Raw genomic sequence first — 56,765 nt, 5'->3', positions numbered from 1 at the left:
GCGGCGCGGGTCGCCGGGGTCGGGGCGTACGCTGACCCGCCCCCGGCTGACGTAGGCGTAGAGGGTCTGGGGGCGCACGTTCAGGCGGGCCTGGGCCTCTTCGGCGGGGATCCAGTCGGGGGACGGCATATATTGATCATATTGATCAATCTTGATCTTTCAACCGCGGAGGCATTTCTAAGGGCCGGAACGCGAATTGGAGACCTGAGATGTCCGATGGATTGGAAGGCGTCGTCGCCGCCGAAACGGTGCTGAGCGAGGTGGACGGCGCCAACGGGCGGCTGATCATCCGGGGCCGATCGCTGGACGAGCTGGCCGGGCAAACGACCTTCGAGGACGCGGTGGGCCTGCTGTTCGGCGGCTTCTACCGTGACCTGCCGGCCGACGTCTGGGCGGCGCTGGGCCGGGCGCGAGCCGAGGTGTTCGCCGAGGTCTCGGCGCTGGACACCGGATTGCTGGACCGGACACCCATAGAGGCCATGCGCGCCCTGACCGCCCGGCTGGCCGACGGCGACGATGTGCGCACGGCCTTCCGCCTCCTGGCGGCGCCGGCGGTGTTCACGGCCGCCGTGGTCCGCGCCCAGGCGGGCGAGGCGCCGGTGGAGCCGGACCCATCCCTTCGCCACAGCGTCGACATCCTGCGCATGCTGCGGGGCGCACACCCCTCCAAGGCCGAGGCCGACGCGCTGGACACCTACCTCGTCACAGTCAGCGACCATGGGCTGAACGCCTCGACCTTCGCCGCGCGGGTCGTCGCCTCCACGCGGGCGGGCCTCACCTCGGCGGTGCTCGCGGGGGTCAGTGCGCTGAAGGGGCCGCTGCACGGCGGCGCGCCGGGGCCGGTGATCGAGATGCTGGACGAGATCGGCGAGCCCGCGAACGCCCGGGCCTGGATTGAGGCGGCCCTGGCCCGGGGGGACCGGCTGATGGGCTTCGGCCACCGGATCTACAAGGTGCGCGACCCCCGCGCCGACGCGCTGAAGACCGCGGTCCGGTGGCTGGACGCGCGGCAGGGCCGGCTGGAGTTCGCCGAGGCGGTGGAGGCCGCGGCCCTGGCGATCCTGCGCGAGCACAAGCCGGACCGGTCGCTGGAGACCAACGTCGAATTCTATACGGCGCTGCTGCTGGAGGCGCTCGACTTCCCGCCCAGCGCCTTCACCTGCGTCTTCGCCATGGGTCGGGTGGCCGGCTGGCTGGCCCACGCACGCGAACAGCTCGCCGGGGGACGGCTGATCCGGCCGGCCAGCGTCTATGTGGGGCCAATGCCCCGCAAGGCGGCCTGAGCCCTGCGAGTCGTTAGCGCTGGCGGCGCGCATCGCCGGCGCTAACTAGGGGGCCATGGCCGCGCCTGCCCGCCTCACCCCCGCCGAGACCGCCGTCCTGACCCGGCGGGTGACAATGCTGTCGGTGGCGACGGCGGCGGTGCTCGTGGTGATCAAGCTGGCGGCCTGGATCGCCTCGGACTCTACGGCGATGCTGGCGTCCATGGCCGACTCCGGGCTGGACCTGGTGGCCTCGCTGGCGACCGCCTTCGCGGTCCGCTACGCCGTGGCGCCGCCGGACGCCGAGCACCGGTTCGGGCACGGCAAGGCCGAGGCCTTCGCCAGTCTGCTGCAGGCCGGGCTGGTGTTCGCCTCCGCCGCCCTGATCGCGCGCGAGGCGGTAGGCGATTTCATGGAACCACACCCGCTGCGGCAAGAGGGCTGGGCGGTGGCGGTGATGGCGGTCTCGACCTTGCTGACGGGCGTGCTGATCACGGCCCAGACCCGCGTGCTGCGCAAGACCGCGTCGGTCGCCGTCTCCGGGGATCGCGCCCACTATGCGACGGACCTGGCGTCCAACCTGATCGCCCTGGCGGGGATCGCCGCCTCGGCCTGGCTGGGCATCAACGGGCTGGACGCGGCGGCGGCGCTGGTGATCGCCGCCCTGCTGCTGTGGGGCGCAGTCGGGGTGTTCCGCGAGGCGGCAGGCCAGCTGATGGACCGCGAGCTGCCGGATGCGGAGCGGGCCCAGATCGTGGCCCTAGCGACGGAGGACCCGCGGCTTACCGACGTGCACCAGCTGCGGACACGCGCCTCCGGTCCCTACGTCCACATCCAGATGCATGCCGACCTCGACCCGCAACTGACCCTCGAGGCGGCGCATGCGGTGATCGTGGCTGCGGAGAAGCGGATCCTCGCCGCCTTTCCGGCCGCGGACATCATCATCCACGCCGATCCGCGCGGCCGGGCGGAACCGCATGGCGGCGCATTCGCTGAAACCCCAGGCCCTTCAACGCAGTAAACGCGCCCTTAAGATCGAGGTCGTCTGTTGGCCTCCTACCGATTCGCGTATGAGGCGCGGCCCTTTCCGTACATACTGACATGACCGTCGAACGCACCCTCCACCACTTCCCGCTCGACCCGGCCTCGCGCCAGGTGCGCCTGGCGCTGGGCGAGAAGCGGCTGCCGTTCGCGGACGTGCAGGTGCGCTACTGGGAGCGGCCGCGCGAGCTGACCAAGATGAACCCGTCGGGCATGGTGCCGGTGCTGGTGGAGGCCGAAGCCGGACGCGCGCCGCTGGTGCTGTGCGAGCCGCTGGCCATCGTGGGCCACCTGGAGGACGCCTATCCCGACCCGCCGCTGCTGGCGCCGGACCCCGCCGAGCGGGCCGAGGCGCGGCGGCTGGTCACCTGGTTCGAGCGCAAGTTCGAGTTCGAGGCCTCGGGCTACATCCTGCACGAGAAGATCGAGAAGCGGCTCCTGGGCCTGGGGGCGCCGGAGCTGGCGAACCTGCGCCAGGGCAAGGAGGCGCTGAAGAACCACCTCTTCATGCTGGACGATCTCCTGCAGGCGCGGGAGTGGCTGGCGGGCAAGCGGCTGTCGCTGGCCGACTTCGCGGCGGCGGCGCATTTCTCGGTGATCGACTATTTCGGCGACATGCCGTGGCGCGAGTTCCCGGCCGTGAAGACGTGGTACATGAAGCTGAAGTCCCGGCCGGCGTTCCGGCCGCTGCTCAACGACCGCTGGCCGGGCCTGCACCCGGCCGGGCACTATGACGACCTCGACTTCTGACGCGCCCGAAGACCTGATCCGCGCCGAGGCGGCGGCGCTCGGCTTCGACCTCTGCCGCTTCACCGACATCGACGAGGCCTGGCCGGCGGCGGAGCGGCTGGAGGCGTTCGTGGGCGCGGGCCGGCACGGCGAGATGGCCTGGATGGCCGAGACGCTGGAGCGGCGCCGGCATCCGCGGGCCATGTGGGACGGCGCCCGCTCGGCCGTCGTGCTGGGCGTGAATTACGGCCCGGGCCACGATCCCCTGGCGGTGCTGGCCCAGCCGGACCGCGGCGCGATCAGCGTCTACGCCCAGGGCGACGACTACCACGAGGTGATCAAGGCGCGGCTGAAGGCGCTGGCGCGCTGGATGGTGGCCCGGGTCGGCGGCGAGCTGAAGGTGTTCGTCGACACCGCGCCTCTGCTGGAGAAACCGCTGGCGGCGCGGGCGGGCCTGGGCTGGCAGGGCAAGCACACCAACCTGGTCAGCCGCGAGTATGGCTCCTGGCTGTTCCTGGGCTCGATCCTGACGACGCTGGAGCTCGCGCCCGACCCGTTGGAGACGGCCGGCTGCGGGACCTGCCAGGCCTGCCTCGATGTCTGCCCGACGAACGCCTTCCCGGCGCCCTACCAGCTGGATGCCCGGCGCTGCATCTCGTATCTGACCATCGAGCTGAAGGGGCCGATCCCGCGCGAATTCCGGCCCGCGCTCGGCAACCGGATCTACGGCTGCGACGACTGCCTGGCGGTCTGCCCGTGGAACAAGTTCGCGCAAGCTGGACGCGAACAGAAACTGGCGGCGCGGGAGGCCCTGACGGCGCCCTCGCTGGCCGAGCTGGCCCGGTTGGACGATGCGGCGTTCCGGGCGCTGTTCTCCAAGAACCCGGTGAAGCGGATTGGCCGCGATCGCTTCGTCCGCAACGTGCTGTACGCCATCGGGAACAGCGGCGATCCGGCGCTCGCCGCGGAGGCCACGCGCCTGTTGGACGATCCCTCGCCGCTGGTGCGCGGGGCCGCCGTCTGGGCGCTGTGCCGGCTGGTGGACCCGGCGAGCTTTGCAGCGCTGCGGGCGGGCCGGGCCGGCGCGGAGGCCGATCCCGACGTCGCCCAAGAGTGGGCCGCCTAGAAGGCGACGGGGCCGAGGTCCTTCAGGCGCGGCAGCTTGGTGTCCTTGTCGGAAAGGAGCGGCTCGCCGTCCAGGGGCCAGGGGATGCCCAGGTCCGGGTCGTTCCAGATGACACCGCCCTCGTCGCCCGGCGAATAGGGCGCGTCGACCTTGTAGAAGATCTCGCACTCGGCGGTCAGGGTGCAGTAGCCGTGGGCGAACCCGCGCGGCACCCAGAGCTGCTCGCCGCCCTCGGCCGTCAGCTCGGCGCTGACCCACCGGCCGTAGGTGGCCGAGCCCGGCCGCACGTCCACCGCCACGTCGAAGATCGCGCCCCGCAGCGCCCGGATCAGCTTGCCCTGGGCGTTCGGCGATTTCTGGAAGTGCAGGCCGCGGATGATGCCCTTGGTCGAGCTGAAGGCCTGGTTGTCCTGCACGAACGTCGTGTCGGCCACGGTGCCGGCCAGGGCCTTCTGGCTCCACGTCTCGGAGAACCAGCCCCGCGCATCGCCATGGCGCTTCGGCGTGATAAGCAGGACGTCGGGGATGGCGAGCGGCGTGATCGTCATGGGCTTCCGGATCGTGTGGGATGTAGCTGTCGCATGGCGCAGCAGGACGACGAAGACAAGGCCGAACACCCGCCGCAGGTGACCGTCTGCGTGATCGCCTACAACTCGGGGCCGACCCTGCGCACCTGCCTGCAGCGGCTGGGCGCCCAGACGTTCCGCGATTTCGAAGCCCTGGTGATCGACAACGATTCGCCCGATCCGGGCGACGCGGCGATCGCGGCCGAGTTCCCGTGGGTGCGGCTGATCCGCAATACGGAGAACCTGGGCTTCACCGGCGCCGGCAACCAGGGCGCCCGGGAGGGGCGCGGCCGCTGGTACGTGCTGCTCAACCCGGACGCCTACGCGGAGCCCGACTGGCTGGCGAAGCTGGTCGAGGCGGCCGGGCGGCATCCGCAGGTCGCCTCCTTCACCTCGCGCCAGATGGTGGAGGGCGAGCCCGGGCTGCTGGACGGGCTGGGCGATGTGATGAGCATCACCGGCATCCCCTATCGCGGCGGCTATCTCAATCCCGACCAGGGCCAGGCGCGGGAGGGCGAGGTGTTCAGCCCGTGCGGCGCGGCGATGATGATCGACCGCCAGCTGTTCCTGGAGCTGGGCGGGTTCGACGAGGACTTCTTCTGCTACGGCGAGGACGTGGACCTGGGCTATCGCCTGCAGCTTGCCGGTGAGCCGACCCTGCTGGTCCCGGACGCCACCATCCACCACGTGGGCTCGGCCTCGTCGGGCGGGCGCAAGTCGGAGTTCGCGGTGTTCCACGGCACGCGCAACCGCTTCTGGGTGCTGTTCAAGAACACGCCGGCCTTGCTGCTGCCGCTGGTGGTCCCGCTGCACCTGGCGTCGCTGGTGCTGATCTACCTGAAGAAGGACAACCGCCCCCACATCCGGCTGATCCTGCGCGCGGTGGCGGCGGCGTTCGCGGGGGCGCCGAAGATGTTCCGCAGCCGCGCCGCGGTTCAGCGCCGGCGCAAGGCGGGCCTGGGCGAAATCTCCCGCGCCATGACCTGGAACCCCCGGGACCTCTCGGGCCGCCGCCCGGTAATCCGGCCGCTCAGGGCGCTTCGCTAGCCCATTCGATCAGTCGCCGCATGAAGAGGGCGCCGCGCTGCATCTGGGCGATCTCGACGAACTCGTCGGGCTGGTGGGCCTGATCGATGGAGCCCGGGCCGCAGATCACGGTCGAGAACCCGGCCTGCTGGAACTGGCCGGCCTCGGCGGCGAAGGCGACCACGCGGGGCGGCCCGTTGTCGCCAGCCATGCGGCGAGCGAAGGCCTCGGCGGCGCCGTCCGGTTCGGGTTGGAATGGCGGCACATTGGTGCGCAGCTCGACCACAACGCCGGCCTCGGGCGCGCGGGCCTTCAGGGCGCGGTCCAGCTCGGCGGCCTCGGCCAGGAACGGCGCCACGATCTCTTCCGGCGTGCGCGGGCCGGGCGAGCGGACGTCGAACACGAAGGTGCATTCGCGGGCGATGATGTTGTGCGCCGTGCCCCCGCTGACCATGCCGATGGTCAAGGTGGGTCCCTTGGGTGTGAAGGGCGAGGCGGGGTCGGCCTCGTCCCACAGGCGCGCCGAGAGCTGGTTCAGCGAGCTCATCAGCTTGACCGCCTCCATCACCGCCGACACGCCCAGGTGCGGCTGGCTGGAGTGGCACTCGCGGCCGGCGACGGTGACGTGGAAGGTGGCGATGCCCTTGTGGCCATTCACCGCCTCCATGTTGGTGGGCTCGCCGACCACCACCACCGCCGGCGGCGGCAGTTCGCGCCGGATGACCGCGATCATGCTAGGCGCGCCAAGACAGCCGATCTCCTCGTCGTAGGAGAAGGCCAGATGGACGGGCTTCTTCGCCGTCTTGGCGAGCTCCGGCGCGGCGGCGAGGGCGAGGGCCAGGAAGCCCTTCATGTCGCAGGTTCCGCGGCCGTAGAGGCGCTCGCCCTTCTCCGTCAGCTCGAACGGGTTGCTGGTCCAGGGCTGGCCGTCGACCGGCACCACGTCGGTGTGGCCGGACAGCACGACGCCACCGGCGATGACCGGGCCGATGGTGGCCATCAGGTTCGACTTGGAGCCGTCCGCGTTCGGTACTCGTCGGTGCGGGACGCCGAGGCCGCCCAAATAGCCCTCGACCCATTCGACCAGTTCGAGGTTCGAGCCGCGGGAAGTGGTGTCGAAGGCGACGAGTCGGGCCAGCAGGTCCCGGGCGGCGGGGTAGAGATCAGCGCTCATCGCCTAGGCATAGACCGGCAATCTCCGGCCTCACACCCCCGGCGCGCGGAAAGGACTCAGCCCTGCTGGATTCGCCCCGGGCCGGGCAGGACGTCGATCAGCTCGATCTTGAAGATCAGCGGCGAGCCGGGCGGGATCTGGCCGGCCGCGTCATTGCCGTAGCCCAGGTTCGAGGGAACGTAGAGGATCCACTCGTCGCCCGGGCGCATGAGCTGGAGGGCCTCCTGCCAGCCGGGGATCAGGCCCCGCAGCGGCATGGCGGCGGGCTGGCCGCGCTCGTACGAGCTGTCGAAGACCGAGCCGTCCTCCAGCTTGCCCTCGTAGTGGACCTTCACCTCGTCGGAGAGCTGGGGCTTCAGGCCCGTCTCGGGGCCCGAGCGCACCACCTTGTAGGCGAGGCCGGACGGCAGGACCTTCACGCCGGCTTCCTTGGCGGTCTTGTCCATGAACGCCTTGCTGGCGGCGGATTGTTCGGTCGGCGGCGCGGCGGCCGCGTCCTTGCCGGCCTTGGGCTGGCAAGCGGTAAGGGCCAGGGCGGCGGCCAGGAGGATCAGGGTGCGCTTCATCAGATCAGGTCCTCAGACGACGCGCGGCGGGTAGCCGCGTTCCCGCAGGGCGTCCATCACCTCCTGGGTGTGCTGGGCGTCGCGGGTCTCGATCATCACGTCGAACTCGGCGCCCTTGGCCGGCACGTCCAGCGCCAGGCGGTTGTGCGCCACCTCGATGATGTTGGCGCCCATCTGGCCGATGATCGCCGAAACGTTGGCCAGCAGGCCGGGGCGATCGTCGCCGATTATGCGCAGGCTGACGATGCGGCTCTCGCGCACCAGCTCGCGCGTCAGCACCGACGCCAGCAGGCGGGTGTCGATGTTGCCGCCGGTGATCACCAGGCCGCACTTCTTGCCGCGGAACCGCTCCGGATAGGCCAGCAGCGCCGCCAGCGAGGCCGCGCCGGCGCCCTCCACCACGGTCTTTTCGACATTGCAGTAGAGCGCGATGCCCCGCTCGAAGAACGGCTCCTCGATCAGCAGCACGTCGTCCAGCAACGGCCGGGCCACGGCATAGCTGAGGTCCCCCACGGCCTTGACGGCGATGCCCTCGGCGATGGTGGCGCCGCCGCCGCTCTGGGCCATCTGGACGCCGCGCATCTTGGCGGTGAACGAGGGGAACATGGCCGGCTCCAGGCCAATCACCTGGATGTCCTGCTTCAGGTGCTTGGCGGCCGTGGCCATGCCCGCGATGAGGCCGCCGCCGCCGATGGGGACCGGCAGGATCTCCAGGTCCGGCACGTCCTCCAGCATCTCCAGGGCCACGGTGCCCTGCCCGGCCATGACGTCCTCGTCGTTGAACGGGTGGACGAAGGTGAGTTCGCGCTCGTCGCAGAGCTTGCGGGCGGTGGCCGAGGCCTCATCGTAGCCGTCGCCGTCGATCACCACCTCGGCACCGTGGGCGCGGGTCTGCTGGACCTTCACGAAGGGCGTGCCCTTGGGCATGACGATGGTCACGGGGATGCCCAGCCGGGCGGCGTGATAGGCCAGCCCCTGGCTGTGGTTGCCGGCCGAGGCGGCGATCACGCCCCGCGAGCGCACGTTCTCGCCCAGCTGCAGCAGCTTGTTGAGCGCGCCGCGCTCCTTGTAGGCCGCCGTGAACTGGAGGTTCTCGAACTTCACCCAGACCTGGGCGCCGGTGATTTCGGACAGGGTCTTGGAGAAGCGGCACGGCGTGCGCTCGATATGACCCTTGAGCCGCGCTTGTGCGGCAAGGATGTCGTCGAAGGCGAGGGTCATGGGCGCGGCCGGCTGTTCGGAAAGGCGCGCAACCTAACGACGGCGAGGCTCTGCCGCAATGCAGCGGAGCCGGATGGCCTTGCCCCGCGACCATAGGCCCGGAATCAGGCTTTCTGGAAACCCGCCCTGCCCGCCAGCCGGTATGATCGCCCCCGTGCCCGATCCCCTCGCCCGACCCGCCCTGTTCCTCGACCGCGACGGCGTGCTCAACGAGGACCGCGGGTACGTCTATCGCTGGGAGGATTTCCGCTGGATCCCCGGCGCCCGCGAGACGGTGGCGACGTTCAACCGGGCCGGCTGGCTGGTGATCGTGGTGACCAACCAGTCCGGGGTCGGCCGCGGCTACTATTCCGAGGACGACATGCACGCCCTGCACGCGCGGATGCAGGCCGACCTGGCCGAGGTCGGCGGGCGCATCGACGCCTTCTATCACGCGCCCCAGCACCCCGAGGCGCCGGTGGAGGCCTATCGCCACCCCGACCCGCCGCTGCGCAAGCCGAACCCGGGAATGATCCTGCAGGCGCTGCAGGACTGGCCGATCGATGCGGAGGCCTCGCTGCTGGTCGGCGACAAGCCCTCCGACTTGGAGGCGGCCTTGCGGGCCGGCGTGCGGGCGGTGTTGTTCGAGGGCGGGGACCTCAAGGCCTTCCTGGCGAAGGAAGACCTGCTGCCCTGAGGGCCGTCGGTCAGCGGCCCTCCATCTGGACCAGCAGCCGTTCCAGGGCGTCCAGCTCGTCGGCCTCGCCCGGCGGCTTGTCCCAGCGGATGCGGCTGATGCGGGGAAAGCGCATGGCGACGCCCGACTTGTGCCGGGTCGAGCGCTGCAGGCCCTCGAAGGCGACCTCGAACACCAGGCCCTTGTGGGGCTCGGCGCGCACCGAGCGCACCGGGCCGAACCGCTCGACGGTGTTGTCGCGAACGAACTTGTCGATCTGCCGCAGCTCCTCGTCGGTAAAGCCGAAATAGGCCTTGCCCACGGGCGTCAGCGCCCGCTGGCCGAGCTCGTCCGCGTTCCAGACGCCGAAGGTGTAGTCCGAGTAGTAGCTGGACCGCTTTCCGTGGCCGCGCTGGGCGTACATCAGGACCGCGTCGATCAGGAACGGGTCGCGCTTCCACTTGAACCACGGCCCCTTGGGCCGGCCGGCGACGTAGGGCGCGTCCCACCGTTTCAGCATCAGGCCTTCGGCGACCTGGGGATCGCCCTCCGGCGGGGCGGCGCGCAGGTCGGCGACCTCGGCCCAGGTCTGGAACGGCTGCATGGGCGACAGGTCGATGCGCGGGCTGGCCTGGCGCGCCACGAAGGCCTCGAGCCGCCGGCGCCGTTCGGTGAGCGGCAGGCCGCGGGTGTCATCGGGGCCGTCCTGCAGCAGGTCGTAGGCGCGGATCGCGGCCGGATAGGCGGCCATCAGCTTGGCATCCACCGTCTTGCGGTTCAGCCGCTGCTGCAGGTCGGCGAAGGGCGCGACCCGGCCGTCGCGGATCACCAGCAGCTCCCCGTCGATCACCCCCTCGTCGTCGAGGGCGTCCAGGACGTCGGGAAAGGTGCGGGAGATGTCGTCCCCGGTGCGGGTGTAGAGTCGGCGCAGGCCGCCCTCGTGCGCCGCCTGCACCCGGATGCCGTCCCACTTCCACTCGGCAGCGTAGTCGACCGGGTCCAGCTTGGCGAAGTCCACCGCCTCGTCGATGGCCTGGGCCAGCATCACGGGCCGGAAGCGCGCCGGATTCTCCGCGGACGGCTTGTCCGAGCGGCCTTCCAGCCAGGCGAACAGGTCCTCGTACGGAGGATGCAGGGCGTGCCACAGCTCCTCGATCTCGGCCGGATCGACGCCGCCCATCTCCGCGGCCGCGCGCTTGGCGAGGCGGGCGGTCAGGCCCACGCGCAGGGCCCCCGTCATCAGCTTCAGCAGGGCCCAGCGCTCGCGCGGTTCGCGCATGGCGTCCAGCCAACCCTCGATCAGCCGCTGTACCTCCGGCCGGGTGGCGGTGCGCAGGGCCTCGATCACCTCGCTGAGCTCCGGCTCGCGGTTCGCGCCGGGCCGCGCGGGCCAGACCAGCGAGACGGCCTCGGCCAGGTCGCCCACGTAATCGTAGCTCCAGCGGAAGAGCTGCGGATCCATCCGCTCTTCCACCGCCTTGCGGATGAAGGCGGGCTTGGCGGCGTCGAAGCTGAGTTCGCCGGTCAGGGCCGCCAGAGCCCAGCCGCGGTCCGGGTCGGGCGTGTCGCGCAGGTAGTCGCGCACCATCGTCAACTTGGCGTTCCGCGAGGACGTCAGCGACAGGCGGTCGAGCAGTTCGGCGAAGGCGCGCACCGGCCCTACTCCTCCTCGTCTTCGTAGCCCACGAGGGCTAGGGCGCGGGCCGGGATGTCGTGCAGGCTGGCCCAGCGGGCCAGGGCCTCCTCGCGGCCGTGGGTGATCCAGAGCTCTCCCGGGCGCAGTTCATCGATCGTGGCGGTCAGCTCGTCCCAGTCGGCGTGGTCGGAGATCACCAGAGGGAGCTCCACGCCCTTCTGGCGGGCGCGGGCGCGGATCTGCATCCAGCCGGAGGCGAAGGCGGCGACGGGCTCGGGGAACCGGCGGCTCCAGCGGTCCTGCATGGCCGAGGGTGGGGCGACGATGATCTGGCCGGCGAACTCGGCCTTCTTGGCCGTGGTGGCCGGGGCCAGCGGGCCCAGGTCGATGCCGTGGCGCTCATAGAGGGCGTTCAGCCGCTCCAGCGCGCCGTGGACGTAGATTGTCCGGTCCCAGCCGGCCTCGCGCAGCAGGCGGATGATCCGCTGGGCCTTGCCCAGGGCATAGGCGCCGACGATGTGGCTGCGCTCCGGGAACTGGGCGACCGAGCGCAGCAGGCGGGCGACCTCCTCGCGGTCGTCGGGGTGGCGGAACACCGGCAGGCCGAACGTCGCCTCCGAGATGAAGACGTCGCAGGGGACGGGCTCGAACGGCGGGCATGTCGGGTCCCGGCGACGCTTGTAGTCCCCGCTGACGACCATGGTCAGGCCCTTCCATCGCACCACCGCCTGGGCGGATCCCAGAACGTGGCCGGCGGGGACCAGCGTCACCTCCACCTCGTCGCGGGCGATAGCCTCGCCGTAGGCGGCCGGCTGTCTGGCCTGAGCGAAGTCCGCCCCGTAGCGCTCACCCATGATGTCCAGGGTCTGCGGCGTCGCCAGTACGGCCCCATGGCCGGCGCGGGCGTGGTCGGCGTGGCCGTGGGTGATCACCGCCCGGTCCACCGGGCGCACGGGGTCGATGTAGAAGTCGCCGGGCGCGCAGTAGAGGCCCTCGGGCTTGGGGCAGAGAAGGTCCTGGGGCCGGATCATCGCTGTTCAATGTAGGGGCGCGGCGAAGGCTCCGCCCAGACCCTGGATCATTGACTTCCCCGCCCGTCAGTCCCTAGGCCGGTGGGCATGTCCGACTTCAACACTGCCCCGCTGCCCGAGCGGATGCTGATGGCGCCCCACGCCGACGCGCTGGGGCTCTCGCTGGTCTCCGTCGAGAAGGGTCGCGGCGTGATGTCCGCCCCGTGGCGCGAGGAGTTGGTGGGCGACCCTGAGACCGGGGTGATCGCCTCGGGCGTGGTCACGGCGCTGATCGACCACACCTGCGGCCTGGCGATCAATTCGGCCATGGGCGAGCTCACGCCCATCGCCACACTGGACCTGCGGATCGACTACCTGCGGCCCGCCGCGCCGCGGACGGGCGTCACCGCCGAGGCGCACGCCTACCGCCTGACCCGCACGGTCGGCTTCGTGCGCGCCGAGGCCTGGGATGTGGAGCGCGGCGACCTGGTGGCGACGGCCCAGGCGGCGTTCATGCTCAACACCCGCGCCCAGCCGCTGAAGGGCTGAGCCGATGGAGGACACCGCGATCCAGAGCCTCGACGCCTTCCTGCAGAAGGTGCCCTACGTCCGCTTCCTCGGCATGCGGGTGGAGCTGGCGGGCGACGAGATGACCGCCGTGCTGCCGTTCCAGCGGACGCTGATCGGCAACCCGATCCTGCCGGCCCTGCACGGCGGGGCGCTGGGGGCCTTCATGGAGCTGACCGCCCTGGCGCAGCTGTCGCTCGCCCAGCCCGGCCAGCGGGTGCCCAAGACCATCGACATCACCATCGAGTACCTGCGCTCGGGGCGGGCCCAGGACACCTACGCCCGGGCCATCCTGCGCAAGGTCGGCCGCCGGGTGGCCAATGTGCAGGTCGAGGCCTGGCAGGACAGCCGGGCCCAGCCGATCGCCGGGCTGACGGGGCACTTCCTGATGCGGAACGAAGAGCCCTAAGGCGCCGCCGCCCGCTCCTTGGCGATCTGGGCCAGGGCGGCCTGGGCCTTGGCCTCGGCGGCGGCGTCCTTGCGGTTGCGGGCCTCGATGAGCTGGCCGGTGGCCTCCATCTCGCGCACCGGGATCAGGTGGCTGTCGTCGGCGACGACGAAGGGCTTGGTCTGGATCTTTTCCAGGATCGCGCGCTGGCGGGCGGCCTCGGGCGTGTCGCCGACGCCATAGCTGAAGATGAAGTCGCCGAGCTTCTTGCGCAGCGCCGGGTCCAGGTCCTTCCGCCAGACCAGCGGATCCTCCGGAATGCGCGGCGAGCGCCAGACGATCTCGACGTTCTTCAGCGTGTTGCGCGCCACGTCGGTGTCCAACAGTTTCAGCCGGTCCATGGAGGCGGTGTTGTTGGTGGCCGCGTCCAGCAGGCCGCCCGAGACCGAGAACAGATTGGTCTCGTGGTTGGCCGAACGGACGGTCTTGAAGCAGTTGGACGGGTCGAGGTTGCGCGGCGCGAACAGGTAGGTCATCGGCGCCAGGGTGCCTGAGGTGGACTTGGGGTCGCCCATGCCGAAGTTGAGCGTCCGGTCGCACTTCAGGATGCGGTCGAGGGTGAGACCCGAGCCGGCCTTGATGATGATCACCGCCTCGTAGCCGTCGATGCCGCTGGGGTTCACCGAGCGGGCGAAGACCTCGCCATTGGCGCGGCGCACGGCCTCCAAGCCCGACTGGTTGGTGAACCAGCCGAGGTCGGTCTGCCTGAACCGCATGGCCTCGATCAGGGCCGTGTAGTTCGAGCCGTAGAACGCCTTCACGGGCCGCCCCACCGCCTTGGACATGTCGGCGAGGAAGGGCGCCCAATCGGCCTCGGCGCTGGTCTGGCTCTCGGCCGACAGGATCGAGAAGACGATCTCCTTGCGCTCGGCCGCGGGCTGGGACTGGCCGCAGCCAGCCAGGACGGCGGCACCAGCGAGGGCGAGGATCAGTCTGCGGTTCATTTCGCCTCCACCGGCGGCAGCTTCATCGCCACCACCTCGCGTTTCGCGCGGCTGATCCCGAAGAGCACCCGGTCCGCGCTGCGGTCGAAGGCGATGGCCTGGCCCTCGACCGCAACCGGGATGGTGGCCACGTGCTTCAGCACCGAGCCGATCCGCGGCAGCTCCAGGACATAGACCTCCGGCAGGTCGTGGCCGGTGACGTACAGGCGGCCGTCCGCGCCCCAGGCCCCGCCGGAGGCGCTCTTCGGCTTGAACCGGGCCAGGACGCTGTCGGGGAAGGTCCAGACACCGGTCACCTTCCACTTGTCGTCATAGCGCAAGAGGGTGGTGAAGCGGTGGTCGCGGCCGGCCTGGCCGCCGCGGCCGTCGTAGTTGGCGAAACAGGCCCACCACCCGTCGGCCCGCCGGTCGACCCAGGTCAGGGAGCCCGGCTGCGGCGCGATGGCGATGGATCGCAGGTGGGTCATGGCCGCCGGGTCGAACACCTCCACCGAGCCCTGCATCGGCAGGCTGGGATAGTTCGAGCTGGCGCAGACCAGCTCCGGACCCATGACGGCGCAGGAGTTCAGGTGGGGGAAGGTCGCCGGATCGCCCGCCCAGGCGGCCACCTTCTGGCCGGTGGCGCGGTCGTACTTCGCGATGGTGGAGTTATCGACGGCGTAGATGAAGGCTGGGTCCACCGCCACGCCCTGGTTCGCCTCGGGCGCGGGCAGGCGCGATAGCGTCTCGGCCGGGCTGAGCGCCAGGACGGCGGCGGCCAGGAACTCAAGCATTGTTCAACCCCGCCCTGCCGTCCTCGACCACGAATTTCGCCAGGTCGCGGACGGGCGATTTGGGCGCCAGCGCATTCTCAACGCCGCGGAAGGTGACCGCGCATTCTCGGGCGGTGATGTCCACCAGGCCGTAGCCGCGGGTGTCTCCGTCGCCGAACCTGATCTGGGGGTTGATGGTCATCATGCCCTGGACGATCTCGCGTGAGCGGCCGAGCGAGCTAATCGAGCCGCCGACGAACTCGCTGGCGATCGGCTTGCCGCCCGGCTCCAGCGACAGGTCGGCGGCGAAGAACGTGTGGACGTCGCCGCCCAACACGACCGGGTTCGACACCTTGTGGTCCCGCCAGCCTTCCAGGATGCGGCGGCGGGTCTGGGCGTAGCCGTCCCAGCCATCGTTGCTGACCCGACCGTCAGGTGTGATCACCTCGTTCATCAGGGTCTGCTGCCCTAGCAGGTTCCAGAGGGCGGGCGTGTCGCGCAGCTGGCCGGACAGCCAGGCCTCCTGCCGCTCGCCCAGCAGCGACCGCTTCGGATCGCTGCGCTCGGGGCATGCGGCGGGGATCAGCTTGCCATTCGACTGGCCGTCGCAGCTACGGGGCGCCCGGAACTGGCGGTCGTCGAGGATCGCGAGCCGCGCCAGCCGCCCCCAGTCCACCGCCCGATAGAGACGCATGTCCGGGCCCACCGGCTTAACAGCCCGGCGCAGCGGCATGTTCTCGTAGTAGGCCTGGTAGGCGGCGGCCCGCCGCTGCAGGAACAGGGCGGCCGGCGGATTGGTGCGGTCCTGGTCGCCGCCGTAGTCGTTGGCGACCTCGTGGTCGTCCCACATGACTACCCAGGGCGCGGCCGCGTGGGCCGCCTGCAGGTCGGCGTCGGCCTTGTACCAGGCGTAGCGCTGGCGGTAGCTGGCGAGGTCGCGGGCCTCCACGGGCGGATGGTACCTCACGGCCTCCTTGGCCGCCGCCTTCTCGTAGATGTAGTCGCCCAGGAAGAGCACCAGATCCGGGTCTTCGTCGGCCAGATGCGCGTGCGCGGCGTAGAAGCCGGACTCGTATTTCTGGCAGGAGCCGTAGGCGATCCGCAGCCTGTCGACCCGGGCGTCGCGCTCAGGCGCCGTGCGGGTGCGGCCCACCGGGCTGGCGTGGCCGCCCGCGGTGAAGCGGTAGAAGTAGCGGCGGTCGGGCCTGAGGCCCGCGACCTCGACGTGGACCGAATGGCCGGCCTCGGCCACGGCCAGGGCCCGGCCGCGCCGCACCACCTTGCGCAGGCCCTCGTCCTCGGCGATCTCCCAGTCCACGCGGACCGGCGCGGCCCCCATTCCGCCGTCCATCGCCTGGGGATCGACGACCAGGCGCGTCCAGAGCACGACCCCGTCCGGCTCGGGCTCCCCCGAGGCGATCCCGACGCGGAACGGATAGTCGGCCAGCCGGGTCTGCGCGACGGCAGGTGTCCACGCCGCCGGCGACAGCGCCGCGCCGGCCAGGGCGGCGGCCTGGACGAGCAGGCGGCGACGGGTCGAGCCGTCTACCACCGCGCAGAGAGCCCCACGTAGTACGTGCGCTTGTAGCGCTCGTAGTTGGTGAGCCAGTCCTCGCGGCCCGCCTGGTACTCGCGCAGTTTCTCGTCGGTCAGGTTCTGCAGGTCCACGAACACCTCGATACGGTCGGTCACCGCATAGCTTACCTTGGCGTTCAGTCGGCGGTAGTCGTCATCGAAGGTGTCGGCGTCGGTGTTGCTGCCGATGGACTGCGGGGCCTTGCCCGTGTGGTGGTACGACAGCGCCGCCTCGATCCGACCCTTCTGGTAGAAGAGCTGGGCGCCCCAGAGCAGGTCGGACTGGCCGAGGAACGGCAGCTCGCCCCGGCCCGGAACGGTCAGTTCGGAGTCGGTGAAGGTGACGTTGCCCGACACCCCGAAGCCGCTCCAGAGCCCCGGCAGGAAGGTGAACTGCTGCTGGTACTGCAGCTCCACCCCACGGATCTCACCGTCCTCGGCGTTGCGCGGCTGGGTGTAGGCCAAACGGGTGAAGGTGCGGCCATCCAGCGTCACGCCGGTCTGGGTTTCGCGGAAGCTGAAGATCGGGTCCTCGATCCGTTTCAGGAACGCGCCCGCCGAGACGAGGCCGCCCGGGGCGAAGTACCATTCCACCGACAGGTCGAAGTTCTCGGACCGGAACGGCTTCAGGTCCACGTTGCCTTCGGAAAGATCGCCGTCCAGCGTGCCGTCCGGATTGGTCACGACGGTCAGCAGGCCGCCCGGACGCAGCTGCGGATACTGGGGCCGGCCGATGGTGTGGGTGTAGGCGGCGCGGGCCACCACGTCCTCGCGCGGCTCCCAGCGCAGGTGCAGGTTCGGCAGGAAGTCGCTGTACTCGCCCGACCGGGTCACCGGCTTGACCACACCGCCCGTGAGCAGGAACCCGCGGACGTCCGTCTCGGTCCGCTCCACACGCCAGCCGGCGAGGAGGCTCACCGCGCCGAAGTCGATATTGGCCATGGCGTAGCCAGCCAGCACGCGTTCGGTCAGGCTGTAGTCGCTCAGCGTGTCGTTGGAGAGGCTGGTCGAATTGTTCCGCACCATCCGGGGCCCGCCGAGGTTCGCCGCCGTGAAAGCCTTGATGGCCTCCTCGTCGATGACGAACTGGCTGACATAGGTCGCCTCGCCCAGGGACACGTCCATGTTCGGCCCCTGGAGACCGAAGTCGGCCAGGGTGAAGCGGTTGGCCGTGGTTCCGCGCTCGTAGATGTCGGTGCGGCCGTCGAACTTCTTGTCGGTCTCGCGGATCTTCGCGCCGATCTTGAAGAAGCTGTCCTCGCCGATGTCGATGTCGCGGCGCAGGTCGAAGCGGGCGGCCTTGTTGGTCTCCTCGCCGGTCTCGTCCTGGACGGTGTACTGCCGGAAGCCCAGGTCGCTCGCCGCCAGATTCCGGGGCGTGGCGGTGTACAGCAGGGGCTGCATGTCGAAGTCGACGGTGGCCGCGCCGCCCCGGAACAGCCACAGCTCGTTGGGCTCGATCAGCTCGTTGAAGCCCCACGAGACGTCGTAATCGATCCGCCAGGGCCCCCGCTCGTGCTCGGCCCCGAGCTGGAAGCTGGAGATCGACTTTTCCTTGTACTCGGTGCGGAGGTCCTGGCGGGCCTCGACGTTGCGGGCGACCCCGCCGGTCCCGGCGCTGTTCAGCGTGACGTTCGCGAGGTTGGAGGCGAAGTCGAGGCGGAAGCGCTGGCGGTACTCGTCCTCGGTGAAGCGCGACCACAGCCCGCGGAAATAGAACCGGCTGTCGTCGGAGGGCTTGTACTCCACCGTCCCGCTGACGCCGATGCGTTCGCGGTCGAGGGTGTAGTTCGTGTACTTCAGATTGATCGGCAAGCCGCCCCGCGCCACGCCGGGCACGGTGCGCCAGTCGTCCGGAAACAGGCCGTCAGACCGGTACTTGCGCTGGGAATAGCTGACGCCCAGCAACGCGCCCCAGTTCCCGATCACGCCGCCGAGCGTGAGGTCGCCCTGCACCGGGTACTTCTCGTTGAACTCCTGGTAGCCGACCTGGGCCCGGAGCTGGGCGATCCGATCCTGCCGCAGGTCGAACGGCGACTGGGTTACGAGGTTGATCGTGCCGCCGATGCCTTGGGCGTCACGGTCCGCCGTCACGGCCTTCAGCACCTCGAGCCGGCCGAGGAGCTGGCCGCTGATTACGTCCAGCGGAAGCGCCCGGCTGTCGCCGTCGGGATTGCCGACCTCGACACCGTTCAGCGTCACATTGTTCAGCGCCGAGGGGGTGCCGCGGATCGAGACATACCGGCCCTCCCCCTGGTCGTAGGCCACGCCGATGGCCGGCAGGCGTTCCAGGTTCTCGGCCACGTTCTTGTCCGCGAGCCGGCCGATGTCGTCGGCAGAGATGGCGTCCACGACGCCCAGGGCCTCGCGCTTCGTCTCGATGGCGCGCTGCTGCGACAGCCGCTGGCCGGTGACGACCAGTTCGTCCACCTGCTGCGCCGCGGCGGGACCCGCCGCCAGAACCGAGGCCAGCGCCAGGCCGCTTACCGAAGTCGTGAACCGTCGCATCCCATACCCCCCGTTCGACCAGACCCGGCGCGGCTTAGGGACCTCGCGTGTCAGACGCGTCACGCCCGCGCGATGATCGCGTGACAGCCCGCCGACCGATTGGGCTTGAGCCGGACCGCCAGGGGCGTTAGGCCGCCGCCATGTCGCAAGGCCCGAACCTCCGAGGACTTTCCCACAAGGCGCGCGAGGCCAAGAGCTGGCCGTTCGAACAGGCGCGCCTGCTGCTGGACCGCATCACGCGCCTGCGCCTGTCCGACGCGGAGCGCGACCTGGCCGCCGCCCTGTTCGCCCAGGGCAAGTTCGCCGAGGCGGTGCAGACCCTGCCCGCCCTGGCCAAGCCGGTGGTGTTCCAGTGCGGCTATGGCGCGTCCGGGCTGCCCCACCTCGGGACCTTCGGAGAGGCCACCCGGCCGACCATCGTGCGCAACGCCTTCCGGGCCCTGACCGAGGATGCGATCCCGACGCAGCTGATCGTCTTCTCCGACGACATGGACGGCCTGCGGAAGATCCCGGACAACGTGCCGAACAAGGCGATGCTGGAAGAGGACCGCGACAAGCCGGTGACCTCGGTCCGCGACCCGTTCGGCGAATACGAAAGCTTCGGCGCCCACAACAACGCCCGGCTGCGCGCGTTCCTGGACGGCTTCGGCTTCGAATACACCTTCATGTCGTCGACCGAGACCTACAAGTCGGGCCGGTTCGACGAGGTGCTGCTGCGCATCCTGGCCCGCTTCGACGCCATCCAGGCGATCATGCTGCCGACATTGGGCGAGGAACGACGGGCCACCTATTCCCCCTTCCTGCCGATCAGCCCGAAGACCGGCCGCGTGCTGCAGGCGCCGACCGTGGCCCGCGACGTGGAGAAGGGCACGATCACCTTCCCGGACGAGGACGGCGAGCTGACCGAGGTCCCGGTCACCGGCGGCCATGTGAAGCTGCAGTGGCGCCCCGACTGGGCCGCCCGCTGGACGGCGCTGGGCGTGGACTTCGAGGCCTCAGGCAAGGACCTGGTGGACTCGGTGCGCGTCTCGAACCGCATCGTGAAGGCCCTGGGCGCCGAGCCGCCCGAGGCGTTCCACTACGAGCTCTTCATGGACGAGAACAACACGAAGATCTCGAAGTCCAAGGGCAACGGCCTGACTATCGAGGAATGGCTGCGCTACGGCGCGCCCGAGAGCCTCACCTACTACATGTACCAGTCGCCCAAGTCGGCGAAGCGGCTCTTCTTCGACGTCATCCCCAAGGCGACGGACGAGTATCTGCAACAGCTCGACGCCCTGATCCGCAAGAAGGCGGAGGGGGACAATGCGGCCCAGCTCGACAACCCGGCCTGGCACGTCCATCACGGGGATCCGCCGGAAAAGGGCTCGCCGGTCAGCTTCTCGCTGCTGCTGAACCTGGTGTCCGCGGCGGACGCGTCGACCAAGGATCTGCTGTGGGCGTTCATCGCCCGCTACCTGCCGGGCGCCACGCCCCAGAGCGAGCCGCTGCTGGACCGCCTCGCGGGCTATGCGATCAACTACTACGAGGACTTCGTGAAGCCCTCGAAGCAGTTCCGGGCGCCGAGCGAACAGGAGCGCGGAGCCATGGAGGCCCTGGTCGCCAAGCTGAAGGCCCTGCCGCCGGGCGCCGACGCCGAGGCGATCCAAAACGAGGTGTTCGAGGTCGGCAAGGCGGCCGGATTCGAGCCGCTGCGCGCTTGGTTCTCCGCCCTCTACGAGGTGCTGCTGGGCCAGAGCCAGGGCCCGCGCTTCGGCTCCTTCGTGGCGATCTTCGGGGTCGACCGCACGGTGGACCTGATCGAGCGGGCGTTGGCCGGAGAGCTCACAAGCGCCTAGGACGCGTGCGGCGGCGTGTCGCGCCCCGGGTTAAGGCTTCGTCTTGGGCCGCGGCCCAAAATCCCCGGAAGTGACCGGGGGTGTACGCGTGACCGACGATCGTGAGTTCCAACGCCTGCAGAGCCTGCTGGACTACGGGGTGCTGGACACCGCTCCTGAGGGCGCTTTCGACCGGCTGACCAGCCTGGCGGCCCAGCTGTTCGACGCCCCGATGGCCCTGGTGAGCCTGATCGACGCCGATCGCCAGTGGTTCAAATCCAAACTGGGCCTGGACGACGACGAGACGGCGCGGGAACACGCTTTCTGCGCCCACGCTATCCAGATGGAGGCGCACGCGGTCATGGTCGTGGAAGACGCAAAGACCGACGCGCGATTCATCGACAACCCCTTCGTCACCGACGATCCGCACGTCCGCTTCTACGCCGGCGCGGTGCTGACAAGCCCGGAAGGCCATAACCTGGGGACCCTTTGCGTCATCGACGACAAGCCCCGCGAGCGTCCGAGCGAGACCGAATTGGCCCGCTTGAAGACATTGGCGGGTATCGTCGTCGATGAACTGGAACTGCGCCGCGCCCGACGGATCGCCGACCAGAAGCGCCGCAAGCTCGAACTGGCCGAGCACATGTCTGGCGTGGGGCACTGGCGGCTCCAGATCGACACGGGGGCGGTGACGTGGTCGGACGAGCTGTACCGTATCCACGGCGTGACCCGCGAAAGCTTCAATCCGGCGCTGGACGATGCGTTGGCGTTCTTCTCGCTGGACGACCAGGCCGCAATCTCCCAGCTCATCGTCGAGGCGATCGCGACGAGCCAGGGCTATGAGTTCGAGACCCAGATCCGGCGGCGCGACGGCGTTGTCCGCGACGTCGCCTGCAAGGCCGCTTGCGAGTCGGACGACAGAGACAAGGTCGTCGGCCTCATCGGCGTTTTCCAGGACATCACCGAGCGCAAGGCCCAGGAGCGCGCCCTCGCGGCCAGCGAGGCCCAGTATCGCCTGATCGCCGACAACGTGTCGGATCTGATCATGCAGTACGACTTGCGGGGGCGGATCACCTATGTCTCGCCCTCGGTGGTCGCGGTCACTGGCTACACCGCCCAGGATCTGTTGCACCGCCCGGCGCTGGACTTCGTGAACCCCGCAGACCGCAGCGAGGTCGAAATTGCCGTTGCCCGGCAGTTCGTCCAAGCGAGCAAGACATCCCCGAGCCCCGTCGAGTACCGCGGAATGCGTAAGGACGGCCGGGAGATCTGGCTGGAAGCGACACCGTCGGTATCCCGGGATCCGGTGACCGGCGCGATCTGCGGCGTAACCGATGTCATCCGAGATGTCACCGCCCGCAAGGCCATGGAGCAGGAGCTTCGCGACGCGCGCGCCGAGGCCGAGGCCGCCACCGCGGTGAAGTCCGAGTTTCTGGCGAACATGAGCCACGAACTCCGCACGCCCCTGACCAGCATTGTCGGCTTTACCCGGCTGGTGGAGGCCCAACCCGAACTGTCGGGGGTCAGTCGCGGCTTCGTGGAGCGGATCAGCTACGCGAGCCAGGCCCTGCTCTCGACCGTCAACGACGTGCTGGACTTCTCGAAGCTCGAGGCTGGACAGGTCACCATCGAGCCCCAGGCCGTCGACGTCGCCAAGCTGTGCCGGAACGCCCTGGACCTCTTCGCACCACAGGCTGGCGCGAAGGATCTTGCCCTCGCCTTCGAGAACTCGGCCCCGGAGGGTCTGGTCGTATCGCTGGATCCTGACCGCACGCGGCAGGTTCTGCTCAACCTGCTAGGCAATGCGGTCAAGTTCAGCGCCAGCGGCGGCGTCACACTCCGCCTTGCCCATGAGGGCGAGCGTCTGCGCATCGAGGTTCTCGACACCGGGCCAGGCCTGACGCCCGAGCAACAAGTCCGGCTGTTCCAGCGCTTCGCGGACGTCGACGGCTCGCTCAGCCGCAAGAACGGCGGCACGGGCCTCGGCCTCTCGATCTGCAAGGGGTTGATCGAGGCCATGGGCGGCGAGATCGGCGCCGCCTCGCGACGCGGCAAGGGCAGTCGCTTCTGGTTCGAGGTCCCGGCCGAGGCGGTCGAGCTACAGCTCGCGATGGCCATCGACGCCCGCCTCGGCCCTGGAGACGCGGCCGGTAGCGGCGCGCAGGTCCTGGTCGTCGACGACCATTCCGCGAACCGCGAGCTGGTCCGCCTGTTCCTGTCGGGCGTGGGGGTCGAGGTCACCGCTGTCGAGAGCGGCCGCTCGGCCATCGATGCGGCCGGCGCTGGAACATTCGACGCCATCCTGATGGATCTCAACATGCCTGGCATGGACGGCGTCACCGCCTGCCGGAGCATCCGTGAAGGCAACGGGCCCAACGCCACGACGCCGATCCTGGCCTTCACCGCGTCGGCCGAACACGAGATCGACCTGCCCGCCCTCACGGCAGCCGGCTTCGACGGGGTCGTCACCAAGCCGGTGGACCCCGGCGCCCTGATCGCGGCCGTGGCGCGCGCCACGGCGCTGGCCAGGGCCGCCGACGCCGAGACCTACCGCCGCGCCGGCTAGTCCTCGTCGCTGCCGATCGGCATGCCGGGCGGCGCTTCCGGCCGCCGCTTGGGCTGGGCCAGGACCCGGGCCAGTTCGTCCTTGTCGGTGAGCAGCGCCGCCAGGGTCAGGCGGTGGGCCCGGTCGGATGGCTCGGGGCCGGGCCCCGCCTTCAGCTTCACGGCGAGGTCGGCCAATCGCTGCGAAATCTCGGCCTTGGCTGCGGGGGAGACATCCGGCCGCCGCGAGGCGGCGGCCAACTCCAGCGCGGTGCGGCTCTGAATGCGGCGGGCGACCTCGGCCAGCCGGCCGGACGCCGGGGCGAAGGCCTGGGCCAGCAGACGGTCGACCACCTCGCCGACCCCGGGCTGGGCGGCGTCACGCCGATGCTGTTCGGTCAGCCGGGCCAGGCGGTCGGGCGCCAAGAGAGCGTCCAGCACCATGCCGGCCCCCACGTCGGCGGCGTTGAGGGCGTCGAACACCGGGCCGCCCGCGCCATCGAACACCTCGATCTGGTACTGGCGGTCGGTGTCTCCTGACTGGCCGGACGAGAGGTAGGGGATCAGCGCCTCGGGCGTGTCCAGGGCCTGGGGCGTCATGGCGGCGAGCAGGCCGGCCAGCGCCGCACGCTGCCGGGCCGCGGGGACCACCTCGGCCTTGGCCGACGGATCGCCCCGGACCGCGTAGCTGAAGTCGACCCCGCCCACGAGCTTGGCCGCCGCCTCGAGCTGGTAGCGGTGCAGCAGGTAGATGGGGACGTACTTGCGCTTCAGCGCCTGGGCCGGCTCGCCCGGGCGCAGGGCGTGGGGCCCGAACCGGTCGATCGCCACCCGCCGGACGGCCATGACGCGGGCCAGTTCGGCCACCGGCTCGTCGCCGTCGTCCCAGATCGCCGCATGGGGCTGGCCCGTGCCCACCGCCCGGGCGTCCTGGTCGGTGATGTAGCGCAGGGTCTGGGCCGCGCGGGCGGCTTTCGCGGCCAGGTCGCCGTCGCCGTACAGCCAGTCGACGGTGAAGGCGTCCCACTTGCCGACGCCCACGCCGTAGGCGTCGCTGAGGTCGATCTTCCCGTCCGTCAGTTTCACGCGCGGGGCGGGGTAGTCCATGACCGAGGCCCGGCCCTGGGTCGAAGCGGCGAAGTTGTGCGCAAAGCCCAGGGAATGGCCCACCTCGTGCGCCGAAAGCTGGCGGATGCGGGCCAGCGAGACCTGGATCGGATCGTTCGGCCCGCCCTTGCCGCTCTCGTCGGCTCCCACCAGGCCCTCGAAGATCAGCATGTCCTGGCGCACCCGCAGCGAGCCCAGCAGCACCGAGCCCTTCACGATCTCGCCGGTGCGCGGGTCGGTCACCGCCTGACCATAGGACCAGCCGCGGGTGGCGCGATTGACCCAGTTGATGACGCTGTAGCGCACGTCGAGGGGATCGGCGCCTTCCGGCATGATCTCGACGCGGTAGGCGTCCTTGAACCCGGCGGCCTCGAAGGCCTTGGCCCACCACTGGGCGCCTTCCTGCAGCGCCGTGCGGATCGGCTCGGGGGCGGCGCGATCGACATAGAAGACGATCGGCTTCTTGACGGTGGACACCGCGGCGGCGGGGTCGGTCTTCTCCAGGCGGAACCGCCGGGCGAGGCGCTGGACGATGTCCTGGTCGAGGGGAGCGGCGTAGTCCAGCACCAGGCCGTCGAAGGCGCCTGAGCGTGGGTCGAAGGCGCGCGGCTGATAGCCGGGCTCCGGCAGCTTCACCAGGCTATGGCGGACGGCCAGGGTGATCAGTTTCGGATCGGGCGCGATGTTGCGCGTCTCCGGGCCGGGGGTGTCGGAGGCGTAGGTCTGCAGCGCCTCGAACTCCACGTTCTCTGGGAAGACCTTCACCGCCGAGGTGTCGACCACCGAGAGGTCGCCGACCGGCTTGTAGCCGGCCTCGCCGGCCTGCTTCAGGGCGTCGGCGATGCCGATCACGTCCCGCGTCAGGAATGATGACAGATCGACCAGCAGACGCCCGTCCGGGAGAGTCGCCTCGACCTTGCCGGCCCAGACCACCGAGGTGGCGAAGGCCTCGCGGGCCGCGGCCTGTTCGGCGACGGGCGCGCCGGCGGCGCGGAAGCGGGTGTTCTCGAACTCGGCCAGCACCTTGCCGCCAACCTTGCGGAAAGCCAGCACCTGGGTATCGCCCAGGCGCGCACGGTCCAGGCCGACCGGCGCCGAGCCCAGCCCGGTCTTGAGCGCCGAGACGTAGAGGTAGCGGCCCGCGATCCCGTCGGCGTCGGGCTTCGGCAACGCCACCAGCACCCGCCCCTTGGCGGCGTCGGCGTAGACTAAGACCAACCCTTCCTGGCGCGCGAGCCCCGCGACGGGGTCCGTGGCGTCGCTCCTGGCCTTCGCGGCCGCCGGGCCGGCCAGCGCCAACAAGACGGCGCATCCCGCGCCGGCCAACCATACTCGCTTCACGGCAACCCCCACGACGAACAGGCGGCGAAGCTAGCCACACGGCGCGCCGGCGCCCAGGGGCTGTACGCCAACAGGCCGCCGCATTTCGCGCGATGCTCCGTCCGCGCCGGGAGGCCTCGTTTCACCGCAGCGTGAACGTCAGGCTCCCTTGACGTAAACGGAAAGCGAGGGCACCGTATTATCAACGATAACCTAAGGGAGGACGTCATCATGCCAACGGACCTGCGCCGTCCGGCCCGGACCTACACGATCCGGCAGCTGTGCCTTGAGTTCAAATGCACGCCCCGCGCCCTGCGCTTCTACGAGGACAAGGGCCTGCTCAATCCCGCCCGCGACGGGATGAACCGGGTCTATTCCTACCGCGACCGGGGCCGGCTGGTGCTGATCCTGCGCGGCAAGCGCGTGGGCCTGTCGCTCAGCGAGATCGGCGAGATCCTTGACCTCTACGAGGCGGACGACTCGGGCGCCCAGCAGGCGGCGAAGAGCCTGAAGAAGTTCCGCGAGCGCATCGTGGCGCTGGAGCAGCAGAAGCAGGACATCGACGCGGCCATCGACCAGCTCCGCGGCGGGATCACCGCCATGGAGAAGCGTCTGGCCAATACGCGCCCCGACCTGCTGCCCCGCGCCGCCGACTACGACCAGATGCTGCGCCGCCAGCTGGACGGCGCCGAGGCCTGAGCGCGCTCGGATGATGGCCGGGCGCGAGCCCGGCCATGACGGCTCGGGGGGAGCATGGTATCGGCGGGAAAACCTGCCGCCATTTCCTCTCGAGGTTTGCCCTCCATGACCTACCAGGCCCCTGTCCGGGACTACGCCTTCCTGTTGCGCGACGTGCTGCAGCTGGACCGCTACGCCAACCTGCCCGCCTTCGCCGACGCGTCGATGGACACCATCGACGCGATCCTGGACGAGGCCGGCAAGTTCACCTCGGAGGTCCTGGCGCCCCTGAACGGTGTAGGCGACAAGCAGGGCTGCGTCTGGAGCCCGGATTTCACGGTCAAGACGCCCGACGGGTTCAAGGACGCCTACGCCAAGCTGGTGGAGGGCGGCTGGCCGGCCCTGGGCTCGGACCCGGCCTATGGCGGCCAGGGGCTGCCGCACGTGGTCAACGTGGCTTTCTCCGAGATGAGCTCCTCGGCGAACATGGCCTTCTCGATGTACCCAGGCCTGACGCACGGCGCCTATTCGGCGATCCACGTGGGCGGGACGCAGGAGCAGAAGGACCTCTACCTGCCCAAGCTGGCCTCGTTCCAATGGGCCGGCACCATGAACCTGACCGAGCCGCACTGCGGCACGGACCTGGGGTTGCTGCGCACCAAGGCGGTTCCGCAGGGCGACGGTAGGTACAAGATCACGGGCCAGAAGATCTGGATCTCGGGTGGCGAGCAGGACCTGACCGAGAACATCGTCCACCTGGTGCTGGCCCGGATCGAGGGGGCGCCGCAGGGCACCCGGGGCATCAGCCTGTTCATCGTGCCGAAGTTCCTGCCGGACGCGGACGGCAATCCCGGCGAACGCAATTCGGTGAAATGCCTGGGCCTGGAAGAGAAGATGGGCATCCACGGCAACGCCACTTGTGTGATCAGCCACGAGGAGGCGACCGGCTGGCTCATTGGTGAAGAAAACCGCGGCCTGAACCTGATGTTCGTGATGATGAACGAGGCCCGGCTGGGCGTCGGCCTGCAGGGGATCGCCCAGGCCGAGGCCGCCTATCAGGCCGCCGCCGCCTTCGCCAAGGACCGGCTGCAGGGGCGCTCGCTCACCGGCCCGAAGAACGCCGACGGCCCGGCCGACCCGATCATCGTCCACCCCGACGTCCGCCGGATGCTGATGGACGCCAAGGCCATCGTCGAGGGCGGCCGCGCCTTCATGGCCTGGACCGCGCTGCACGGCGACCTCAGCCACGCCAGCCCGGACGAGGCGGTCCAGCAGAAGGGCCGCGACTACATGGCCCTGCTGACCCCGGTGGTGAAGGCGTTCCTGACCGATCGCGGCTTCAACGTCTGCTCGGACGCCATGCAGGTGCACGGGGGCTCGGGCTTCACCGAGCACTTCCCGGCCAGCCAGTACCTGCGCGACGTGCGTATCGCCCTGATCTACGAGGGCACCAACGGGGTCCAGGCGCTGGACCTGGTGGGCCGCAAGCTGGCGGCCGACGGCGGGCGCGGGGTGATGAGCTTCTTCGCCGAGCTGGACGCCTTCATCGCCGAGAACGAGAAGGACGAGGGCCTCAAGCCCTTCACCGCCGGTCTCGCCAAGGCCAAGGCGGAGCTGCAGGAGGCCACCATGTGGCTGATGCAGAACGGCCTGGCCAACCCCGACAACGCCGGCGCCGCCTCGACGGACTACCTGCAGCTCTTCGGCCTGACCGCGCTGGCCTACATGTGGAGCCTGCAGGCCAAGGCGGCCCTGGCCCGCATCGCCGGCGGCGACAAGGACCCCTTCTACGAGACCAAGCTGGTGGTCGGCCGCTACTACGTGGAACGGCTGTTGCCGGAGACGTCCAGCCGGCTTGCGAAGCTGAAGACCGGCTCCGATCTCATGATGAAGCTTCCTGCCGAAGCGTTCTGAGAAGGGGGATACCGTGGCGGCCTATCGCGCGACGATCGACTGGGTCCTGGCCGAGGGCGAGGACTTCCTGACCGGCCGCTACAGCCGCGGGCACCTGGTGGACTTCGCCGAGCATCGTATGCCGGCGACCTCCTCGCCGCACGTGGTGGGCAAGTGGGCGGTGAAGGGGGCGGTGGACCCGGAGGAGATGCTGGTCGCCTCGCTTTCCTCCTGCCACATGCTGACCTTCCTCCACATGGCCCGGCTGGAGGGCTTCACCGTCACCCGCTACCGCGACGCGGCCGAGGGCGTGATGGAGAAGAACGCGGCTGGCGTGTCCTGGGTCAGCAAGGTCACCCTCAGGCCCGAGATCGCGTACGCCGGCAAACGCCCCACGGAGGCGGAGGCCGAACACCTCCACCACCGCGCCCACGAGGAATGCTTCATCGCCAATTCGGTGAAGACCGAGGTGGTGGTGGAAGAGGTCGCGCCGGCTTAGGCCAGCAGGGCGGCGAGCCGGGCGTCCAGCGTGGCTGCGTCCTTCAGCTCGCACTCCCAGATCGTTTCGACGCGCCAGCCCAGCGCCGCCAGGGCCTCGCGGCCCCTTTCGTCGCGGGCGACGTTGCGGCCGACCTTGGCGACCCAGTACTCGCGGTTCCGCTTGGGCACCCGCGAACCGCGGGCGCAGTCGTGGCCGTGCCAGAAGCAGCCGTGGACGAAGATGGCCAGCCGGCGGCCCGGCAGGACGATGTCGGGGTTGCCCGGCAGGTCCTTGCGGTGGAGGCGGTAGCGGGCGCCGAGCTTGGTCAGCGCCCGGCGCACCGCCATCTCGGGGGCGGTGTTCCGCCCCTTCACCCGCCGCATGACCGCCGAGCGCTTCTCGGGGCCGTAGACGTCGGTGGCGCCGCTCAAAGTCCGTCGAACAGGGCGGTGGAGATGTAGCGTTCGGCGAAGCTGGGGATGATGGCGACGACCAGCTTGCCGGCCATCTCGTCGCGGCTGGCCAGGTCGAAGGCGGCGGTCAGCGCCGCGCCCGACGAGATGCCCACCGGGATGCCCTCTTCCTTGGCGACCCGCCGCGCCATGGCGAAGCTGTCCTCGTTGGTCACCTGGATGATCTCGTCGATGACGCCGCGGTCCAGAATCGAGGGGACGAAGCCGGCGCCGATGCCCTGGATCTTGTGCGGAGCCGGCGCGCCGCCGGACAGCACCGGCGAGGCGGCCGGCTCGACGGCCACCATCTTCAGCGACGGCTTGCGCGCCTTCAGCACCTGGCCGACGCCGGTGATCGTGCCACCGGTGCCCACGCCCGAGATCACCGCGTCCACGCGGCCCTCGGTGTCGTTCCAGATTTCCTCGGCGGTCGAGACCCGGTGGATCAACGGGTTGGCGGCATTGTCGAACTGCTGCGGCATCACCGCGCCGGGCGTCGCCTCGACGATCTCCCGGGCCCGGGCCACGGCGCCGGCCATCCCCTTCTCGGGCGGGGTCAGCTCCAGGGTGGCGCCCAGGATCAGCAGCATCTTGCGCCGCTCGATCGACATGCTCTCGGGCATGACCAGGGTGATCTTGTAACCCTTGGCTGCCGCCACGAAGGCCAGCGCGATGCCGGTGTTGCCCGAGGTGGGCTCCACGATCCGGCCGCCCGGCTTCAGGTTGCCCGTCGCCTCCAGCCATTCGACCATGGAGACGCCGATGCGGTCCTTGACCGACGCCAGCGGGTTGAAGAACTCGAGCTTGGCCACGACCTCGCCCTTGGGCTTGAGGGCGGCGGTCAGGTGCGGCAGCCGCACCAGCGGCGTGTCGCCGATCAGGTCCAGCACGGAGTCGTAGATCCGGCCCCGGCCCGAGCGCTTGTAGCGGGCGGCGGTGTAGGCCTTGTCGGGAGTGGCGTCGTCCATCGTGGACCTCGTGGCTTGAAGTTCGCGCCGAACCCTAAGCCTTCCGATGGGGATTGGAAGCGGCGAGCCGTGGGGCCGCCTATAGATTTACTCGGCCGCCATCACCGCCGCGGGGCGGAGTAAAGGCTCCAGCAGCTCGCCCGCCAGCCAGCGGACGACGGGGACCGCGACCCCGTCCCCGGCCACGTGCAGGGCGCCGGTCGTTGTGCGCGGCAGGACGTAGGCGTCCGGCAGGCCCATGAGGCGCGCCGCCTCGCGCGGGCTGAGGAGGCGCGAGCGGACCCGTCCCCCCTCCACCACTACGATGGACTGGCGCGAGGACCCGCCCCGCGGGGTCCGCAGGCAGCCGGCCAGGCCGTCGAACCGCACCTCGGCGCGCTGGGTCGGGCGGCCATGCTCGATGCGCGTCCTGCGGAAGACCGCGCCCACCGCACGCCCGGTCGCGGCGGCGAGGCGCGCCCGGTGCAGGGGGCCCATGAGGTCGATCAGGCGCGCTGTTTCCTCGGGCGAATGCCAGGGGACGGCGTCGTCGGGCTCCAGGAGCGCCGCCAGGTCGGTATTGCGCGCGGGCGGCGCGGCGAGGCGCCACCAGATCCAGTTGGCGGCGACCTCGGCCGGGAGCGCGGCCTGGGCCGCGCGGACGGCGCGGGTCTGAAAAGGACTGTCGCCCGTCAGGCCGGCGGGCGCCTCCCGAGCCGCGATCACGAAAACCCGCGGCCGGGATTGCGGCAGAAGGCTCGCCGCATCGATCTCCAGCGCCCCGAAGCGATAGCCGCGCGCGCCAAGCGCCGCGCCAAGCGCCGCGAAGTCGGCCCCGCCGTGTGAGGTGAGCAGGCCGACCACGTTTTCGATGACGATGATCCGGGGCGCGCGGCCGGCGTCGTCCAGCGCCTCCATCAGCCGCCAGAAGCCGAAGAACGCCGAGGAACGCCCGCCCGAAAGGCCCGCGCGGGCGCCGGCGAGGCTGAAGTCCTGGCAGGGGCTGGACGCCCAGGCGAGATCGGGGCAGCCGGGCAGGTCGTCCGCCGACAGCTTCCAGACATCGCCCTCGTGGAAGTGGTCCGCCGCGTCGGGGAAGTTGTCGCGATAGGTCGCCGCCTTCACGGCATCGAAGTCGTTGGCGAAGGCGCAGGACCAGCCGGCGCCCAGGCCCAGCCGGGCCATGCCGCCGCCTGCGAAGAACTCAAAGAAGGCGAAAGGCCGCGCCATGCCATGGACGCTAGCGTGATTTGCGCCAAGATCGCGAAGATGAAGACGCTGCCTGCCGCCCTCGCCGCCCTCCTCCTTGCCGCCTGCCAGCCGCAGGACCCGGAGGGCAAACCCGCGCCGCCGCCTGCGGACGCTCCGGCGACCGCCAACCCGGTGGGGACGACGATGGACATCTCCAAGCCCATCACAGCGCGCGGCACCGAGCCGTTCTGGGCGCTCAGCATCGACGGCAAGGCTTTTCGGCTGACCCGGCCGGATCGGCCCGACCTGACGGCCGAGGCGCCCGGGGCGGCCATCTCCGACGGCCGCGCCGTCTGGGTCGCAAAGACGCCGGATGGACGCCAGATGACAGTGACGCTCTATGCCAGCGAGTGCTCGGACGGCATGAGCGACCTCAAATATCCCATGAGCGCCGAGGTGGTGTTGCTGGATGAGGCGCTCCGCGGCTGCGCCGCGAAGACCGCCGAGCTGCCCCGCGAAGGCGGCTAGTCTTCCAGCTCGAGCATCTGGACCTGAGCCACCTGCTGGGCTTCCGCCTGGTGCGGCGCGGGCAGCGCGAAACCGACGGCCACGGCGGCCAGGGCGGCGAGCGCGATGAAGGCTTTGACGGACATGGTCTCCTCATCCGGATTTCTTCCGGGGCGGGCGTAGCAATCCCTCGCCCGAGGTCGGGTTCCCGCTTCGGCGCTTGACCGACCCGGCGTCACGGGGGGCAAGTACCCACAAAACACGGTACGGGAGACGCCCCATGGAGAAGGCCTTCGATCTCGTCGTGAGGGGCGGGACCGTCGTGGACGGGACCGGCGCGCCGCCGATCGAGGCGGACGTCGGGGTCAAGGACGGGCGCATCGCCGCCGTGGGCCGCATCGCCGGCGCAGGGGCCGAGGAAATCGACGCGCGGGGCAAGCTCGTCACCCCCGGCTTCGTCGACATACACACGCATTACGACGGCCAGGCCACCTGGGACCAGCGGATGCAGCCCTCCTCCTGGCACGGCGTGACCACGGTCGTCATGGGCAATTGCGGCGTTGGCTTCGCGCCCTGCCGCGGTGAGGACCACGACCGGCTCATCAGGCTGATGGAAGGCGTGGAGGACATCCCCTTTCCCGTGCTGAGCCAGGGCCTGCCGTGGAACTGGGAGAGCTATCCGGAGTATCTCGACAGCCTGGCGCGCCGGGCCTTCGACGTGGACATCGGCAGCCAGCTTCCGCACGCCGCCCTGCGGGTGTTCGTCATGGGCGAGCGGGGCGCCAACCGCGAGCCAGCGACGGAGGCCGACATCCACGCCATGGCGGCGATCGCCAAGCGCGCCATGGAGGCGGGCGCCATCGGCTTCGCCACTTCGCGCACGCTCAATCACCGCACTTCCGACGGCCAGCCGACCCCCACCCTGACGGCGGGCGAGGACGAGCTGACCGGCATCGCCATGGGCATGGCCGCCGCGGGGCGGGGCGTGCTGCAGGTGGTTTCCGACTTCCAGGACCCTGAAGCGGAATGGGCGATGCTGCGGCGCCTAGTGGAGACCTCGGGCCGGCCGCTGTCGTTCAGCCTGCTGCAGAGCCCCAAGGCGCCGCGCAGCTACCAGTTCCTGCTCGAGCGGTTGCGGGCCGCAAACCTGGACGGCCTGCAGATGCGGGCCCAGGTCGCCAGCCGGCCGGTGGGCATCCTGTTCGGCCTGGAGCTGACGCTGAACCCCTTCAGCCAGCACGCCGTCTATCGCGAGATCGCCGGCCGGCCACTGGCCGAGCGCGTCGCCGCCCTCCGCGACCCGTCGTTCCGCGCCCGCCTGCTCGGCGAGGAGATCGAGGCCCAGCGAAGCTTCGCCGGCAGCCAGCCGCGCAACTGGGCGGGCATGTTCCTCATGGGCGAGGACCCGGACTACGAGCCCACGGCCGACCAGACCGTCGCCGCGATGGCCGAGCGGACCGGACGCGATCCCGCCGAGATCGCCCTGGACCACATGCTGAGCCACGACGGCCGCGGCATGCTGTACCTGCCGTTCCTGAACTACGCCGACGGCAACCTGGACCCGGCCTACGAGATGCTGACGCACCCCGACTGCGTGCCCGGCCTGTCGGACGGTGGGGCCCATGTCGGCATGATCTGCGACGGCAGTTTCCCCACGACCAACCTGGTCCACTGGACCCGCGACCGAACGCGAGGGCCGAAGCTCAGCATCGAACGGATGATCAAGGCCCAATGCCGCGACACCGCCGAGACGGTGGGGCTGTTCGACCGCGGCGTGATCCAGGCGGGCTACCGCGCCGACCTCAACGTCATCGACTACGGGCGGCTGAAGCTGAAGGCGCCCGAGGTGGCGCACGACCTGCCGGCGGGCGGTCGGCGACTGATCCAGAGAGCGGAGGGCTATACGGCCACCATCCTCGCCGGTCAGGTGACCTATCGCGACGGCACGCCCACCGACGCCCTGCCGGGCCGTCTGCTGCGCGGAGGCCAAGCTGCGCCGGTGAGGCTGGCCGCGGAGTAGGGGTCGGGTTCCCGACGCTTCGGATTAGCCGTTCCTTCAACGATCTTAGGCATTAAGGCGAACCTGCCCGGAGTTCGCATGCCCGCCGTTTCCGCCCCCCGCACCCTGCACCGCCTGATCTACGCCAGCCGCCAGCGAGTTCCGGAGGCGGACCTTGACCACGAGGTCTCGCGCATCATCCAGGCGTCGATCCGCAATAATCGCGAGGCCGCCGTGACCGGCCTGCTGCTGATCCACGACGGATGGTTCATCCAGGCGCTGGAAGGGCCGGCCGAGGCGGTGATGACGACCTATGGCCGGATCGTGGACGATCCCCGCCACGATACGGCGAAGGTGCTGTCGGCCGGTCCGGCCGAGCGCCGGGAGTTCGCCGACTGGAACATGTGCGCCCGGCGGATGAGCCCGGGGGACGATGCGATCCTCGACGCCTTGGAGCAGCGGCAGGCGTTCACGCCGGCGACGCTGTCGGACAAGTCCGCGCTGCGCCTGCTGAAGGCGGTGCGGGACATTCAGTCGCGGACCCGGCTGTCGGCCGCCGGATAGCGGGGAAAACCCGGAACGCCGCATGGCGCGGCCCGGCGGTGCGCGGCATATAGGCCCGATGAGTCCCGCCGCCGCCGAAGCCGAGATCGCCCCGCTGGACGCAGCGCGGGACATCCTGCGGCGGACCTTCGGCCACAGCGACTTCCGCGGCCTGCAGGCCGACGTGATCGCCGAGGTGCTGGCGGGCCGAAACGCCCTGGCCGTGCTGCCCACCGGCGGCGGCAAGAGCCTGTGCTACCAGATCCCCAGCCTCGTGCGGCCCGGCCTGGGGCTGGTGGTCTCGCCGCTCATCGCCCTGATGACCGACCAGGTCGCGGCGCTGGTGCAGTCGGGCGTGGCCGCCGCGCGGCTCGATTCCAACATCGAGATGGACGAGCGAGCCGAGACCTGGCGGCGGATCGAGGCCGGCGAGTTGGACCTGCTCTATGTCTCGCCCGAGGGTCTGATGCAGCCCTGGATGCTGGACCGGCTGAGCCGCACGCCGCTCGCCCTGATCGCCATCGACGAGGCGCACTGCGTCAGCCAGTGGGGCCACGACTTCCGGCCCGAGTACCGGATGCTGGGCCGGCTGGCCGACCTGTTTCCCACCGTGCCGCGCCTGGCCGTCACTGCGACCGCGGACGCCCGAACCCGCGACGACATCCGCGCCGAACTGCGGCTGGAGGGGTCGGCCGAGTTCGTGGCCAGCTTCGCCCGGCCCGAGCTGATCCTCTCGGCCGAGCGCAAGCGGGGCAACGTCGAGAAGAAGGTGGTCGAGCTGGTCACCGCCCGGCCCGGCCGGTCTGGTGTGGTCTATGCCGGATCGCGGGACAAGACGGAGAGCCTGGCCCAGGCGCTGCGGGACGCCGGCGTGCCGGCCCTGGCCTATCACGCCGGCCTCGACAAGCGGATCCGGGCGCAGCGGCTGGAGGAGTTCCTGGAGGCCGACGCCGCGGTGATGGTGGCGACGATCGCGTTCGGCATGGGGGTGGACAAGCCCGACGTCCGCTTCGTGATCCACGCCGACCCGCCGGCCGCCATCGAGGCCTACTGGCAGGAGGTCGGCCGCGCCGGGCGCGATGGCGACCCGGCGGAGGGCATCACCCTCTATGGCGCGGCGGACCTGTCCTGGGCGCTGCGCCGCATCGGCGAGCGGGACGTGGACGAGGCCGTCAAGCAGGCCCAGGTGCGCAAGGTGCGCCAGCTCTACGCCATGCTGGACGGCTCCGGGTGCCGGGCCGCCGCCGTGCGCCGCTATTTCGGCGAGGAGGGGGTCGAGCCCTGCGGCCAGTGCGACCTTTGCCTTGGGACCGTGGAGACCACCGACGCCACCGAGGCGGCGCAGAAGGCCCTTTCGGCCGCCCACCGGCTGCAGGGGCGCTATGGCCGCGGCCGGCTGGTCGATCACCTGCTAGGCAAGACCAAGGACGTGAGCGACTGGGAGGCCGGGCTTTCCACCTGGGGCATCGGCCAAGAACTGTCGGCGACCCAGTGGCGGGACCTTACCGAACAACTGCTGTTCGAGGGCCTGCTGCGCGAGGACCCCAACGACGGCCGGCCTCTGGTGGGCCTGGGCGACGCCGAGGCCGTCCGCGCCGTGTTCCGCGGGGAACAGCGGGTAGCGATGCGCAAGCAACCGGAGGGGCCCGAGGCGCGCGCCGCCACCCGCGGCCGCCGGAAGGGGCGCGAGGCCACCGTGGTCGGCGCCGGCGATCAGGCGCTGTTCGAGGCCCTGCGTGCCTGGCGGGCCTCCGAGGCCAAGGCCCAGCACGTGCCGCCCTACGTCATCTTCCACGACCGCACGCTGGCGGAGATCGCCGCCGCCAAACCCGGCTCCCGCGCCGCCCTCGCCCGCCTCAACGGCGTCGGCGAGGCCAAGCTCGCGCACTACGGCGAGGCGGTGCTGGAGGTGGTGGGCGGGTTTGCCTGAATTGAACATTCCTCCCCCGCCGGGGGAGGTGGCTCGGCGCTGAGCGCCGGGACGGAGGGGGTCCGCCACGATGTGGACAGACCCCCTCACCCGCTTTGCGGGAGCTCCCCCGGAGGGGGAGCAACTTCAGCCTAGAACTTCGTCTTCACTTCCACGCCGATGATGCGCGGGTCGTTCACGAAGCCGGTCAGGTTGTTGAAGTCGATGCCGCCTTCCAGCGACTTGTCGTTGGTGATGTTGCGGCCGAAGGCGGCCACTTCCCAACGCTCGCCCGGCGCGCGGTAGCCCAGACGCAGACCGCCTTCCAGCAGCTTGTCGTCGCTGAACTCGGCCGACTGGTAGAGGAAGAAGTTGACCTTGGAGCGGTAGGCCCAGTCGGTGAAGACGAAGATCTCGCCCTCGCCCACCGGCCACGAGTAGCCCGCCGTCACGTTGGCGATCCACTTGGGCGCATTCGGCAGGCTGTTGCCGTCGATGCGCACCGTGCCGGCGATCGGGCCCGCCGGATCCAGCACCGTGCAGCCGCCGCCGCAGGGCTGGGTGAACAGGTTCGGATCCTTGATCTCGGTGTTGTTGTACGAGAGGCCCGCCGTCAGGACGAGGCGGTCCACCGGCTCGGCCTCGGCGTTGAACTCGAAGCCGTAGCCCACCGCCTTGTCGGCGTTGAGCAGGCGGTTGAAGTTCGCGCCCCCGCCGACCGCGGTGATCTGCAGGTCGTTCGCGCGGTAATAGAACACGGCGGCGTCGAAGCGGGCGCGGGCGTTGGGCAGCGTGCCCTTCACGCCAGCCTCGTACGACATCACCGTCTCCTTGTCGGCGACCGACAGCGTGTCGCCGAACACCAGGCGGCCCTGGATCGATGGGGCGCGATAGCCGCGGGCCACGCGGGCGTAGACGTTCACGTCGTCGCTCACCGCATAGGTGGCGTTGACATTGAAGCTGACCTCGCTGGTGTCCGGGTTCGCACGCAGGATGGCCGTGGCCGGGGCGCCGAACGGCGACAGCGTGCGCTGGGCCAGGAAGTCCTTCTTGTCGTCGGAATAGCGGATGCCGCCGCCGACGTTCAGCCGCTCGCTGACGTCGTAGTCCAGGTTCGCGAACAGCGCCCAGCTCTCGCTCTTCTGGTTCTGATAGGCGTAGCCCTGCAGGGCGCCGCCAGCCAGGGTGTTGTAGTCGAAGCTGTCGATCTTGATGCTTTCATTGAAATAGAAAGCCCCGACGGTGTAGCCGAGCGGGCCGTTCTGGCCGGCCAGACGCACTTCCTGGGTGAACTGGCGGTGGAACGGGATGCCGTCCGCGCTTTCCGCCGGGAACGGGATGAAGCCCGGGCCGGAGGGCGGGGCGAAGACCGCGCCAAAGCCGCCGTCGATGTCGCCGCGCGAATAGGCGTCGACCCGCTCATAGGCGGTGATCGAGGTCAGGGTCGGCATGCCCTCGCCGAAGTCGTAGTCCAGCTTCAGGCTGGCGCCGGCGGACTCGATCTTCTGGACCGCGCGGCCCTGGGCGTCCTGGCTGATCTCGTCGCGCTTGAAGCCCGGGACGAAGTTGTTGGTGCCAGGCTGGATGATGTTGGCCCGGAAGACCCGCGGGGTGCCGTCCAGGTGCTGGTAGTGCAGGTTCAGCAGCGCCGAGAGGTCTTCGGTCGGGGTGAACAGCAGCTGGCCGCGGATGGCGAACTGGTCGTAGCCCTCGCTGTCGTTCTTCTTGGGGGTCAGGGTGTTGTCCACCCAGTTGTCGCGGTGCTGGTAGATGGCCGACAGGCGGCCGGCCAGCAGCCCCTCGACGATCGGGCCGGAGGCCGCGCCCTCGGCGTTGATCGTGGAATGGGTGGCGTAGGACGCCTGGGCGTAGCCTTCGAAGGTCTGGGTCGGCTTGGCGCTGTCGAACTTCAGCACGCCGGCAGGCGTGTTGCGGCCGAACAGGGTGCCTTGCGGGCCCTTCAGCACTTCGACCTGGTCGATGTCGAACAGCGGGAAGCCCTTCAGCACCGGGGTCTCGAGCACGACCTCGTCATAGACGAAGGAGACCGGCTGGCTGGCGTTCAGGTCGAAGTCGGTATTGCCCAGGCCGCGGATGTAGGGGCGCGGGAAGGTCCGGCCGAAGCTGGACTCCATGGTCAGGCTGGGGACGCGGGCCGAGAAGACCCGGATGTCGCCGCCGGAGGAGCGGATCGCGTCCAGCTTCTCGCCGCTCACCGCGGTCACCGCCAGCGGTACGTCGTTGATGTTCTCGGATTTCTTCTGGGCGGTGACCAGCACCTCGCCCACTTCGGTGTCGGCCTGAGCCGCCATGGCCGGGGACGTCAACGCAAACACAGTGACGGAGGCGCTGGCAGCCAACAGGGCGCGCAGCGACGCGGGCGTCTTCATGAGAGGACCTCTGGTTCTTCAGGCGACTGGGAGCTCGCCTTCCGAGGCCCTAGCTACACCACGCCGGGCGCTCGCGCGTGCGGTCTCGGCCGGTATGTCACAATTCTGTCGCGCAGCGTGATCGCGACGCAACAGTGTTGTGCGAACCTCAGGGCTTCACCACCGGGTACGATATGATCAGCGCGAGCTCGTCGGCGCCGGTCTGACGGATGCCCACCACCGCGCCCGTGTAGAGGTAGGCCGCCATACCCGGGGTCAGCCGCGCCTTCACGCCGTCGGAGACGACTTCGCCTTCGCCGGCCAGCACGTAGTAGACCTCGTCGTGGGCGATCGGGTGCGGGCCGATGGCCGCCCCCACGTGCAGCACGCGCTTGCGGAACTCCATGGTCCGGTTCGGCACGGCGTCGCTGATCCGGTAGGCGGTGCTCATCCCGATCGCGCCGTGCGGCGGCGGCTCCTGCCGCACCACCTTGGTCTCGTCGACGATGACGGCGGGCGGCGCGGCAGTGGCGGGGCCAGCGGCAAGGGCTGCAAGGAAAAGCGTGGCGGCGAGCAGGTTGCGCATGGGAATCCTCCGGGCCGCACCCTGAACCCGCGGCCCTCTGCTCCCAAGGAGAGAGCGCGCCCCGCGCCCTCAGTCCTTCGGGTCCGCGCCGTCCAAGCCCACACAGCAGGAGTCGGTGAGGTATGCCGCGAGGGCGGCCACCCGGGCGTAGTCGGCCGTGCAGATCACCTCCCGCCCCCGGCGCTCCTGGCGCACAAGGCCGGCGCGGGTGAGGGCCAGGAGGTGATGCGACAGGGTCGAGGCGGGCGTCGCCATCAGCCGGACAAGGTCGGTAACCTTGGCCCCCGGCTCGCCGGCCCGCACCAGCAGCCGGAACAGGCGCAGCCGTGTCGGGCTGCCCAGGGCGGCGAGCCCGGCGACGGCGTCGCGTTCAGGAAGGACCGACATACTGTCCGTGTAGGTCCCGCCTGGCCGGCCGGTCAATCGAGCCCGCCGCGTCAGCAGCAGGCCGGCGCCTCGGTCTTCGGAGCCGCGCCGCAGCAGGCCGTGGCCGATGCGTCCGCCGCGGGCGCGGCGGCGAGCAGTTCCGGATCCTCGCCGTAGGTGGTCGCCTCGCCGAAGGTGTAGAACGTCTCCCAGCGGACGCCGGCCGGGTCGTTGACCCAGCTCTTGTCCGACCGGGCATAGCAGCAGGCCGTGGCGGTCTGGTCGAACGTCTCGGCGCCCGCCGCCTTCAAGCGGCCGGCCAGCGCGGCCAGTTCTTCCGCCGTCTCCGTCTGGATGCCGACGTGGTCGACGCCGACCGCCGCCCCGCGCGCGGAGATGGCGAAATTCGCCAGCGGATCGTCGAGCTGCCACTTGGCGTAGTCGTCCTTCACCACCGTCGGCGGCGCGCCGAACAGGGTTTCGTAGAACTGCATCGACTGGGCGAGGTCGGGAACGCTCACGTGGAGGTGCATGCGCTTCATGGGACGTCTCCAAAGAACTACATTTCTGGTTTCTTCGAAGTATATCATGCCTACGGACTGTCAAGCCGTTTCTTTCGATAATTCTGCTATGATGGAATCATGGAAGTGAAATCCGCCGTCCCCCGCCTGTCCGCCCTGGCCCACGATGGCCGGCTCGCCGTGTTCCGATTGCTGGTCCAACGCGGCCCCGAGGGCCTGGCCGCCGGCGAGATCGCGCGGGCGCTGGGATCGCCGCCTAGCTCCCTTTCCGCGAACCTCAACATCCTGAGCCACGCGGGCCTGATCGCGTCGCGACGGGACGGTCGCTCGATCATCTACACAGCGAACTACGACGCCATGCGCGAGCTGCTGGCCTTCCTGATGGAAGACTGCTGCGGCGGAGCGCCGGAGATCTGCGCGCCCCTCGCCTCGATCGCCGGCCAGCGCTGCGAGGCCGCCCAGTGAGCAGCCAAGACGCGCCCCGGCCCATGTCGCGCTTCGAGCGGTTCCTCACTGTCTGGGTGGGCCTCTGCATCGTGACCGGCGTCGGGCTCGGCCATCTCTTCCCCGCCGCCTTCCAGGCCATCGGCGCGGCCGAGGTCGCCCGGGTGAACCTGCCGGTTGCGGGGCTGATCTGGCTGATGATCGTGCCGATGCTGATGAAGGTCGACTTCGGCGCCATGCGCGCGGTGAGCCGGCACTGGCGCGGCATCGGCGTCACCCTGTTCGTCAACTGGGCGGTGAAGCCGTTCTCCATGGCCGCCCTGGGCGCCATCTTCATCGGCTGGCTGTTCCGTCCCTACCTGCCGGCAGACCAGATCGACAGCTATGTCGCCGGACTGATCCTGCTGGCCGCCGCGCCGTGCACCGCCATGGTGTTCGTTTGGAGCAACCTGACCCGGGGCGAACCCAATTTCACGCTCAGCCAGGTGGCGGTGAACGACGCCATCATGATCGTGGCCTTCGCGCCGATCGTCGGCCTGCTGCTCGGCCTCTCGGCGATCACCGTCCCCTGGGAGACGCTGCTGCTGTCGGTGGGACTCTACATCGTCGTCCCGGTCGTCCTGGCCCAGCTCCTGCGCAAGGCCCTGCTGCGCCGCGGCGGGGAGGCGGAGCTGCAGCGGGTCCTGGCGCGGATCGGCCCCGTCTCGCTCACGGCCCTGCTCGCGACGCTGGTCCTGCTGTTCGGCTTCCAGGGCGAACAGATCCTCTCGCAGCCGGCGATCATCGCCATGCTGGCCGTGCCCATCCTGATCCAAGTCTATCTCAACGCGGGCCTTGCCTACCTGCTGAACCGGGCCACCGGCGAGGCGCATTGCGTCGCCGGCCCATCCGCCCTGATCGGCGCCAGCAACTTCTTCGAGCTCGCCGTCGCCGCCGCCATCAGCCTCTTCGGCTTCTCGTCGGGCGCGGCCCTGGCCACGGTGGTGGGCGTGCTGGTGGAGGTGCCGGTCATGCTGACCGTAGTGGCGATCGTGAACCGCAGCCGGGGCTGGTACGAGCGCGGCGCGGCGGTTCGCCGGGTGGCGGTGACGGAAAGCGGCGCCCCGCCGTCGAGATAAAAGCAGCCACGCAGACCATCGTCACCCGCTCGCCTGCGAAAGCATGCCCAGCGTGATCCCGGCCTGAGCCGTGATGGATAGGGTGCGCGGCCAGTTGAAGCGAACCAGTTCAGCGATGACCGCCGCGTCGCGCCCGGTCCGTTCCATTCGGTTGTGACGCGGTATGGCCAGGAGCACCGTCACCGCCAGCCCGACGGCGCCGGCGGCGATGTTCGCGGCGCTCATCCACGCGGCGACGGGCGGACCCCATAACGCCAACGGGATGGGGGCCAGGAAACTCGCAAAGCCCGGCAGGATGACCGGCAACGGAATGCGGCGGGAATAGAAGCGGTGATAGGCGACATACTCGGCCTCGCCGACCTTGGCGAAGAGGGGGTAGATGACGATCTGGCAAAACCAGATCTGCCCCAAGACCCAGAACACCAGGGCCACCCACCCGCTCAGAATCCATTGGTCGGCCATCATGGCGTCGCGCCCCGTCCAAGCGCCGCCGCCTGGCGCAGGCTGATGCCGTGGGCCAGCGGATCCGCATGACGGTGAACCAGCGCCCATCCCTCCGCGGAGCGGCGGTAGACCAGCGTCACCCGCAGGGCCCAGTCCTGCGCCGGCAGTCCCCCGACCTCCACGCGGGCGCGCTCGATCACGGCCAGCGTCGCCATATCGGCCCCTTTCCACGCGTGGACGAGCTGCTGCGTGAGCGACCCGTTCGCGAACAACGCACCGAGCGACGCCCAGGCCGCCTCGTTCGCAGGGCGGCGTGAGGGCTCACCGCCAAAGGGCGACATCAGCACGAAATCCTCGTCCAGGCGCAGGAGCGCCCGGTAGCGGTCGATGTCGCCCCGCATCAGCGCGTCGTTCGCACTTTCGGACATCCTGACGAGATCTGAGAGGGTCGGCTCCGCCGCGATAGCGGCTGGCGCAGCCGCTAGACCGCCTGCGCACACTGCGCGCCGGGATATGGACATGGTCTTGCTCCGTCTTGCGATGACGAAGGAATGGCCATGAAGCGCATTGCTGAATCCAATGATATGACTGCAGCGACATGCTGCATGAAATTGATCTATCCCGAGCGGACCTCAACCTGCTTGTGCTGTTCGAAGCGGTGCTGGAGGAACGCCACGTCGGTCGCGCGGCGCAGCGACTGAGCCTTTCGCCCTCGGCGGTCAGTCACGGCCTCGGCCGGCTGCGCCGGTTGCTGGGCGATCCTCTCTTCATTCGGACCCCCAGGGGCGTCACGCCCACGGATCGCGCGGTTCAGCTGGCGGAGCCCATCGCCGGGGTCCTGGCGGGTGCGCGCGGAGTTCTGGCCAGCGTCGCGCCGTTCGATCCTGCGAGCTCCCGCCGCCGCTTCGTCGTGGGCGCCCCGGACGGCGTGTCGGCGGTCATCGTACCGCCTCTGCTCACGCGGCTGAGGTCCACCGCCCCGCACATCGATCTCGGCGTACGGCAGTTGCTGCCGCTCGAAGGCGAGACGAACCCGGTCCGCGCCTGGCGCGGCGCCTTCGACGAGCTGGAAGCGCGGACCCTCGACATTGCCGTCATCCCCCTCGACGACATCCCCGTGCGCTTCCACCGGCAAGCCGTCTTCGAGGAGGATTTCGTCGCCGCCGTACGCATGGGACACCCGGCCGCAGACCGGCTCGACCTCGACGCCTATTGCGCCCTACCGCATCTGGTGGTGTCCGCCACAGGCGACCCCTACGGTTTCGTCGACGTCGTCCTGGCGCGCGAGGGCCGCGCGCGGCGGATCGCGCTCACCGCGCCGAATTTCATGTTCGCCCTGACCCTGGTGGCCGAGTCCGACATGGTGTGCGCCTTACCGCGGCGTTTTGCGGCGACATACGGACCAAGGTTCGGCGTGGTCGGCCTGGAGCCGCCTCTGCCGCTCGGCCGCTTCCGCCTCAACGCAACGGTTCCCCTCCCCGCCCTCGCCGACGCCGGACTGTCCTGGATGCTCGACCAGCTGGCTGAGGGATAGGGAGCCGAATCGCTCACATCCGTTCGCCGGGGAGGCGGCTCGCCTGTTTCAGCCAGTCGGTGAACTGCGCTTCGTCGATGGCGTCATCCTCACGGATGTCGAGATATCGGACCTGCTCGTGCTTGGATGCTCCGGGTGGCCGCGGATCGAGCGAGGCGCCCCGGAAGAAGGTGACCTTCACGTACTTGGTGAAGCAGTGGAAGCTCAGGAACCAGGCGTCCTTCTCCACGCCATAGAAGGGGGAGTTCCACTTCACCGCCTTCTGCACGCCGGGAACGGCGCCGACGATCAGCGCGTCGAGCCGTTCCCCGACGCGGCGCTTCCATCCCGGCATGGCGGCGATGTAGCGCTGGACGGGTTCGTCCCCATAGCCCTTGGGGATCTGCGGATTGCCCCCGGAGAGGAGCACCGGCTCGCCGTCCGCCGATCCCGATCGGTTATCAGCCTTCACCATCCGAGCCTCCCGTGCGTGTCTTCGCCATCTGCGAGAACTTCAGGTTTGAACGCTCTCGTCGCTAGCTTCAGACCGATGCAAAGACCCGCGGGACGCCTTGTCCACCCCCCTGGTCCGCGGAACGGATCGCGATGACCGATCCGGCGCTCGCCCGACAGCCGCCGACCGGCGCCGTCGTGCTGGCCGCCACGCCGCCATCGCCACGCGTCTGTCCTTGATGCCCCCGGTAAGATCGGTACTTTCCGAGGGGGGCTGGTGCTGCTTCGGAAAGCGCCGAAGCCGACCCTATCGGACGATCCGGACTGAGGCGGAGCAGATTATCCACGGGCGTCGGGAGTTGGGAGCCGCCATTGCGTTCGTCGCGATGGCGCTGGGCGGCGGCGACCCTGCCGCAGCCGCGTCGACGCGCGTGCGCTTCCACATCCAGCCGCAGCCGTATCCCGAAGCGCTGCTCGACCTGGCTCAGCAGGCGAACGTCACCCTGATCGGGGCAGCCGCCTGCCCGGGCGTCTCGCGCAGCCCGGTGGCCGGCGCTATGACCGTAGAGGAAGCGCTTTCGCGGCTGCTGGCCGGCGCGCCCTGCGACTGGAGAATGGTCGCTGCCGGCGCGGTGGAGATATCGCCCGCACGTCAGGCCGAGGTTGCGCAGACGCCGCCGCCGGCGCGGCCGGTCATCGTGGGTGAGCTGCTGGTGACCGCGACCAAGCGGGTTCGCGATTCGCGGGAGCTGGCCGTGGGCATCACGGCCATTCACCGGCGCCGCCTGCACGAGACCGGGGCCAGCGATCCCAGCGACGCGGCGGCCCAGATGGCGGGGGTGCTGACCACCAATCTCGGGCCGGGCCGGAACAAGCTGCTGCTGCGCGGCCTCTCGGACGGCGTGTTCACGGGGCGAGCCCGTTCGACGGTGGCGACCTACCTCGACGACCTCCCGGTGAACTACAACGCGCCCGACCCCAACCTCCGGCTGGTCGACGTCGAGCGCGTCGAGGTGGCGCGAGGGCCGCAGGGCGCACTGTATGGCGCCGGAGCCTTGTCCGGCGTCTACCGGATCGTCACCCGCAAACCGGACCTCGGCCAATGGTCGGCAGAGGCGCGGGTCACCGGCGCGACCACCAAGGGCGGCGGGCCCAGCGGCGCCGTCGAGGCCTACGTCAACGTCCCGATCGCGGGGGATACGGCGGGCCTGCGCCTGTCGGCCTACAACGAAGTGCAGGGCGGTTACCTCGACGACATCGTCCAGAACCGCAGCAACGTCGATCGCACCGAGCGCCAGGGGGGCCGGCTGACGCTGCTGGCGCAACCGCGGGAGGCCCTGTCGATCACCGTGACGGGCGCCGCCCAGCGGCTGCGCTCGGAGGACACGCACTACACGATCCGGGGGATCGGGCGGAAACGGGCGGTTCTGATCCCCGAGCCGCACGAGAACGACATCGAGCTGGTCACAGGGACGGCCCGGTACTCGTGGGGCGGCGCGGAGTTGACGTCCTCCACCGGCTTCGTGCGGCACGCCTACGGCAGCCTGTTCGACGCCACGCCCGTGCAGGAGACCTACACGGACGACGCCGAGACGCTGGCCTATTCCGAGCGTACGCGCACCAGGATGCTGGTGCAGGACATCGTGCTGACGTCCCGTGGCGCCTCGAAGCTGAAATGGCTGGCGGGACTCTACGCTTCGGAGGCGCGGCTGCGGTCCCCCAGCGAACTCCTGGCCCAGAACCCCGGCGAGCCCAACCAGTCCGTCTATTCCGAACGACGGCACGAGACGATCCGCGAGATCGCCGGCTATGCCGAGATATCCTACGAACCCGCCCCAGGCTGGATGCTGGCGCTCGGCGGGCGCCTGTACGACATCGAACGGCGGATCCGCTCGGACGTGGCGGCCGAACGCTTCGATCCCCGCAGCCAGGAGAGCCGCAACCACTACACGGGCATCTCCCCGAAGATTTCGCTGCAACGCCAATTCGGGAACGGCGATCTCGTCTACGTCGTCATCTCCGAAGGTTTCCGCCCAGGCGGCGTCAACACCGGCGGGGCGGAACCGCCGCCGAAGGCGCGGGAGACCTTCTCGTCGGACCGGCTGCGCAACTACGAACTGGGCCTGAAGCTGGAGCGTTTCGAGAACCGGCTGTCGCTGAGTTCGGCGCTCTACTACGACGTCTGGAAGGGCATCCAGACGGACCAGTTCCAGGAATCGGGCATCCCCTACACGACCAACGCCGGCGATGCGCACGTGCTGGGGCTGGAGGCCGAGGTCGCGTTCCGGACCGACAACGGATTCCTCGCCCAGCTGAACGGGCGGGTGTCGCGCACCCGGACGACCAAGGCCAACCTCGAGTTCACACCCGTCCTCGCCAAGAGCCTCCCCGGCTCGCCCCCGATTTCCGGAGGCGCCCTCATCAGCTACGAGCGCCCGGTTTTCGGCGACTGGACCATGCGGCTCGTCGGCCAGGCCATCTACGTGGGCCTGTCGCGCGTGTCATTCGACGCCCGCCTCCCCCGCACCGGGGGTTTCACGCAGACGCGGGTGCTGGGCGAGATCAGCCGCGATGGCCGCGGCGCGCAGGTGTTCGTCACCAATGCTCTCGACTCGTTCCGGGACACCTTCTCGTTCGGCAACCCGTTCACCGCGCCGCAGGCGCGCCAGATCACGCCACAACGGCCCGCCACCGTCGGCATGACCCTGTTCGCCTCGTTCTAGACGAATTCCCCGGCCGATGCGGGCGTCGGCCCGCCTCGCGTCAGACGTCGACTTCGGCGTCCAGCGCGTTTTCCTGGATGAACTCGCGGCGGGGTTCGACCAGGTCGCCCATGAGGCGGGTGAACATGTCGTCGGCGTCGTCGGCGTGGTTCACGCGGACCTGCAGCAGGGTGCGGGCCTCGACGTCCAGGGTGGTTTCCCACAGCTGCTCGGCGTTCATCTCGCCCAGGCCCTTGTAGCGCTGGATGGAGAGGCCCCGGCGGCCGTTGTCCATGACGGCGGCGACCAGGTCGAGGGGGCCGCGCACCTTGGCCGTGCGGTCCTTGCGGGTGAAGGTGGCCACGCCCGAGAACACCTGGGCCAGGTCCTTGGACCGTTCGGCGAGGCGGCGGGCGTCGGCAGCATGCAGCAGGAGCTCGTCCAGCACCACGCGCTCGGACACACCGCGCTTCACCCGGCTGAACGCGAAGCCGCCGGTGGCGGCCTTTTCGCCCGACCAGGGCCCGTCGCCCTCCTCGGCGTAGAGGTTGAGGCGCGCGGCGGCCGCGGCGGGATCGCCACCCTCGGCCAGGAGGCCCGCCATGGCCGCCTGTTCGATGGCGAAGGCCGGGGCGCGGGCGGCAAGGCGCTCGATATTGGCCTTGGCCCCGCGAGCGGTCTGCACCAGCGCCAGGAGATCGGCGCCGGTCAGGCGCTCGCCGCTGGGCAGGTCCAGGGTCGCGCCGTCGACGCCCTCGTCGATGAGGTAGATCTCGAGCTCGGCGTCGTCCTTCAGGTAGCGGACCGACTTGCCCTTGGCCGCCTTATAGAGCGGCGGCTGGGCGATATAGAGATAGCCGCGCTCGATCACCTCCGGCATCTGCCGGTAGAAGAAGGTGAGCAGCAGGGTGCGGATGTGGGCGCCGTCGACGTCGGCGTCCGTCATGATGACGATCTTGTGGTAGCGCAGCTTCTCGATGTCGAAGTCGTCGCGGCCGATCCCGGCGCCCAGGGCGGTGATGAGGGTGCCGACCTGTTCCGACGACAGCATCTTGTCGAACCGGGCGCGCTCCACGTTCAGGATCTTGCCGCGAAGGGGCAGGATGGCCTGGTTGTCGCGGTTGCGGGCCTGCTTGGCCGAGCCGCCGGCCGAGTCGCCCTCCACCAGGAAGATCTCGGACTTGGCCGGATCCTTCTCGGCGCAGTCGGCGAGCTTGCCGGGCAGGGAGGTGATGTCGAGCGCCGACTTGCGCCGGGTCAGTTCACGAGCCTTGCGCGCCGCCTCGCGGGCGGCGGCGGCTTCCGCGATCTTCTGGACGATCATCTTCGCTTCGTTCGGATGCTCCTCGAACCAGGTCGAGAGGCCCTCGGTTACGAGGTTTTCCACCGCCGGGCGGACTTCGGAACTGACCAGCTTGTCCTTGGTCTGGGATGAGAACTTGGGGTCCGGAACCTTGACCGACAGCACGCAGGTCAGGCCCTCTCGCGCGTCCTCGCCGCTGACCGAGACCTTCTCGCGCTTCGTTGTCCCTGAGCTCTCGGCATAGCCGGTGATGATCCGCGTCAGCGCCGAGCGGAAGGCCGCCAGGTGGGTGCCGCCGTCGCGCTGAGGGATGTTGTTCGTGAAGCAGAGGACGTTCTCGTGGTAGCCGTCGTTCCACCAGAGCGACAGGTCCAGCTCCACGTTCTCCTTCTTGCCCCGCACCACGATGGGCGTCTTCATCAGCGGGGTCTTGGCCTTGTCGAGGTGGCGCACGAACGCCTCGATGCCGCCCTCGTAGTGCATGACCTCCTCGAAGGGCTCGGCCTCGCGGAAGTCCTTCAGCCAGATGGTCACGCCCGAGTTCAGGAACGCCAGCTCCCGCAGGCGATGCTCCAGCGTCTTCCGGTCGAACTCGATGAAGGCGAAGGTCTGGGCCGAGGGGAAGAACGTGACCTCGGTGCCTGACAGGGGCAGGCCGTTCTCGCGCATCGGCGCGTCGCCGGTCTCCTTCAGCGGCGCCACGGAATCCCCGTGCCGGAACTCCATCTCGTAGCTCTTGCCGCCGCGATAGATCTTCAGCTTCAGGAACTCGGACAGGGCGTTCACCACCGAGACGCCCACGCCGTGTAGGCCGCCCGAGACCTTGTAGCTGTTCTGGTCGAACTTACCGCCCGCGTGCAGCTGGGTCATGATGACCTCGGCCGCCGAAACGCCCTCGCCCTCGTGGATGTCCACCGGGATGCCGCGGCCGTCGTCGGTGACGGTCACCGAACCGTCGGCGTTCAGGATCACCTCGACCCGCGTGGCCCAGCCGGCCAGGGTTTCGTCGATGGCGTTGTCCACCACCTCGTAGACCATGTGGTGCAGGCCCGAACCGTCGTCGGTGTCGCCGATGTACATGCCCGGACGCTTGCGCACCGCGTCCAGGCCCTTCAGCACCTTGATCGATTCCGCGCCGTATTCGGCCTGGCCGTTCGTCTCGTTCTCTTCGCTCATCTTGCGTCCAGCTGAGGCGCTGCGTTCCCGCGAGGGTTGGGCCGGGTGGCCGTGGCGCCCTATGGTGGTTCCGCGCGCTTCGCGCGGAGCCTGATGTCAGGTTTTCTATATAGGGTCTGGGGCTGATTCTGCACGTGTTTCGAGGACGCATTCCGGAGCGGGCGGGGCCCAGCACACGCATCAGAACCAGAGGCCGGGCGCTCAGCGCGTGCACGGTTGCCTTCGCCCTGGTTGGCGAGCCGGCCTTGGCCCAGTTTTCACTGGAGCCCGACTGGGCGCGCCGTCCGGATGCCGCCGAGATCAGCAGGCACTATCCACCGGTTCCTATGGCGCTGGGGATAGAGGGGCGGGCCGTGCTCTCGTGCGACGTCACCGCAACCGGCGCCCTTTCATCCTGCTCTGTGCCCGAAGAGGCGCCGAAAGGACTAGGGTTCCGCGCCGCTGCATTGCGCATGTCCGGCAGCTTCCAGATGCGACCCGGCATCGGCATGTCAGGGCGGACCCCTCATGGCGACGTCCGCATCCCGATCAATTTTCGACTTCCCGCATTGCCGCCAGCGCCCCCCACCCCGACGCTCCCGGCCGAAACCAAGGCCTTGGCGGCAAGGCTTGCGAAGGGGATCGATCCGGCTCCGGGCTTTCTCGCGCACTATGAACGTGAAGCGAAGAAGCTCGCCGCGGGCCGTTTCGGCGTCCCTCGTGAGGTCGGCGCCGAAGCCGGCGAGGCTCTGCTGATGGCGGCCCGGGCGAAGACTGTCGATCTGCAACAGGCGCTGGGCGCGGCCATTGCAGCTCGACTGAGCCCGGCGGAGTTGGCCGAGTTCGTGACCTTCGCCGAGAGCGATGTCGGGCGACGATGGTTGGCAGGGAATTCAGGCCAAAGCGCCGAGCTCAAGCGCCTCGGCCAGAACGACCAAGAGCGATTTCGGACCGAGGCTCACCGTTTGCTGTGCCAATCCCGCGATTGCTCAAGCGCCGCGGAACCGGCCCCCATGTCTCCACAAACTGCCAGCTCCGATCCAATCCTTTCCGGTGCGCCATGGTCGCAACGGCCGACGCTGACCGACACCCTGGCGGCATGGCCGGTTAGCTTTCTCTTCGGAATTGCTGGATGGTCGCGGCTCGACTGCACGGTGGGGCTCCAAGGTGCTCCCGAAGAGTGCGAGCTGGTTTATGAGAGCCCCCGCGGGCTAGGCGTCGAGGCGGCCGCGCGCGGGCTGGCGGAGCGATATCGAATCTCGGCCCAATCGCTCCCGGACTATGTCGGCAAGCGTGTGGCGATCCGTGAGCATTTCTTTGCGCTGGACGACGCCGAGACAGAACCGGTGGCGGCAGCAGCCAATCCGTCCGCGCGCCTGATGCTGGCGCGCCGGATCCTCGAATTTCAGGCCCAACGCGCCAAGCCGAGCAGGGACGCGGCAAACAGGAGTAGTCTGGCGACTATTCTGAAGCCGTTGGACCCTGCGCTGAGACAAGAAATGGAAACCGCGCTGCTCATGGCGAGCGATGCCAACATCGAGACGATGATCTCTGCCCGGGCGGCCTTCGTCGCCGAGCGATATGATGAGGTGGATCTCCAGAAGATCCTTCGGTTCGAAGAGAGTGTCGGGCCGGCGATCGAGCGCGTTCGGGCTGCCGGAGAGGAAGACGCTCAAGCCCGGGTCGCGCACATCGCTGAGGAGGTCTCCGCTGCGGCGCGAGATGCCTTCTGCAAGTCTCGCGACTGCACGGCTCCTACCTTCAATCAGCCGCGCCCGGAGAGCCCGCCGGCATCCACCTTGAACCCCTGAGCCCGACCGCTCAGGCCCTCGAACAACATCTCGTCGGTGCCGGTGAGGAAGGCCTGCAGACCGAGGGCCTCGATCTCGTCGAAGAGGGCGGCGCGGCGGCGGGCGTCGAGGTGGGCGGCCACTTCGTCCAGCAGCAGGATCGGCGACGGGGCCTGCGCGCGGGCGAGGCGGGCGGCCTGGGCCAGGACGAGATTCAGGATCAAAGCCTTCTGCTCGCCCGTGGAGCATTCGGCGGCGGCGCGGTCCTTTTCGGCGTGGATCACCGACAGGTCACCCCGGTGCGGGCCGGTGAGCGCGCGGCCGGCGGCGGCGTCCCGCCCGCGCGCGGCGGCCAGCGCGCGGGCCAGCCGGGCCTCGATGTCGGCGAACGCGGCGCCCTCGCCCGCCAGCTGCTCCCACTCCCCCGTGAGGGCGAGGCGCGCCTGCGGGAAGGGCCGCTCGCCGCGGGTGGCGATCTCGGCGGCCAGGGCGGAGAGGGTGCGGGCGCGGGCCTCGGCCATCAGCGTCCCGGCCTCGGCCAGGCGCGCCTCGAGCGCGTCGAGCCAGGCGGCGTCCGGCGGCCCGTCGGTCAAGAGGCGCATCCGCTCGCGCATCGCCTTCTCGTAGGCCTGGACGTGGGCGGCGTGGGCGGGCTCCGCGGCGAACACGAGACGGTCGAAGAAGCGGCGGCGGTCGGCGGCGCCTTCCAGGAACAGGCGGTCCTGGGCCGGGGTGAGCCAGACCTGGCGCACGTGCTCGGCCAGGCGGCCCGGCGGCGCGGGCTCGCCCTCCACCCGCACGATACGCCGCGAAGCGCCGGCCTGTTCGACCCCGGTGCCGAGGCGCGTCTCTTCCCCATCGGCCCGAAGCGTCACCGACACGGCCCAGGCGCGGCCTACGGCCTCGCCCGGCATCCGCCGGCCAACCTCGGCCAGGCTGGAGCCGCGCAGGCCGCGGCCGGGGATCAGGAAGCTGACCGCCTCCAGGAGGTTGGTCTTGCCGGCGCCGTTCGGCCCCGCCAGCCACACGGGCCGCCCGTCCAGCACGAGCTCGGCCGTCGCGTAGGACCGGAAGTCGGTCAGGGCCAGGCGTGTGAGGGCCGTCGAGGTCACTCGCGGCTCTTAGCGGGTTTCGCCGGCCAGGGCGAAGGGCCACGCCGTCATCCGTCCATGTCCGGATTCCGCCAGCGGCATGTCACGGCCCACCCCATATCGCCGTCCTGGGATCGAGATCAGTCAAAGGGGACCCCATGAACCAGACCGCCAAGGCCGAACGCTTCCGCAAGCTGCACGAGGGGCCCGACGTGCTGGTCCTGCCCAACGCCTGGGACGCCGCCAGCGCGGCGGTCATGGCCGACGCCGGGGCCAAGGCCGTGGCCACATCGTCCGCGGCGGTGGCCTGGGCGCACGGCTATCCGGACGGCGACGTCCTGCCGATGGACCTGGTCGTGGCGACGATCGCCGCGGCGGCAAAGGCGGCGGGCGAGGTTCCCCTGACCGCCGACATCGAGGGCGGCTTCACGGACGACCTGGACGCGCTGTCGGCCAACATCGCCCGCGTGATCGAGGCCGGCGCCGTGGGGATCAATATCGAGGACGGCGGCCGCGACCCGGCCCTGCACGCCCGCAAGATCGCCGCCGTGCGCGCGCAGGCCCAGCGGCAGGGCGCCTCCCTGTTCATCAACGCCCGCACCGACGTCTACCTCCGCGGGCTGGCCGAGGGCGAGGCGGCTTATGAGGAGTCGGTGAAGCGCGCGGCGCTCTACGCGGAGGCGGGCGCGGACGGGATCTTCGTTCCCGGCCCCGCCGATCCGACGCTGATCGGCCGGCTGGCGGCCGCGATCCCGAGGCCGCTGAATGTCATGGGCCGGACGGGCGTGCCGGCCGCAGCCGAGCTGAAGGCTCTGGGCGTCCGCCGCTTGAGCTCTGCGATCAGCCCCTTCCGCGTCGCCTACGCCGCTATGGGCCGCGCGGTGGAGGGCTTCCTGCGCGACGGCGACGCGGACGCCCTGTCCCGCGCCGGCGACGGCGCCCCGAACCTGCAGGGACGGTTCAGCCAGGGCAGCTGACCGACGCGCCGCGCGACAGGCGACGCACAGATCGGCCCCGCGCGGCAGATGACCTGCGGCGCGCGGGGCCCTATCTTGGGGCCATGACCGACACGCTCGACGCCGCCGCCCCGCCCCTTCCCGACGTCGACCGGCCGAACACCCAGGACGGCCCGGCGATCCGGCTCTACCTGGTGGACGGCTCGGGCTTCATCTTCCGCGCCTTCCACGCCTTGCCGCCCCTGACCCGCAAGACCGATGGCCTGCCGGTGGGCGCGGTCTCGGGCTTCTGCAACATGATCTGGAAGCTGCTGGTGGACATGAAGACGTCCGCCGAGGCGCCGACCCACCTGGCCGTGGTGTTCGACCATTCCGAGCAGACGTTCCGGAACAAGCTCTACGACAAGTACAAGGCCCACCGCCCGCCGCCGCCCGAGGACCTGGTCCCGCAGTTCCCGCTGGTGCGGGAAGCCACCAAAGCCTTTGGCGTCCCCTGCCTGGAACTGCCCGGCTACGAGGCCGACGATGTGATCGCCGCCTATGCCTGCAAGGTGCGCGACATGGGCGGCGAGGTGGTGATCGTCTCGTCCGACAAGGACCTGATGCAGCTGGTCGGCGAGCGCGTCTTCATGCTCGACACCATGAAGAACGTGAGGATCGGAATTGAACAGGTCGCCGAGAAGTTCGGCGTTACGCCGGACAAGGTCGTCGATGTGCAGGCGCTTTGCGGCGATTCGGTCGACAACGTGCCCGGGGCGCCCGGCATCGGCATCAAGACCGCCTCCGCCCTGATCAACGAATACGGCGACCTCGACACGCTTCTGGCCCGCGCCGGCGAGATCAAGCAGGAGAAGCGCCGCCAGACGCTGATCGAGTTTGCCGACCAGATCCGGCTCTCCCGCCAGCTGGTGCAGCTCGACTGCGACACCCCGCTGCCCGAGCCCATCGACGCGCTGGCGGTCGACGATCCCGATCCCGCCGAACTGCAGGCCTTCCTCGAGAAGATGGAGTTCCGCACCCTCGCCCGGCGGATCGGGGACGGCAAGGCAGGCTCGGCCGGCGGCATCGCCGCGCCGGCCACCCCGGCCCCCGAAGCCAAGGCCCGCCCGGCGCCGCAGCACGGCGCCATCGACGTTACCGCCTACCAGTGTGTCCGCGATCTCGACGCCCTCGACGCCTGGATCGCCCGGGCCTACGCCGCCGGGGTCGTGGCGTTCGACACCGAGACCGACGCCCTCAGCGCCACCAGCGCCAACCTGTGCGGGGTCAGCCTGGCGGTGGCGCCGGGCGAAGCCTGCTACATCCCCGTGGGCCACGCGCACGAAGGAGAGGGCGGCCTGGAGCTGGAGGCGCCCGCCGACCTGACCCAGGTCCCGATCGACGAGGCGCTGGCCCGCCTGAAGCCGCTGCTGGAGGACCCCGCGATCCTCAAGGTGGCCCAGAACGCCAAGTACGACATGGCCGTCCTCTCCCGCTATGGGATCGAGGTCGGTCCCGTCGACGACACCATGCTGATCTCGTTCACGCTCGAGGGCGGGCTGCACAAGAGCCACGGCATGGACGAGCTTTCCCTGCGCCTGCTCGAGCATCAGCCGATCAGCTTCAAGACCGTGGCGGGAACGGGCAAGGGGCAGAAGAGCTTCAAGCACGTCGAGCTCGGGACGGCGACCTGCTACGCTGCCGAGGACGCCGACGTCACCCTACGCATCTGGGAACACCTGAAGCCGCGGCTCGTGGAGGAGAAGCTTGCCACCGTCTACGAGACGGTCGAGCGGCCGATGCCCCAGGTGCTGGTCGAGATGGAGCTTGCGGGGATCAAGGTCGATCCCGAACGGCTGCGTCAGCTCTCCAACGACTTCTCGGTGCGCATGGCGGAGCTGGAGGCGGAGGCCCACCGCGCAGCCGGCCGGCCCTTCAACCTGGGCTCGCCCAAGCAGATCGGCGACATCCTGTTCAACGAGATGGGCATCGCCTCGGGCAAGACCACCGCCAAGGGCGCCCAGTCCACCGACGCCTCCCTGCTGGAGGACCTGGCGGCCCAGGGCCACGAGCTGCCGCGCATCCTGCTGGACTGGCGCCAGCTCTCGAAACTGAAGGGTACGTACACCGACAACCTGGTCGCCGCGATCAACCCCGCGACCAACCGCGTGCACACCTCCTACAGCCTGGCCGCCGCCACCACCGGCCGCCTCGCCTCCAGCGACCCGAACCTGCAGAACATCCCCATTCGGACGGAGGAAGGCCGCAAGATCCGCAAGTGCTTCATCGCCGAGCCGGGCAAGGTGCTGATCAGCGCCGACTATTCCCAGATCGAACTGCGGCTTCTGGCCCACATCGGCGACATTCCCCAGCTGAAGAAGGCCTTCGCCGACGGCCTGGACATCCACGCCATGACCGCCTCCGAGATGTTCGGCGTGCCGGTCGAGGGCATGCCCGCCGAGACCCGCCGCCGCGCCAAGGCGATCAATTTCGGCATCGTCTACGGGATTTCGGCCTTCGGCCTCGCCAACCAGCTCTCGATCCCGCGGGAGGAGGCCGGGGCCTATATCAAGACCTACTTCGAGCGCTTCCCCGGCATCCGGACCTACATGGACCGCATGCAGCAGCAGGTGCGCAGCCAGGCCTTCGTGACCACGATCTTCGGCCGCAAGGTCCACATCCCCGCCGCCCGCGGCAAGTCGCAGGCGGAGCGGGCCTTCGCCGACCGCGCGGCGATCAACGCCCCGATTCAGGGGGCGGCCGCCGACGTCATGCGCCGGGCCATGATCCGCATGCCGGGCGCCCTGCGCGATGCAGGGCTCACGGCGAAGATGCTGCTGCAGGTGCACGACGAATTGGTCTTCGAAGCCCCCGAGGCCGAGGCCGAGGCCGTCATCGCCGTCGCCCGCCGGATCATGGAGCGCGCCGCCGAGCCGGCCCTGCAGATCTCCGTACCGCTGGTCGTCGAAGCCCGCGCCGCCACCAACTGGGACGACGCGCACTGAGGGCCGGAGCCGCCATTCGGGCGGGTTAGACCGCCGTTCGAGGCGCCTGGTCTTCGTCTTCGCGGTCGTCCGCCACGGCGGCGATCTGGGTGTGAATCACCGACACCACGGTGCCGGGATGAGCGTCGGCTACCTGCACGCGGGCGTTCAGCTGGTGCGCGAGCGCATCGACGATGCTGGTGCCCAGCCCGGGCGTGGAGCTGGCGTTGTCCTTTGGCATGCCGACGCCGTCGTCGGCGACGGACAGCGTCCAGTTGGGCCCGCGGGAGTTGTAGCCCACCTCGATCCTGCCGGGGCGGCCGCCGGGAAAGGCGTGCTTCAGGCAGTTGATCACCAGTTCGGTCACGATCAGGCCGAGGCTCACCGAGGTGTCGGCGGCGCTCGTGCTGTCGTCGGCCTTCACCTCCAGCACGAGCTGGTCGTGATCGCGGATCATGGACGCGCCGATGCTGTCGCACAGCTTCTTGAAGTACGACCGCAGCTCCACGTCCTCGAGCCGTGAGGCGGAAAGTTCGTGCTGCAGGGCGGCCACCGACATTACCCGGTTGTGGGCGTCGGTGAGGTGAAGCCGCGTTTCGTTCGAACTGACCTTCCGAGCGCTCTGCAGGATCACGCTGGCGATGATCTGGAGGCTGTTGGCGACACGGTGCTGCATTTCCTGAAGCAGGATCGCCTTTTCCCGCAACAGGTCGTCCTTGAGCTTGGCGGCGAGGCGCGCATCCGTGACGTCCGCGATGGACAGAAGCACGTAGCGGTGAGCCGCGTCGCCGTAGTCG

At 69.8% G+C, this 56,765-nt stretch carries 50 protein-coding genes (1 of these 50 only partly in view); 24 read left to right on the top strand and 26 right to left on the bottom strand.

Annotated elements, in window-relative coordinates; translation table 11 throughout:
* Positions 1-129: the start of a citrate synthase gene (locus tag A2790_RS11250; protein WP_293391325.1), read on the bottom strand. The gene continues 1,041 nt to the left of window position 1, outside the view; only the first 129 of its 1,170 coding nucleotides appear in the window; the start codon lies at positions 127-129; its stop codon lies beyond the left edge, outside the window.
* A gap of 80 nt (positions 130-209) precedes the next feature.
* Here A2790_RS11250 and A2790_RS11245 point away from each other — a divergent pair, with 80 nt between their 5' ends.
* The 4 genes from A2790_RS11245 to queG all read left to right on the top strand — a co-directional run bounded on the left by A2790_RS11245 (position 210) and on the right by queG (position 4,158).
* Positions 210-1,283, top strand: a complete 1,074-nt coding sequence (locus tag A2790_RS11245; protein ID WP_293391322.1) for a citrate synthase/methylcitrate synthase — start codon at positions 210-212, stop codon at positions 1,281-1,283.
* Positions 1,284-1,338: 55 nt separating this feature from the next.
* Positions 1,339-2,283: a cation diffusion facilitator family transporter gene (locus A2790_RS11240; RefSeq protein ID WP_293391319.1), complete on the top strand. Its 945-nt coding sequence runs from the start codon at positions 1,339-1,341 to the stop codon at positions 2,281-2,283.
* Between the two features lie 80 nt (positions 2,284-2,363).
* Complete coding sequence (locus A2790_RS11235) at positions 2,364-3,053, top strand: glutathione S-transferase family protein (protein ID WP_293391316.1); 690 nt, start codon at positions 2,364-2,366, stop codon at positions 3,051-3,053.
* The gene (gene queG, locus A2790_RS11230) at positions 3,034-4,158 is read left to right on the top strand and encodes a tRNA epoxyqueuosine(34) reductase QueG (protein WP_293391313.1); all 1,125 of its coding nucleotides are present in this window, start codon (positions 3,034-3,036) and stop codon (positions 4,156-4,158) included. Before A2790_RS11235 ends, queG begins: the two co-directional genes overlap by 20 nt.
* Here queG and rfbC read toward each other — a convergent pair.
* Entirely contained in the window at positions 4,155-4,706 is a 552-nt protein-coding gene (rfbC, locus tag A2790_RS11225) for a dTDP-4-dehydrorhamnose 3,5-epimerase (RefSeq protein WP_293391310.1), read from the bottom strand. The genes queG and rfbC overlap by 4 nt on opposite strands.
* 33 nt (positions 4,707-4,739) lie before the next feature.
* On the opposite strand from rfbC, the gene A2790_RS11220 reads away from it, so the two are divergent.
* Positions 4,740-5,771 (top strand): glycosyltransferase family 2 protein, encoded by a 1,032-nt coding sequence (locus A2790_RS11220; protein WP_293391307.1) that lies wholly within the window; start codon positions 4,740-4,742, stop codon positions 5,769-5,771.
* Here the strand turns inward: A2790_RS11220 and argE are convergent.
* Genes argE through A2790_RS11205 form a run of 3 tightly spaced genes read right to left on the bottom strand, consistent with a single transcriptional unit; the run spans position 5,755 to position 8,711 of the window.
* Positions 5,755-6,924: an acetylornithine deacetylase gene (gene argE / locus A2790_RS11215; RefSeq protein ID WP_293391304.1), complete on the bottom strand. Its 1,170-nt coding sequence runs from the start codon at positions 6,922-6,924 to the stop codon at positions 5,755-5,757. The genes A2790_RS11220 and argE overlap by 17 nt on opposite strands.
* Positions 6,925-6,980: 56 nt before the next feature.
* Positions 6,981-7,490: an FKBP-type peptidyl-prolyl cis-trans isomerase gene (locus A2790_RS11210; RefSeq protein ID WP_293391301.1), complete on the bottom strand. Its 510-nt coding sequence runs from the start codon at positions 7,488-7,490 to the stop codon at positions 6,981-6,983.
* 12 nt (positions 7,491-7,502) lie between these two features.
* Positions 7,503-8,711 (bottom strand): threonine ammonia-lyase, encoded by a 1,209-nt coding sequence (locus tag A2790_RS11205; RefSeq protein ID WP_293391298.1) that lies wholly within the window; start codon positions 8,709-8,711, stop codon positions 7,503-7,505.
* Between the two features lie 154 nt (positions 8,712-8,865).
* Here A2790_RS11205 and A2790_RS11200 point away from each other — a divergent pair, with 154 nt between their 5' ends.
* On the top strand, positions 8,866-9,387 hold the full coding sequence (locus A2790_RS11200; RefSeq protein ID WP_363080787.1) for an HAD family hydrolase: 522 nt from the start codon (positions 8,866-8,868) through the stop codon (positions 9,385-9,387).
* A 10-nt stretch (positions 9,388-9,397) separates the two neighbouring features.
* Here the strand turns inward: A2790_RS11200 and A2790_RS11195 are convergent, their stop codons facing one another.
* Entirely contained in the window at positions 9,398-11,020 is a 1,623-nt protein-coding gene (locus tag A2790_RS11195; RefSeq protein ID WP_293391292.1) for a cisplatin damage response ATP-dependent DNA ligase, read from the bottom strand.
* A 5-nt stretch (positions 11,021-11,025) separates the two neighbouring features.
* Entirely contained in the window at positions 11,026-12,033 is a 1,008-nt protein-coding gene (locus A2790_RS11190) for a ligase-associated DNA damage response exonuclease (RefSeq protein ID WP_293391289.1), read from the bottom strand.
* Between the two features lie 87 nt (positions 12,034-12,120).
* On the opposite strand from A2790_RS11190, the gene A2790_RS11185 reads away from it, so the two are divergent.
* Both A2790_RS11185 and A2790_RS11180 read left to right on the top strand, forming a co-directional pair.
* Positions 12,121-12,561, top strand: a complete 441-nt coding sequence (locus A2790_RS11185; RefSeq protein WP_293391287.1) for a PaaI family thioesterase — start codon at positions 12,121-12,123, stop codon at positions 12,559-12,561.
* Between the two features lie 4 nt (positions 12,562-12,565).
* On the top strand, positions 12,566-12,988 hold the full coding sequence (locus A2790_RS11180; protein ID WP_293391285.1) for a PaaI family thioesterase: 423 nt from the start codon (positions 12,566-12,568) through the stop codon (positions 12,986-12,988).
* On the opposite strand, the gene phnD is transcribed toward A2790_RS11180, so the two are convergent.
* The 4 genes from phnD to A2790_RS11160 are packed head-to-tail and all read right to left on the bottom strand — an operon-like array spanning position 12,985 to position 18,806.
* Entirely contained in the window at positions 12,985-13,971 is a 987-nt protein-coding gene (gene phnD, locus A2790_RS11175; protein WP_293391283.1) for a phosphate/phosphite/phosphonate ABC transporter substrate-binding protein, read from the bottom strand. The genes A2790_RS11180 and phnD overlap by 4 nt on opposite strands.
* Positions 13,968-14,744: a hypothetical protein gene (locus A2790_RS11170; protein ID WP_293391280.1), complete on the bottom strand. Its 777-nt coding sequence runs from the start codon at positions 14,742-14,744 to the stop codon at positions 13,968-13,970. The genes phnD and A2790_RS11170 overlap by 4 nt, the downstream gene beginning before the upstream one ends.
* On the bottom strand, positions 14,737-16,275 hold the full coding sequence (locus A2790_RS11165; RefSeq protein ID WP_293391277.1) for an alkaline phosphatase D family protein: 1,539 nt from the start codon (positions 16,273-16,275) through the stop codon (positions 14,737-14,739). Before A2790_RS11165 ends, A2790_RS11170 begins: the two co-directional genes overlap by 8 nt.
* Entirely contained in the window at positions 16,269-18,806 is a 2,538-nt protein-coding gene (locus A2790_RS11160; RefSeq protein ID WP_293391274.1) for a TonB-dependent receptor, read from the bottom strand. The genes A2790_RS11165 and A2790_RS11160 overlap by 7 nt, the downstream gene beginning before the upstream one ends.
* A gap of 140 nt (positions 18,807-18,946) precedes the next feature.
* Between A2790_RS11160 and A2790_RS11155 the strand changes: the two genes are divergently transcribed.
* On the top strand, positions 18,947-20,644 hold the full coding sequence (locus A2790_RS11155; protein ID WP_293391271.1) for a lysine--tRNA ligase: 1,698 nt from the start codon (positions 18,947-18,949) through the stop codon (positions 20,642-20,644).
* 88 nt (positions 20,645-20,732) lie between these two features.
* Positions 20,733-23,189 (top strand): PAS domain S-box protein, encoded by a 2,457-nt coding sequence (locus tag A2790_RS11150; protein WP_293391267.1) that lies wholly within the window; start codon positions 20,733-20,735, stop codon positions 23,187-23,189.
* Here the strand turns inward: A2790_RS11150 and A2790_RS11145 are convergent.
* Complete coding sequence (locus A2790_RS11145) at positions 23,186-25,576, bottom strand: zinc-dependent metalloprotease (protein WP_293391264.1); 2,391 nt, start codon at positions 25,574-25,576, stop codon at positions 23,186-23,188. The two genes, A2790_RS11150 and A2790_RS11145, sit on opposite strands and share 4 nt — an antisense overlap.
* A gap of 249 nt (positions 25,577-25,825) precedes the next feature.
* On the opposite strand from A2790_RS11145, the gene A2790_RS11140 reads away from it, so the two are divergent.
* From A2790_RS11140 to A2790_RS11130, 3 genes are all read left to right on the top strand, one after another.
* Entirely contained in the window at positions 25,826-26,293 is a 468-nt protein-coding gene (locus A2790_RS11140) for a MerR family DNA-binding transcriptional regulator (protein WP_293391261.1), read from the top strand.
* A 105-nt stretch (positions 26,294-26,398) separates the two neighbouring features.
* A complete protein-coding gene (locus tag A2790_RS11135) occupies positions 26,399-28,186 on the top strand; it encodes an acyl-CoA dehydrogenase C-terminal domain-containing protein (RefSeq protein WP_293391259.1) in 1,788 nt (595 codons plus the stop codon).
* Positions 28,187-28,199: 13 nt separating this feature from the next.
* Positions 28,200-28,664: an OsmC family protein gene (locus A2790_RS11130; RefSeq protein ID WP_293391257.1), complete on the top strand. Its 465-nt coding sequence runs from the start codon at positions 28,200-28,202 to the stop codon at positions 28,662-28,664.
* Here the strand turns inward: A2790_RS11130 and vsr are convergent.
* The 3 genes from vsr to A2790_RS11115 form a co-directional block, all read right to left on the bottom strand.
* Positions 28,661-29,077: a DNA mismatch endonuclease Vsr gene (vsr, locus tag A2790_RS11125; RefSeq protein WP_293391254.1), complete on the bottom strand. Its 417-nt coding sequence runs from the start codon at positions 29,075-29,077 to the stop codon at positions 28,661-28,663. The genes A2790_RS11130 and vsr overlap by 4 nt on opposite strands.
* Positions 29,074-30,066: a cysteine synthase A gene (cysK, locus tag A2790_RS11120; RefSeq protein ID WP_293391252.1), complete on the bottom strand. Its 993-nt coding sequence runs from the start codon at positions 30,064-30,066 to the stop codon at positions 29,074-29,076. Before cysK ends, vsr begins: the two co-directional genes overlap by 4 nt.
* 87 nt (positions 30,067-30,153) lie before the next feature.
* Positions 30,154-31,275 (bottom strand): DNA cytosine methyltransferase, encoded by a 1,122-nt coding sequence (locus A2790_RS11115; protein WP_293391249.1) that lies wholly within the window; start codon positions 31,273-31,275, stop codon positions 30,154-30,156.
* 39 nt (positions 31,276-31,314) lie between these two features.
* Between A2790_RS11115 and A2790_RS11110 the strand changes: the two genes are divergently transcribed.
* The gene (locus tag A2790_RS11110) at positions 31,315-31,764 is read left to right on the top strand and encodes a hypothetical protein (RefSeq protein WP_293391246.1); all 450 of its coding nucleotides are present in this window, start codon (positions 31,315-31,317) and stop codon (positions 31,762-31,764) included.
* On the opposite strand, the gene A2790_RS11105 is transcribed toward A2790_RS11110, so the two are convergent.
* Positions 31,761-31,889, bottom strand: a complete 129-nt coding sequence (locus A2790_RS11105) for a hypothetical protein (protein WP_293391243.1) — start codon at positions 31,887-31,889, stop codon at positions 31,761-31,763. The genes A2790_RS11110 and A2790_RS11105 overlap by 4 nt on opposite strands.
* A 134-nt stretch (positions 31,890-32,023) precedes the next feature.
* On the opposite strand from A2790_RS11105, the gene A2790_RS11100 reads away from it, so the two are divergent.
* From A2790_RS11100 to recQ, 3 genes are all read left to right on the top strand, one after another.
* The gene (locus A2790_RS11100) at positions 32,024-33,763 is read left to right on the top strand and encodes an amidohydrolase family protein (protein ID WP_293391240.1); all 1,740 of its coding nucleotides are present in this window, start codon (positions 32,024-32,026) and stop codon (positions 33,761-33,763) included.
* 78 nt (positions 33,764-33,841) lie between these two features.
* Complete coding sequence (locus A2790_RS11095; RefSeq protein ID WP_293391237.1) at positions 33,842-34,306, top strand: BLUF domain-containing protein; 465 nt, start codon at positions 33,842-33,844, stop codon at positions 34,304-34,306.
* 58 nt (positions 34,307-34,364) lie between these two features.
* The gene (gene recQ / locus A2790_RS11090) at positions 34,365-36,215 is read left to right on the top strand and encodes a DNA helicase RecQ (protein ID WP_293391235.1); all 1,851 of its coding nucleotides are present in this window, start codon (positions 34,365-34,367) and stop codon (positions 36,213-36,215) included.
* Positions 36,216-36,346: 131 nt separating this feature from the next.
* Here the strand turns inward: recQ and A2790_RS11085 are convergent, their stop codons facing one another.
* From A2790_RS11085 to A2790_RS11070, 4 genes are all read right to left on the bottom strand, one after another.
* On the bottom strand, positions 36,347-38,584 hold the full coding sequence (locus tag A2790_RS11085; protein WP_293391232.1) for a TonB-dependent receptor: 2,238 nt from the start codon (positions 38,582-38,584) through the stop codon (positions 36,347-36,349).
* A 148-nt stretch (positions 38,585-38,732) separates the two neighbouring features.
* Positions 38,733-39,149 carry a cupin domain-containing protein gene (locus A2790_RS11080; RefSeq protein WP_293391229.1) on the bottom strand — a complete coding sequence of 139 codons (417 nt, stop codon included), beginning with the start codon at positions 39,147-39,149 and terminating at the stop codon, positions 38,733-38,735.
* A gap of 69 nt (positions 39,150-39,218) precedes the next feature.
* Positions 39,219-39,536: a metalloregulator ArsR/SmtB family transcription factor gene (locus A2790_RS11075; protein ID WP_293391226.1), complete on the bottom strand. Its 318-nt coding sequence runs from the start codon at positions 39,534-39,536 to the stop codon at positions 39,219-39,221.
* A 50-nt stretch (positions 39,537-39,586) separates the two neighbouring features.
* Complete coding sequence (locus tag A2790_RS11070; RefSeq protein WP_293391223.1) at positions 39,587-40,057, bottom strand: ArsI/CadI family heavy metal resistance metalloenzyme; 471 nt, start codon at positions 40,055-40,057, stop codon at positions 39,587-39,589.
* A 99-nt stretch (positions 40,058-40,156) separates the two neighbouring features.
* Between A2790_RS11070 and A2790_RS11065 the strand changes: the two genes are divergently transcribed.
* On the top strand, positions 40,157-40,501 hold the full coding sequence (locus A2790_RS11065) for a metalloregulator ArsR/SmtB family transcription factor (RefSeq protein WP_293391219.1): 345 nt from the start codon (positions 40,157-40,159) through the stop codon (positions 40,499-40,501).
* Positions 40,502-40,524: 23 nt separating this feature from the next.
* Entirely contained in the window at positions 40,525-41,598 is a 1,074-nt protein-coding gene (gene arsB / locus A2790_RS11060; protein ID WP_293391451.1) for an ACR3 family arsenite efflux transporter, read from the top strand.
* Between the two features lie 21 nt (positions 41,599-41,619).
* Here arsB and A2790_RS11055 read toward each other — a convergent pair whose 3' ends face one another.
* Complete coding sequence (locus A2790_RS11055; RefSeq protein WP_293391217.1) at positions 41,620-42,063, bottom strand: hypothetical protein; 444 nt, start codon at positions 42,061-42,063, stop codon at positions 41,620-41,622.
* Positions 42,060-42,470 carry a nuclear transport factor 2 family protein gene (locus tag A2790_RS11050; RefSeq protein ID WP_293391214.1) on the bottom strand — a complete coding sequence of 137 codons (411 nt, stop codon included), beginning with the start codon at positions 42,468-42,470 and terminating at the stop codon, positions 42,060-42,062. Before A2790_RS11050 ends, A2790_RS11055 begins: the two co-directional genes overlap by 4 nt.
* Positions 42,471-42,685: 215 nt before the next feature.
* Here A2790_RS11050 and A2790_RS11045 point away from each other — a divergent pair, with 215 nt between their 5' ends.
* A complete protein-coding gene (locus A2790_RS11045) occupies positions 42,686-43,576 on the top strand; it encodes a LysR family transcriptional regulator (RefSeq protein WP_293391211.1) in 891 nt (296 codons plus the stop codon).
* A gap of 13 nt (positions 43,577-43,589) precedes the next feature.
* Here A2790_RS11045 and A2790_RS11040 read toward each other — a convergent pair whose 3' ends face one another.
* Entirely contained in the window at positions 43,590-44,030 is a 441-nt protein-coding gene (locus A2790_RS11040) for a DUF1801 domain-containing protein (protein WP_293391208.1), read from the bottom strand.
* 337 nt (positions 44,031-44,367) lie between these two features.
* Between A2790_RS11040 and A2790_RS11035 the strand changes: the two genes are divergently transcribed.
* The gene (locus A2790_RS11035; RefSeq protein ID WP_293391205.1) at positions 44,368-46,731 is read left to right on the top strand and encodes a TonB-dependent receptor; all 2,364 of its coding nucleotides are present in this window, start codon (positions 44,368-44,370) and stop codon (positions 46,729-46,731) included.
* Between the two features lie 40 nt (positions 46,732-46,771).
* Here the strand turns inward: A2790_RS11035 and gyrB are convergent, their stop codons facing one another.
* Positions 46,772-49,189 carry a DNA topoisomerase (ATP-hydrolyzing) subunit B gene (gene gyrB, locus A2790_RS11030; protein ID WP_293391202.1) on the bottom strand — a complete coding sequence of 806 codons (2,418 nt, stop codon included), beginning with the start codon at positions 49,187-49,189 and terminating at the stop codon, positions 46,772-46,774.
* Positions 49,190-49,434: 245 nt separating this feature from the next.
* Here gyrB and A2790_RS11025 point away from each other — a divergent pair, with 245 nt between their 5' ends.
* The gene (locus tag A2790_RS11025) at positions 49,435-50,979 is read left to right on the top strand and encodes a TonB family protein (RefSeq protein WP_293391199.1); all 1,545 of its coding nucleotides are present in this window, start codon (positions 49,435-49,437) and stop codon (positions 50,977-50,979) included.
* On the opposite strand, the gene recF is transcribed toward A2790_RS11025, so the two are convergent.
* Positions 50,934-52,070 carry a DNA replication/repair protein RecF gene (recF, locus tag A2790_RS11020; protein ID WP_293391196.1) on the bottom strand — a complete coding sequence of 379 codons (1,137 nt, stop codon included), beginning with the start codon at positions 52,068-52,070 and terminating at the stop codon, positions 50,934-50,936. The two genes, A2790_RS11025 and recF, sit on opposite strands and share 46 nt — an antisense overlap.
* A gap of 137 nt (positions 52,071-52,207) precedes the next feature.
* On the opposite strand from recF, the gene A2790_RS11015 reads away from it, so the two are divergent.
* Both A2790_RS11015 and polA read left to right on the top strand, forming a co-directional pair.
* Positions 52,208-53,026 carry an isocitrate lyase/phosphoenolpyruvate mutase family protein gene (locus A2790_RS11015; protein WP_293391193.1) on the top strand — a complete coding sequence of 273 codons (819 nt, stop codon included), beginning with the start codon at positions 52,208-52,210 and terminating at the stop codon, positions 53,024-53,026.
* 83 nt (positions 53,027-53,109) lie between these two features.
* On the top strand, positions 53,110-55,989 hold the full coding sequence (gene polA / locus A2790_RS11010) for a DNA polymerase I (RefSeq protein WP_293391190.1): 2,880 nt from the start codon (positions 53,110-53,112) through the stop codon (positions 55,987-55,989).
* A 25-nt stretch (positions 55,990-56,014) separates the two neighbouring features.
* On the opposite strand, the gene A2790_RS11005 is transcribed toward polA, so the two are convergent.
* Positions 56,015-56,765, bottom strand: a 751-nt coding sequence (locus tag A2790_RS11005; RefSeq protein ID WP_293391187.1) for a sensor histidine kinase, incomplete at its 5' end; no start/stop codon positions are given.

Origin of the sequence: Phenylobacterium sp. RIFCSPHIGHO2_01_FULL_69_31, from assembly GCF_001824475.1 — a bacterium.
In the GTDB taxonomy this organism is placed as follows: Bacteria; Pseudomonadota; Alphaproteobacteria; order Caulobacterales; family Caulobacteraceae; genus Phenylobacterium.
This window is presented reverse-complemented; position numbering and strand designations above follow the sequence as displayed.

Bases quoted from the DNA above. Each gene is read 5' to 3' on its own strand.
- A2790_RS11040 (WP_293391208.1), bottom strand. From the start codon at position 44,030: ATGGTGAAGGCTGATAACCGATCGGGATCGGCGGACGGCGAGCCGGTG.
- A2790_RS11095 (WP_293391237.1), top strand. From the start codon at position 33,842: ATGCCCGCCGTTTCCGCCCCCCGCACCCTGCACCGCCTGATCTACGCC.
- A2790_RS11140 (WP_293391261.1), top strand. From the start codon at position 25,826: ATGCCAACGGACCTGCGCCGTCCGGCCCGGACCTACACGATCCGGCAG.
- A2790_RS11105 (WP_293391243.1), bottom strand. From the start codon at position 31,889: ATGTCCGTCAAAGCCTTCATCGCGCTCGCCGCCCTGGCCGCCGTGGCC.
- A2790_RS11115 (WP_293391249.1), bottom strand. From the start codon at position 31,275: ATGGCGCGGCCTTTCGCCTTCTTTGAGTTCTTCGCAGGCGGCGGCATG.
- A2790_RS11220 (WP_293391307.1), top strand. From the start codon at position 4,740: ATGGCGCAGCAGGACGACGAAGACAAGGCCGAACACCCGCCGCAGGTG.
- A2790_RS11240 (WP_293391319.1), top strand. From the start codon at position 1,339: ATGGCCGCGCCTGCCCGCCTCACCCCCGCCGAGACCGCCGTCCTGACC.
- A2790_RS11100 (WP_293391240.1), top strand. From the start codon at position 32,024: ATGGAGAAGGCCTTCGATCTCGTCGTGAGGGGCGGGACCGTCGTGGAC.
- arsB (WP_293391451.1), top strand. From the start codon at position 40,525: ATGTCGCGCTTCGAGCGGTTCCTCACTGTCTGGGTGGGCCTCTGCATC.
- A2790_RS11080 (WP_293391229.1), bottom strand. From the start codon at position 39,149: ATGCGCAACCTGCTCGCCGCCACGCTTTTCCTTGCAGCCCTTGCCGCT.
- gyrB (WP_293391202.1), bottom strand. From the start codon at position 49,189: ATGAGCGAAGAGAACGAGACGAACGGCCAGGCCGAATACGGCGCGGAA.
- A2790_RS11155 (WP_293391271.1), top strand. From the start codon at position 18,947: ATGTCGCAAGGCCCGAACCTCCGAGGACTTTCCCACAAGGCGCGCGAG.
- A2790_RS11075 (WP_293391226.1), bottom strand. From the start codon at position 39,536: ATGTCGGTCCTTCCTGAACGCGACGCCGTCGCCGGGCTCGCCGCCCTG.
- A2790_RS11210 (WP_293391301.1), bottom strand. From the start codon at position 7,490: ATGAAGCGCACCCTGATCCTCCTGGCCGCCGCCCTGGCCCTTACCGCT.
- A2790_RS11205 (WP_293391298.1), bottom strand. From the start codon at position 8,711: ATGACCCTCGCCTTCGACGACATCCTTGCCGCACAAGCGCGGCTCAAG.
- recQ (WP_293391235.1), top strand. From the start codon at position 34,365: ATGAGTCCCGCCGCCGCCGAAGCCGAGATCGCCCCGCTGGACGCAGCG.
- A2790_RS11245 (WP_293391322.1), top strand. From the start codon at position 210: ATGTCCGATGGATTGGAAGGCGTCGTCGCCGCCGAAACGGTGCTGAGC.
- cysK (WP_293391252.1), bottom strand. From the start codon at position 30,066: ATGGACGACGCCACTCCCGACAAGGCCTACACCGCCGCCCGCTACAAG.
- A2790_RS11055 (WP_293391217.1), bottom strand. From the start codon at position 42,063: ATGATGGCCGACCAATGGATTCTGAGCGGGTGGGTGGCCCTGGTGTTC.
- polA (WP_293391190.1), top strand. From the start codon at position 53,110: ATGACCGACACGCTCGACGCCGCCGCCCCGCCCCTTCCCGACGTCGAC.
- A2790_RS11050 (WP_293391214.1), bottom strand. From the start codon at position 42,470: ATGTCCGAAAGTGCGAACGACGCGCTGATGCGGGGCGACATCGACCGC.
- A2790_RS11235 (WP_293391316.1), top strand. From the start codon at position 2,364: ATGACCGTCGAACGCACCCTCCACCACTTCCCGCTCGACCCGGCCTCG.
- A2790_RS11190 (WP_293391289.1), bottom strand. From the start codon at position 12,033: ATGATCCGGCCCCAGGACCTTCTCTGCCCCAAGCCCGAGGGCCTCTAC.
- phnD (WP_293391283.1), bottom strand. From the start codon at position 13,971: ATGAACCGCAGACTGATCCTCGCCCTCGCTGGTGCCGCCGTCCTGGCT.
- argE (WP_293391304.1), bottom strand. From the start codon at position 6,924: ATGAGCGCTGATCTCTACCCCGCCGCCCGGGACCTGCTGGCCCGACTC.
- A2790_RS11065 (WP_293391219.1), top strand. From the start codon at position 40,157: ATGGAAGTGAAATCCGCCGTCCCCCGCCTGTCCGCCCTGGCCCACGAT.
- A2790_RS11180 (WP_293391285.1), top strand. From the start codon at position 12,566: ATGGAGGACACCGCGATCCAGAGCCTCGACGCCTTCCTGCAGAAGGTG.
- A2790_RS11170 (WP_293391280.1), bottom strand. From the start codon at position 14,744: ATGCTTGAGTTCCTGGCCGCCGCCGTCCTGGCGCTCAGCCCGGCCGAG.
- A2790_RS11135 (WP_293391259.1), top strand. From the start codon at position 26,399: ATGACCTACCAGGCCCCTGTCCGGGACTACGCCTTCCTGTTGCGCGAC.
- queG (WP_293391313.1), top strand. From the start codon at position 3,034: ATGACGACCTCGACTTCTGACGCGCCCGAAGACCTGATCCGCGCCGAG.
- A2790_RS11085 (WP_293391232.1), bottom strand. From the start codon at position 38,584: ATGAAGACGCCCGCGTCGCTGCGCGCCCTGTTGGCTGCCAGCGCCTCC.
- A2790_RS11015 (WP_293391193.1), top strand. From the start codon at position 52,208: ATGAACCAGACCGCCAAGGCCGAACGCTTCCGCAAGCTGCACGAGGGG.
- A2790_RS11185 (WP_293391287.1), top strand. From the start codon at position 12,121: ATGTCCGACTTCAACACTGCCCCGCTGCCCGAGCGGATGCTGATGGCG.
- A2790_RS11070 (WP_293391223.1), bottom strand. From the start codon at position 40,057: ATGAAGCGCATGCACCTCCACGTGAGCGTTCCCGACCTCGCCCAGTCG.
- rfbC (WP_293391310.1), bottom strand. From the start codon at position 4,706: ATGACGATCACGCCGCTCGCCATCCCCGACGTCCTGCTTATCACGCCG.
- A2790_RS11110 (WP_293391246.1), top strand. From the start codon at position 31,315: ATGAAGACGCTGCCTGCCGCCCTCGCCGCCCTCCTCCTTGCCGCCTGC.
- A2790_RS11160 (WP_293391274.1), bottom strand. From the start codon at position 18,806: ATGCGACGGTTCACGACTTCGGTAAGCGGCCTGGCGCTGGCCTCGGTT.